Source organism: Pseudaquidulcibacter saccharophilus (genome assembly GCF_019455445.1).
Lineage (GTDB): Bacteria > Pseudomonadota > Alphaproteobacteria > Caulobacterales > Aquidulcibacteraceae > Pseudaquidulcibacter > Pseudaquidulcibacter saccharophilus.
In genome coordinates, this window is the sequence record NZ_JAHWUS010000001.1 from 1,036,907 (window position 1) to 1,094,577 (window position 57,671).

Annotated in this window: 49 protein-coding genes and 1 tRNA gene (1 of these 50 cut by a window edge); 28 read left to right on the plus strand and 22 right to left on the minus strand. The window is 42.3% G+C overall.

The genetic code is table 11. From position 1 onward, the window contains the following. Positions 1-57 precede the first annotated feature (57 nt). Positions 58-987: a ribose-phosphate pyrophosphokinase gene (locus KXV15_RS04930; RefSeq protein WP_240007040.1), complete on the minus strand. Its 930-nt coding sequence runs from the start codon at positions 985-987 to the stop codon at positions 58-60. Positions 988-1,185: 198 nt separating this feature from the next. Here KXV15_RS04930 and KXV15_RS04935 point away from each other — a divergent pair, with 198 nt between their 5' ends. Beyond that, on the plus strand, positions 1,186-1,863 hold the full coding sequence (locus KXV15_RS04935) for a hypothetical protein (RefSeq protein WP_240007041.1): 678 nt from the start codon (positions 1,186-1,188) through the stop codon (positions 1,861-1,863). On the opposite strand, the gene KXV15_RS04940 is transcribed toward KXV15_RS04935, so the two are convergent. Continuing rightward, complete coding sequence (locus tag KXV15_RS04940) at positions 1,864-2,838, minus strand: cysteine synthase A (protein WP_240007042.1); 975 nt, start codon at positions 2,836-2,838, stop codon at positions 1,864-1,866. Between the two features lie 154 nt (positions 2,839-2,992). On the opposite strand from KXV15_RS04940, the gene dcm reads away from it, so the two are divergent. Then, complete coding sequence (gene dcm, locus KXV15_RS04945; RefSeq protein ID WP_240007043.1) at positions 2,993-4,258, plus strand: DNA (cytosine-5-)-methyltransferase; 1,266 nt, start codon at positions 2,993-2,995, stop codon at positions 4,256-4,258. After that, entirely contained in the window at positions 4,248-5,564 is a 1,317-nt protein-coding gene (locus KXV15_RS04950; protein WP_275671546.1) for a Sau3AI family type II restriction endonuclease, read from the plus strand. The genes dcm and KXV15_RS04950 overlap by 11 nt, the downstream gene beginning before the upstream one ends. Here the strand turns inward: KXV15_RS04950 and KXV15_RS04955 are convergent. Beyond that, the gene (locus KXV15_RS04955) at positions 5,559-5,825 is read right to left on the minus strand and encodes a hypothetical protein (RefSeq protein ID WP_240007045.1); all 267 of its coding nucleotides are present in this window, start codon (positions 5,823-5,825) and stop codon (positions 5,559-5,561) included. The genes KXV15_RS04950 and KXV15_RS04955 overlap by 6 nt on opposite strands. On the opposite strand from KXV15_RS04955, the gene KXV15_RS04960 reads away from it, so the two are divergent. Further along, positions 5,820-6,581 (plus strand): site-2 protease family protein, encoded by a 762-nt coding sequence (locus tag KXV15_RS04960; RefSeq protein WP_240007046.1) that lies wholly within the window; start codon positions 5,820-5,822, stop codon positions 6,579-6,581. The genes KXV15_RS04955 and KXV15_RS04960 overlap by 6 nt on opposite strands. A 58-nt stretch (positions 6,582-6,639) precedes the next feature. Here KXV15_RS04960 and KXV15_RS04965 read toward each other — a convergent pair whose 3' ends face one another. After that, positions 6,640-9,147 (minus strand): TonB-dependent receptor, encoded by a 2,508-nt coding sequence (locus KXV15_RS04965; protein WP_240007047.1) that lies wholly within the window; start codon positions 9,145-9,147, stop codon positions 6,640-6,642. 198 nt (positions 9,148-9,345) lie between these two features. Further along, complete coding sequence (locus KXV15_RS04970; protein ID WP_240007048.1) at positions 9,346-10,602, minus strand: 6-phosphofructokinase; 1,257 nt, start codon at positions 10,600-10,602, stop codon at positions 9,346-9,348. Positions 10,603-10,816: 214 nt separating this feature from the next. Between KXV15_RS04970 and KXV15_RS04975 the strand changes: the two genes are divergently transcribed. Genes KXV15_RS04975 through KXV15_RS04985 form a run of 3 tightly spaced genes read left to right on the plus strand, consistent with a single transcriptional unit; the run spans position 10,817 to position 13,225 of the window. Then, a complete protein-coding gene (locus tag KXV15_RS04975) occupies positions 10,817-12,193 on the plus strand; it encodes a class II 3-deoxy-7-phosphoheptulonate synthase (protein ID WP_240007049.1) in 1,377 nt (458 codons plus the stop codon). A gap of 59 nt (positions 12,194-12,252) precedes the next feature. Further along, positions 12,253-12,699, plus strand: a complete 447-nt coding sequence (locus KXV15_RS04980) for a hypothetical protein (protein WP_240007050.1) — start codon at positions 12,253-12,255, stop codon at positions 12,697-12,699. A gap of 58 nt (positions 12,700-12,757) precedes the next feature. After that, positions 12,758-13,225 carry an excalibur calcium-binding domain-containing protein gene (locus tag KXV15_RS04985; protein ID WP_240007051.1) on the plus strand — a complete coding sequence of 156 codons (468 nt, stop codon included), beginning with the start codon at positions 12,758-12,760 and terminating at the stop codon, positions 13,223-13,225. A gap of 175 nt (positions 13,226-13,400) precedes the next feature. Here the strand turns inward: KXV15_RS04985 and flgH are convergent, their stop codons facing one another. From flgH to flgF, 4 genes are read right to left on the minus strand one after another with little or no spacing between them, the layout of a single operon-like run. Beyond that, positions 13,401-14,153 (minus strand): flagellar basal body L-ring protein FlgH, encoded by a 753-nt coding sequence (flgH, locus tag KXV15_RS04990; protein WP_240007052.1) that lies wholly within the window; start codon positions 14,151-14,153, stop codon positions 13,401-13,403. Positions 14,154-14,166: 13 nt separating this feature from the next. Then, on the minus strand, positions 14,167-15,003 hold the full coding sequence (gene flgA / locus KXV15_RS04995; RefSeq protein ID WP_240007053.1) for a flagellar basal body P-ring formation chaperone FlgA: 837 nt from the start codon (positions 15,001-15,003) through the stop codon (positions 14,167-14,169). A gap of 19 nt (positions 15,004-15,022) precedes the next feature. Next, the gene (flgG, locus tag KXV15_RS05000) at positions 15,023-15,811 is read right to left on the minus strand and encodes a flagellar basal-body rod protein FlgG (RefSeq protein ID WP_240007054.1); all 789 of its coding nucleotides are present in this window, start codon (positions 15,809-15,811) and stop codon (positions 15,023-15,025) included. A 7-nt stretch (positions 15,812-15,818) separates the two neighbouring features. Beyond that, the gene (gene flgF, locus KXV15_RS05005; RefSeq protein WP_240007055.1) at positions 15,819-16,550 is read right to left on the minus strand and encodes a flagellar basal-body rod protein FlgF; all 732 of its coding nucleotides are present in this window, start codon (positions 16,548-16,550) and stop codon (positions 15,819-15,821) included. A gap of 268 nt (positions 16,551-16,818) precedes the next feature. On the opposite strand from flgF, the gene KXV15_RS05010 reads away from it, so the two are divergent. From KXV15_RS05010 to ftsA, 8 genes are all read left to right on the plus strand, one after another. Continuing rightward, positions 16,819-17,478 carry a flagellar basal body-associated FliL family protein gene (locus KXV15_RS05010; protein WP_240007056.1) on the plus strand — a complete coding sequence of 220 codons (660 nt, stop codon included), beginning with the start codon at positions 16,819-16,821 and terminating at the stop codon, positions 17,476-17,478. Positions 17,479-17,570: 92 nt separating this feature from the next. Next, entirely contained in the window at positions 17,571-18,599 is a 1,029-nt protein-coding gene (gene fliM / locus KXV15_RS05015) for a flagellar motor switch protein FliM (RefSeq protein WP_420830570.1), read from the plus strand. Next, entirely contained in the window at positions 18,596-19,168 is a 573-nt protein-coding gene (locus KXV15_RS05020; RefSeq protein ID WP_240007058.1) for a DUF6468 domain-containing protein, read from the plus strand. Before fliM ends, KXV15_RS05020 begins: the two co-directional genes overlap by 4 nt. A 2-nt stretch (positions 19,169-19,170) precedes the next feature. Then, on the plus strand, positions 19,171-19,938 hold the full coding sequence (locus KXV15_RS05025) for a MotE family protein (RefSeq protein WP_240007059.1): 768 nt from the start codon (positions 19,171-19,173) through the stop codon (positions 19,936-19,938). A 75-nt stretch (positions 19,939-20,013) separates the two neighbouring features. After that, complete coding sequence (locus tag KXV15_RS05030) at positions 20,014-23,751, plus strand: tetratricopeptide repeat protein (protein WP_240007060.1); 3,738 nt, start codon at positions 20,014-20,016, stop codon at positions 23,749-23,751. Positions 23,752-23,878: 127 nt separating this feature from the next. Beyond that, a complete protein-coding gene (locus KXV15_RS05035) occupies positions 23,879-24,802 on the plus strand; it encodes a D-alanine--D-alanine ligase (protein ID WP_240007061.1) in 924 nt (307 codons plus the stop codon). Beyond that, the gene (locus tag KXV15_RS05040; RefSeq protein WP_240007062.1) at positions 24,790-25,740 is read left to right on the plus strand and encodes a cell division protein FtsQ/DivIB; all 951 of its coding nucleotides are present in this window, start codon (positions 24,790-24,792) and stop codon (positions 25,738-25,740) included. Before KXV15_RS05035 ends, KXV15_RS05040 begins: the two co-directional genes overlap by 13 nt. A 13-nt stretch (positions 25,741-25,753) precedes the next feature. Next, entirely contained in the window at positions 25,754-27,043 is a 1,290-nt protein-coding gene (gene ftsA, locus KXV15_RS05045) for a cell division protein FtsA (RefSeq protein ID WP_240007063.1), read from the plus strand. 154 nt (positions 27,044-27,197) lie between these two features. Here the strand turns inward: ftsA and KXV15_RS05050 are convergent, their stop codons facing one another. Beyond that, positions 27,198-27,503, minus strand: coding sequence for a hypothetical protein (locus tag KXV15_RS05050; protein WP_240007064.1), 306 nt, complete (start codon positions 27,501-27,503; stop codon positions 27,198-27,200). Between the two features lie 279 nt (positions 27,504-27,782). On the opposite strand from KXV15_RS05050, the gene KXV15_RS05055 reads away from it, so the two are divergent. Next, the gene (locus tag KXV15_RS05055; protein WP_240007065.1) at positions 27,783-28,040 is read left to right on the plus strand and encodes a sel1 repeat family protein; all 258 of its coding nucleotides are present in this window, start codon (positions 27,783-27,785) and stop codon (positions 28,038-28,040) included. Positions 28,041-28,143: 103 nt separating this feature from the next. Further along, complete coding sequence (locus tag KXV15_RS05060; protein ID WP_240007066.1) at positions 28,144-29,931, plus strand: vWA domain-containing protein; 1,788 nt, start codon at positions 28,144-28,146, stop codon at positions 29,929-29,931. On the opposite strand, the gene KXV15_RS05065 is transcribed toward KXV15_RS05060, so the two are convergent. After that, the gene (locus KXV15_RS05065; RefSeq protein ID WP_240007067.1) at positions 29,932-30,711 is read right to left on the minus strand and encodes a polysaccharide biosynthesis/export family protein; all 780 of its coding nucleotides are present in this window, start codon (positions 30,709-30,711) and stop codon (positions 29,932-29,934) included. A 167-nt stretch (positions 30,712-30,878) separates the two neighbouring features. Between KXV15_RS05065 and KXV15_RS05070 the strand changes: the two genes are divergently transcribed. The 3 genes from KXV15_RS05070 (at position 30,879) to KXV15_RS05080 (ending at position 34,380) form a co-directional block, all read left to right on the plus strand. Then, complete coding sequence (locus tag KXV15_RS05070; RefSeq protein ID WP_240007068.1) at positions 30,879-32,354, plus strand: GumC family protein; 1,476 nt, start codon at positions 30,879-30,881, stop codon at positions 32,352-32,354. A gap of 171 nt (positions 32,355-32,525) precedes the next feature. Then, the gene (locus KXV15_RS05075) at positions 32,526-33,125 is read left to right on the plus strand and encodes a P-loop NTPase family protein (RefSeq protein WP_240007069.1); all 600 of its coding nucleotides are present in this window, start codon (positions 32,526-32,528) and stop codon (positions 33,123-33,125) included. A gap of 94 nt (positions 33,126-33,219) precedes the next feature. Next, positions 33,220-34,380 carry a hypothetical protein gene (locus KXV15_RS05080; protein WP_240007070.1) on the plus strand — a complete coding sequence of 387 codons (1,161 nt, stop codon included), beginning with the start codon at positions 33,220-33,222 and terminating at the stop codon, positions 34,378-34,380. Here KXV15_RS05080 and KXV15_RS05085 read toward each other — a convergent pair. From KXV15_RS05085 to KXV15_RS05095, 3 genes are read right to left on the minus strand one after another with little or no spacing between them, the layout of a single operon-like run. Beyond that, positions 34,373-35,317: a glycosyltransferase family 2 protein gene (locus KXV15_RS05085; protein WP_240007071.1), complete on the minus strand. Its 945-nt coding sequence runs from the start codon at positions 35,315-35,317 to the stop codon at positions 34,373-34,375. The two genes, KXV15_RS05080 and KXV15_RS05085, sit on opposite strands and share 8 nt — an antisense overlap. Beyond that, entirely contained in the window at positions 35,307-36,758 is a 1,452-nt protein-coding gene (locus KXV15_RS05090) for an oligosaccharide flippase family protein (protein ID WP_275671547.1), read from the minus strand. The genes KXV15_RS05085 and KXV15_RS05090 overlap by 11 nt, the downstream gene beginning before the upstream one ends. Beyond that, positions 36,758-38,248 carry an exopolysaccharide biosynthesis polyprenyl glycosylphosphotransferase gene (locus KXV15_RS05095; RefSeq protein WP_240007073.1) on the minus strand — a complete coding sequence of 497 codons (1,491 nt, stop codon included), beginning with the start codon at positions 38,246-38,248 and terminating at the stop codon, positions 36,758-36,760. Before KXV15_RS05095 ends, KXV15_RS05090 begins: the two co-directional genes overlap by 1 nt. Before the next feature lie 230 nt (positions 38,249-38,478). On the opposite strand from KXV15_RS05095, the gene KXV15_RS05100 reads away from it, so the two are divergent. The 5 genes from KXV15_RS05100 to KXV15_RS05120 all read left to right on the plus strand — a co-directional run bounded on the left by KXV15_RS05100 (position 38,479) and on the right by KXV15_RS05120 (position 46,348). Beyond that, positions 38,479-38,569 (plus strand) — tRNA-Ser (locus KXV15_RS05100). Between the two features lie 511 nt (positions 38,570-39,080). Next, the gene (locus tag KXV15_RS05105; protein ID WP_240007074.1) at positions 39,081-41,807 is read left to right on the plus strand and encodes a TonB-dependent receptor; all 2,727 of its coding nucleotides are present in this window, start codon (positions 39,081-39,083) and stop codon (positions 41,805-41,807) included. A gap of 93 nt (positions 41,808-41,900) precedes the next feature. Continuing rightward, positions 41,901-42,863 (plus strand): alpha/beta hydrolase, encoded by a 963-nt coding sequence (locus tag KXV15_RS05110; RefSeq protein WP_240007075.1) that lies wholly within the window; start codon positions 41,901-41,903, stop codon positions 42,861-42,863. A gap of 11 nt (positions 42,864-42,874) precedes the next feature. Continuing rightward, on the plus strand, positions 42,875-44,002 hold the full coding sequence (locus tag KXV15_RS05115; protein ID WP_240007076.1) for a pectinesterase family protein: 1,128 nt from the start codon (positions 42,875-42,877) through the stop codon (positions 44,000-44,002). Between the two features lie 285 nt (positions 44,003-44,287). Beyond that, complete coding sequence (locus KXV15_RS05120) at positions 44,288-46,348, plus strand: methyl-accepting chemotaxis protein (RefSeq protein ID WP_240007077.1); 2,061 nt, start codon at positions 44,288-44,290, stop codon at positions 46,346-46,348. Between the two features lie 48 nt (positions 46,349-46,396). On the opposite strand, the gene KXV15_RS05125 is transcribed toward KXV15_RS05120, so the two are convergent. From KXV15_RS05125 to rsfS, 4 genes are all read right to left on the minus strand, one after another. Next, a complete protein-coding gene (locus KXV15_RS05125; protein ID WP_240007078.1) occupies positions 46,397-47,875 on the minus strand; it encodes a S41 family peptidase in 1,479 nt (492 codons plus the stop codon). Positions 47,876-47,954: 79 nt separating this feature from the next. Further along, entirely contained in the window at positions 47,955-49,142 is a 1,188-nt protein-coding gene (locus KXV15_RS05130; RefSeq protein ID WP_240007079.1) for a murein hydrolase activator EnvC family protein, read from the minus strand. 6 nt (positions 49,143-49,148) lie between these two features. Beyond that, positions 49,149-49,625: a 23S rRNA (pseudouridine(1915)-N(3))-methyltransferase RlmH gene (gene rlmH, locus KXV15_RS05135; protein ID WP_240007080.1), complete on the minus strand. Its 477-nt coding sequence runs from the start codon at positions 49,623-49,625 to the stop codon at positions 49,149-49,151. Next, complete coding sequence (rsfS, locus tag KXV15_RS05140) at positions 49,622-50,017, minus strand: ribosome silencing factor (RefSeq protein ID WP_240007081.1); 396 nt, start codon at positions 50,015-50,017, stop codon at positions 49,622-49,624. The genes rlmH and rsfS overlap by 4 nt, the downstream gene beginning before the upstream one ends. Before the next feature lie 147 nt (positions 50,018-50,164). Between rsfS and hrcA the strand changes: the two genes are divergently transcribed. Together hrcA and grpE are read left to right on the plus strand one after the other, a co-directional pair. Further along, positions 50,165-51,271: a heat-inducible transcriptional repressor HrcA gene (gene hrcA / locus KXV15_RS05145; protein WP_240007082.1), complete on the plus strand. Its 1,107-nt coding sequence runs from the start codon at positions 50,165-50,167 to the stop codon at positions 51,269-51,271. Positions 51,272-51,318: 47 nt separating this feature from the next. Next, complete coding sequence (gene grpE, locus KXV15_RS05150; protein WP_240007083.1) at positions 51,319-51,912, plus strand: nucleotide exchange factor GrpE; 594 nt, start codon at positions 51,319-51,321, stop codon at positions 51,910-51,912. A gap of 40 nt (positions 51,913-51,952) precedes the next feature. Here the strand turns inward: grpE and KXV15_RS05155 are convergent, their stop codons facing one another. The 3 genes from KXV15_RS05155 to KXV15_RS05165 all read right to left on the minus strand — a co-directional run bounded on the left by KXV15_RS05155 (position 51,953) and on the right by KXV15_RS05165 (position 56,536). Then, the gene (locus tag KXV15_RS05155; RefSeq protein WP_240007084.1) at positions 51,953-53,173 is read right to left on the minus strand and encodes an aminotransferase class V-fold PLP-dependent enzyme; all 1,221 of its coding nucleotides are present in this window, start codon (positions 53,171-53,173) and stop codon (positions 51,953-51,955) included. A gap of 3 nt (positions 53,174-53,176) precedes the next feature. Further along, positions 53,177-55,585, minus strand: a complete 2,409-nt coding sequence (locus KXV15_RS05160) for a TonB-dependent receptor plug domain-containing protein (protein ID WP_240007085.1) — start codon at positions 55,583-55,585, stop codon at positions 53,177-53,179. A 204-nt stretch (positions 55,586-55,789) separates the two neighbouring features. After that, entirely contained in the window at positions 55,790-56,536 is a 747-nt protein-coding gene (locus tag KXV15_RS05165) for a DUF4167 domain-containing protein (protein ID WP_240007086.1), read from the minus strand. A 91-nt stretch (positions 56,537-56,627) separates the two neighbouring features. Here KXV15_RS05165 and KXV15_RS05170 point away from each other — a divergent pair, with 91 nt between their 5' ends. After that, positions 56,628-56,765, plus strand: a complete 138-nt coding sequence (locus KXV15_RS05170) for a hypothetical protein (protein ID WP_240007087.1) — start codon at positions 56,628-56,630, stop codon at positions 56,763-56,765. Between the two features lie 88 nt (positions 56,766-56,853). On the opposite strand, the gene prmC is transcribed toward KXV15_RS05170, so the two are convergent. Next, positions 56,854-57,671: the 3' portion of a peptide chain release factor N(5)-glutamine methyltransferase gene (prmC, locus tag KXV15_RS05175; protein ID WP_240007088.1), read on the minus strand. It continues 28 nt past the right edge of the window; the window shows 818 of its 846 coding nt (coding positions 29-846); its start codon lies off the right edge, out of view; it ends in the stop codon at positions 56,854-56,856.

Here is a 57,671-nt window from a genome sequence, read left to right on the forward strand (position 1 = left end):
ATTGTAGGAATAATTTTACTGCGGCTATTAAAAAAGCCCCCTTGCGGGGGCTTGGTTTTAATCGAAAAGTTTTGAAACACTTTCTTCATTGGCAATTCTTCGAATAGCCTCACCAATTAGTGGTGCGATATTAACATAGCGCACTTTTTGTGCACTTTCGACCGAATGGTGGGAAATAGATTCGGTTACGACCACTTCTTTGAATGCCGATGCCGCAATCCTGTCAAATGCCGCACCCGATAAAACCCCGTGTGCAACATATGCAGCAACCGATTTTGCACCCTTTGCCATAATCGCGGCGGCGGCGTTGCAAAGCGTACCGGCACTGTCCACGATGTCGTCAAATAGAACGCAGTCTTTACCAGTTACGTCACCGATAATATTCATAACTTCGGATTCACCGGGTTTTTCACGGCGTTTATCAACGATTGCCAAAAGCGCACCAAGGCGGTTTGCCAATGAACGGGCGCGAACCACACCGCCAACGTCAGGCGAAACAATCATTAGATTATCAAGTGAATATTTTTCACGAATATCTTGTTCCATAACCGGTGTAACGAAAAGGTTATCGGTTGGAATATCAAAGAAACCTTGGATTTGTCCGGCATGAAGTTCCATGGTTAAAACACGACTTGCGCCAGCGGCAGTAATCATATTGGCAACTAGTTTTGCAGAAATTGGTGTGCGGCCACCTGTCTTACGATCTTGTCGGGCATAGCCAAAATACGGCAATACCGCAGTAATGCGGCGCGCCGATGCACGACGAAGCGCGTCAATGCAAATAAGCAATTCCATCAAATGGTCGTTGGCAGGATATGATGTTGACTGAATCACAAAAACGTCCTCACCGCGGACGTTTTCATCAATAGTTACAAAAATTTCATTATCTGCAAAGCGCTTAATTGTTGTCTTACACAACGACATATCCAAATAAGACGCGATTTTTTGCGCCAATTCTGGATTGGAATTCCCCGATATAATTTTCACCCGACTACCCTCATTAGATTCTGATGAACCGATGGGCGCTCAATAAAACTTTGGGCGTGGCATTACAACCCGAAAAATAACAAAAATGTATCAAATTTGAAATTTTATGTATGAAATTTAATGATAAAATCACGTTTTTTGCATGATTTCGGGCGGCGTTTTTATTTTTTGAAAAGATTTTTTTTATAAAAAACCAAAATGAACCGTAATCAGACATTAAACCTGTATGAAGCTTTTGACCGCCTTCAAGCGGGTGGAAAGCTGCGCCATTATGAGGTGCATGAACTTAAGTCACGCCTTAAAAAACCTGCCTTGAGCGATGATATCGGTATGTTGGCGCAAGTGTTCACAATGGGCGTAAAGGCATATAGTGGAAATGTAAATTTGGTGCAGCGTTACCTTGATAAATCCATGGATCCATATGATTTGGCGGGCGTAATTCGTGGTATTTGCAATAATTGGCACCATGCGGCACGGCATAAAACATTTTTACTTTCGGTTTGTCACCATCGCAATTATTTCAGACTTTTTGAGGCGGCAAATGCGGCATTCGAAGTTTTTGAAAAAAACATAGAAAGAACCATTTTTGTTGATGCCTTCGAAAGCCTGTTTTGGCGCTGGCAAGAAGTTTTAAACGCCGATGAAGACCATCATTATGAACCCGGTTATACGCGCGGCCTTAACCGTGTGATGGAGGTTGCACTTTTGGGCGATAAAATACATGAACCATTTCACACGCGCGCTGGGCAATTTTTAAACGCCGAATGGGAAGAGCCACTTCAAGAAAAGATTATGGAATTAAAGGCACGCGCTGCGGATGCACGCCGCAAAATGGGCTTTTTTGCACGGTTCTTTCGGGAAAAGGAAATGGCGTGACTATAAAAAATCTGGTTCTGGTAAGCCTTTACTGTGCAAAAATTCGCGGTTAAAGATTTTTCCGGCGTAACGATTACCATAGTCACAAAGCATTGTGACAATGGTTTTGCCTTTGCCAAGTTCGCGTGCCAATTTCATTGCGCCAACAATATTTACACCGGTTGAACCACCCATAAGCAGCCCTTCATGCTTTACAAGGTCAAAAATTACCGGCAGCCATTCACTATCCGCAACCTGAAACGCATGGTCAATATCCACGTCTTCAAGGTTTTTGGTAATGCGCCCTTGGCCAATGCCTTCGGTGATGGATGAACCTTCGGATTTTAATTCGCCGTGTTTATAATAATTAAAAAGTGCCGCGCCCATGGGGTCGGCAAGACCAATTTGGATGTCTTTGTTTCTTGATTTTAAATATTGCGAAATTCCGCCCAATGTGCCGCCGGAACCGACCGCGCAAATAAAGCCGTCAATCTTGCCGTCTGTTTGTTGCCAAATCTCGGGTGCGGTGGTGTTAAAATGCGCCAGACGATTGGCGACATTATCAAATTGGTTCGCCCAAAATGCACCGGTTTCTTGTGCCACTTGCCCTGAATAACGGACATAATTGCCGGGGTTGGAATAGGGAAGGGCGTCAACCTCTATTAATTCGGCACCCATAAGGCGCAGGGCCTGTTTCTTTTCTTCTGATTGCGTGCGGGGGATAATGATTTTGGTTTTATAACCAAGCGCATTGGCAACCAGTGCAAGCCCAATTCCGGTATTGCCCGCCGTGCCTTCGACGATTGTACCTCCTTTTTCAAGCAAGCCCTTTTGTTCGGCATCGCGGATGATTGATAATGCCGCGCGATCTTTTACCGATTGCCCAGGGTTTAAAAATTCACACTTTGCCCAAATTTCACAACCCGTCGCCTCACTTGCGGCATTAAGACGGATAAGGGGAGTGTTGCCAATAAGATTTAATACATTTTCTGCCATATCGGCATTATACACCAATATTTTTGGGGATTAATATTTATATTTAGAAATAAATTCTATTGGATGGGGCGCGGGGAGAATGGGGTTTTTTGAGTTGATATATTATTTTGTGCTATAAATTTGATTTTATTGAAAACCAATATATACAAAATTTATGAAAGATTCTTTGAGCCATATTAAAGTAGTTGAACTATTCGCTGGTGTTGGCGGGTTTAGAATTGGCTTACAAAATGCGTCTGAAACATACAAGGTTGTTTGGAGCAATCAGTTCGAGCCTTCTACTAAATCTCAAATTGCGTCTGAAATTTATGAAGCAAGATTTGGGAAAGAAAACCATAGTAATGTGGATATTGGAAAAGTTCCCACATCTGAAATACCAAATCACGATATGCTGGTCGGTGGTTTTCCGTGCCAAGATTATTCTGTTGCCAGAACATTAAATCAGGCGGCTGGGCTAGTCGGGAAGAAAGGTGTTTTATGGTGGGAAATTGAAAGAATTATTCGAGAAAAACACAATAAGCCTAAATTTGTATTTCTTGAAAATGTTGATCGATTGATTAAATCTCCTGCCAAGCAAAGGGGGCGTGATTTTGCTATTATGCTTTCTTCGTTGGCCTCACACGGATACATAATTGAATGGCGCGTAATTAATGCCGCTGATTATGGATTTCCACAAAGACGTAGAAGGGTTTTTATATTAGCTTATAAAGAAAATACCAATATTGCTAATAAAATTCATGCGTCAGTACAAAGTGATTGGTTGGTGAAGGATGGAACTATTGCAAAAGCTTTTCCTGTAATGCCAATTAAGCCTCTGAGAGAGGTTTATATTAGTAGTAACTTAGAAGAATTAACTGAATCTTTTAATATAATTGGCGGAGATTCACCTTTCGAAAATACTGGTATTTTGATTGGTAATAAAGCTTATACTTTAAAAACTTCTTCAAGATATAATGGTAGAATAACAACCCTTAGTGATATCTTATTGGATGGAAACGTTCCTGAGAAATATTATATAAATGAACAAGATTTGCATATTTGGAAATATCTAAAGGGTGCAAAAAAAGAAAAACGCATAAACAAAGCTAGTGGATTTGAGTATAATTATGCAGAGGGCGGTATGGTTTTTCCTGACGCCCTAGATAAGCCATCAAGAACTATAATTACTGGCGAAGGTGGCAGTGCGCCCTCAAGATTTAAGCACATTATAGAAGATAAAACCGGAAGATTAAGAAGGCTTACACCTATTGAGTTGGAAAGATTAAATATGTTTCCAGATAATCATACTGCTGAAGCTAGTGATGTTCGAAGAGCGTTCTTGATGGGAAATGCATTAGTTACTGGGGTTATAGAAAAAATAGCTGCATCCATTTTAGAAGTTGAAAACGCGAAAGATAGAATGGTCGAAAATGCTATATGACGCTGCCGACAAAAGTTCGATTGAGAAATACGCAAAGCGATTATTGAATAAATCGTTATGTGACATGTTTCCTGAAGTTGCATCAATTAGTAAAAAAGGAAAAGGCGGCTTAGGGCAAAAAGTTGAAGAATTTTATTTTGGTTATAAACCAAATTCATATTCACAACCAGATTTTCCCCAAGCTGGGGTTGAGTTAAAAACTTGCCCTCTGAAAAAGACTTCAAAGGGTTTGAGAGCAAAAGAGAGAGTCGTTTTAAATATTATTGATTTTATGCAAGAACATAAGAGCACATTTGAAACCAGTAGCTTTTGGAAGAAAAATAAGCTTCTGCTTATGATGTTTTTCTTGTATTTAAACGATGTCCCTGATGTAGAGTTTATATTTAAGTATATATTTTTATGGCAATACCCAAATAAAGATCTTGAAATAATTAAGAATGATTGGGCGACAATAGTTTCTAAGATAAGAGATGGACGAGCACATGAACTTTCTGAGGGCGACACTCTATATTTAGGTGCTTGCACAAAGGGTAGTAAAGGTGGATTGAGTTCTAATTTTAGAGAACAGCCTTTTAATACTATAAAAGCGCCACAAAGAGCATATTCCTTAAAACCCAGTTATGTGAATTCTATAATTGAACAATATACCAATAGTGCAGATTATGAATCATTAGTTTCATCGGATGATTTAAAAATAAAATCATTCGAAGAATTAATTATTGATAAATTTAAGGTGTTTTATGGAAAATCTATCAATGAGATAGCCGAAAATTTAGGGGTTAGTATTGGAGTTAGTAAAGACAAAGTAGCAACATTGTGTAGAGCTGTATTAGGAGTTTCAAACAAAAGAAAAATTGAAGAATTTGAAAAAGCTGACATTCAAATGAAGACAATTCCTATAAACAGTTTAGGAACACCCATCGAAGAAATGTCTTTTAAACAGATATCATACAAAGAAATTTTGAATGAAGAATGGGAGAGTTCGTACTGGCATGACGCTCTAACTAAAAGATTCTTTTTTGTTGTTTTCGAAGAAATTAATGGAGTATCAATTTTAAGAAAAGCTATGTTTTGGACAATGCCTTATGAGGATTTGCAACTAGCGAAAAAATTTTGGGAAGATACTAGATTTAAAATTGCTAACGATGATTTTGATAATTTCATAAAGTCGTCTGATGGCTTGCCTTGCTTTGTAAGAACTAAAGGACGGAATTCAAATGATGTTATGGAAACTCCTTCTGGTCGTATGGAGAGAAAGCGCGGATATTGGATTTCAAGAAGCTATATAAAGAAAATAATTTCATAAATAATAACCTATGTTTTCTAATACCCACCCTCCCGCAAGGGGAGGGCAAAGTTTACACGATCTTATCCCCACCTCAACAAATGCCCCTATAATCATTCCCAAAAGGCCAATATTGAAAGTTTCGAAAATGATAGCATTTGATAGTTTTTGACGGCGGATTTTTTCTGGTAAAAATGCTATCATTTTATTATGCTTAGTTTTTGAAAATGATTTGTGCCTATTTACAATAAATCTATATGAACCTATCAAATCATCATGCATAATTTGAAAAATTCAAAACTCGTATTTCCTGCACTTGTTACTTTGGCTTTGGTTTTATTGGTGGTTCTTGATAAAATTGAAAGCGGCCTATTCGAAAGAATAATTTTTACGATTTTTGTGCTTGATGTATGGATTATTGGGCTTTGTTTGCACGAATTTGCGCACGCCTATTCGGCATATAAATTTGGTGACAATGATGTTGCGCAAAAGGGTTATTTGACACTAAACCCGCTTTTGTATGGCAATGCGGCGACATCGTTTATTTATCCAATTATCATTCTTTTAATCGGTGGTTTGCCTTTGCCGGGTGGTGCAGTTTATCTTGATCATTCCAAAATTAAAACCAAGTTTGAAATTGCCCTGACCTATATTTGCGGTCCATTGGCGAATTTGTTTTTTGGGATTGGGTTGGGGTTAATTTATCTTGTTATGGGGCGGGTTGAGCATGACGCAATAATTGATGATGCCCTTACGCTGTCGGCATTTTTGCAATTTTATACGTTTATTTTCAACCTTTTGCCACTGCCGGGGTTTGACGGCTTTGGGGCATTATCAATTTATTTTAACCCCGAATTTCGTGCAAAAATGTTAAAACTATCGGCGATTATGATGGTTGGTCTTTTGTTTGCGGTATTCTATTTCCCCGGTGTGTTCTTTATTTTGCAACGCCCTGCGGTTGATGGCATTCAAATGATGGGCATGAATATTGACGCCCTTATGAACGGGTTTGATAATTTTATAAGCGGCGCAAATTAAACGCCCTTTCCGAAAATCCGAAAAGGGCGTTAAAAATTTTGTTTGTTAGCTTAAGATATTAGTATTTAAGCGCAAAGTTCACACCAACCAAACGCGGTGCGCCGCGAATGAATGTAGGGATAGTCAAGCTATCACCAATATTACCGGCATCAAGAAGATATTCCTTGTCGGTTAGGTTGTTGGCAAATACTTCCACACTCCAGAGGGCGCTTTCGCTTTGATATTTTGCCGATAGATTAACCAGACCATAAGCGTCTTGATATTCATCAACTGCGCGGTCACGCAATAGTGGTGCAGTTGCCAATAAAGGTGGTTGCAAGTCACGGCGGTCATTATCATCCGAGAAGAAGGTTTTCGACTGCCAAGTATAGGTTGGGGTTATCATAATTCGCCCCATGCCATTCAATGGAATTGTCCACGTGCCACCAACAGAAACCGCATTATCTGGTGATAGGCGGAATTGGTTGCCATCATATGCACCACCGTCAAAACGCGCGTGGTTATAGGCATAGGTTGCAAACATTTCCAAATTGTCCATTGGGCGTAGTTCGGCCGCAATTTCTGCACCCGGTGCATTTGCCTTGCCTGCGTTAATGGTCACAAGTTGCCCATTTGAATAAGACTGGGTTTGGAAGTTTTCGTATTTATAATAATAAACCGAACCATTAAGTTTTAATTTGCCACCCATTGTGCGCAAATTGCCGCCAATCTCAAATGAATCAACGGTTTCTGCCGGAAGCTCTGATATATTTACGCTTGTACCAGGAAGGTTTCCAGCATTGATTGAAATAACCTCTGGGCGGCGACCACGGGCATAAGATGCCCAAACACTGGCATTTTTGTCAAACTCATAACGGGTTACAATACGCCCTGCAAAGCCGTCAAAATTATCCTTTTTCTGAACCAATGCAGTTGGTTGGGTTAATGCGCCATAATTTGCCAATTGCCCACCGGTTAAAAGCGCGGTCACAAGTGCCTGCCCTTGGTTTATATACGCCATACCGGTTGCGGTTTGTCCGGCATTAACCAATGCCGTTCCGTTGGAAATAAGGGTTGAAGCCACCAAAAGGTTGCCAAGGCGGCTTGGGCCATTCAGCAAGTCAGCTTGAAGACCAGACTTTTTATTATCCATTGTATAACGCAGACCACCGGTTACATCCCATTTATCGGTTACGTGCCAAGTTGCATCGGCAAAAAAATCATAAGATGATGATTGCGAATAATTGACGTATTGTTCGCGGTGCTCGGTTTTCATGCTATTATATAATGCGGTGGCATAAGGGGTTGAAAAACCTGCGGCTTGCAAGAAACCAATACCAATTGCCTGTGCTTCTGCGGCACTTGGTGTAGAGCGGGTTGGGGTGGTGATTAAATAACCAGACAATAATGCGGTTAGATAATGTTCATCCATTTGTGAGGCAAAGCGGGTGCTGTTATCTTCATTGATATAAGATACGCCGGCAAAACCTTCGATTGGGCCTTTGTCTTTAAAGGTTATACGCAATTCTTGTGAATATTGCTTGCCGTGTGCGTCTTCTGCACCTTGCATAAGGTTGATTGCACTGCCATCGGGGTCGAATGCTTCAAATGCTTCAAAATCACGATAGCCAGTGATTGAAGTAAGGGTGAAGTTTTCGTTCAATTTCTTTTCGGCAATGAAGGTAAAGGTGTTTACGGTGCGATCAAGACCGATTTCTTTGCCATTTTCAAAGTTTGCATAAGATCTGTTTAATGCCGCCGGTGAATAAGGGCTTATGGTACCGCCATCAGGGATAAAAGTTCCTGATTTAAATGCGGTTCCGCTGTTTTTATCGTGGTGATAATTGTAAATGAAATCCATTTTTAAAGTATCATCAGGGCGCACACTTAGGACACCGCGCATTGCGTTTACCTTCGCCCCCTGAAGCTTGTCGCCACCAAGGGTGTTGTCGGTCCAGCCATCGCGTTGGCGCATGGTTCCGGCAATACGAATTGCAACCTTATCCTCAATAATTGGCATATTTACCATGCCAAGGGCGCGGAAATAATTGTCTTCGCCGCCACCTAATTCAAGGCCGGCGTGAATTCCGGTAACATCGGCCTTATGTTGAATTACGTTGATGCCGCCAATCATTGCCGCACGACCGAATAGGGTGGCTTGTGGACCTTTTACAATTTCCACACGTTCAAGGTCATAAAGTTCGGTATATGCCCCGCGGTTACGTGATGCCGAAACGCCATCTTGGAAAATTGCAACGCGCGGTTCGTCAAATGCTGCACCGCTGTCGGTGGTAATGCCGCGAACCACAAAGCCCGAATTGTTTGCGCTTTGCTCTTGAACGCGAATACCTGGGGTGAATGCCGCAAGCTGGTCAAACTTGGTGATGCCAAGGCGGTTTAACTTCTCACTACCGAGGGCAAAAATAGATGTCGGAACTTTCTCAATTGCCTGCGAGCGTTTTTGCGCCGTAACAATAACGACCTCTTCTTTGGCTTGTGTAGTATCTTGTGCGAATGAGATTTGTGGAATAATTGCAAGGCCAATAATGGCAGTTGACGCAATCAAATGCGCCTTTAAATTAGACATATTTCTTCCCTCCAAGGATGCGGTTTTTTATTACGCCCCATTTTTAACAATTGTGTAACATAAGCCCTTTGAATTGCAACGTTTCTGTAAGATATTTAAGCAATAGCTAATGCAACCTATTGTCGCGCATAGGTAAAAAGCCCGAACATGACATTCGGGCTTTGGAGATTTGATATTTATATTGTGTCTGTGATTTAATTATAAATCAAATTTTTCTAATTTCTTATCCACCGCCACATTTTTCAATGTAACATATGCTGGCATACCGTTTTTATATGGTGGGTAATCTTCACCTTGGATAAGCCCGCTTAGATAATCGCGGCACGCCTGTGTTATGCCAAAGCCATCTTCCGTGATGAAATCTTTCGGCATGAATTTCTCAACATTGGCAACATCGGCAAGTTTTGCTTCACCAATTTCCCAAACATATGGCACAGATGATTTGCGCACGATGGTTGGCATGATTGAATTATGCCCCTCTACCGCAAATTCAACCGCTGCTTTACCTAATGCATATGCTTGTTCAACGTCGGTTTTGCTTGCCAAATGGCGTGCCGCACGTTGCAAATAATCGGCAACTGCCCAGTGGAATTTATAGCCGAATGCTTCTTTTACCATATTGGCGACCACAGGGGCGGCACCACCCAATTGCGCGTGACCAAAGGCATCTTTTGTGCCTTGCTCTGCCAAGAAGCGACCATCTGGGTAATGGCAACCTTCGGAAACCACAACCGAACAATAACCATATTGTTCAACCTTGGCTTTAACAATTGCCAAGAATTTTTCTTGGTTAAACTCAACTTCTGGGAAAAGGATAACCACAGGAATGTCATTATCCTCATCAGCAGCAAGACCACCGGCAGCGGCAATCCAACCTGCATGGCGACCCATAACCTCAAGCACAAATACTTTGGTTGAAGTAAGCGCCATCGAACGCACGTCATATGATGCTTCACGGGTTGAAACCGCAATATATTTTGCCACAGAGCCAAAGCCAGGGCAGCAGTCGGTAATTGGCAAATCATTATCAACGGTTTTAGGAACGTGAATTGCCTGAATTGGATAACCCATTGCCTCCGAAAGCTGGGAAACCTTATAGCATGTGTCGGCGCTGTCGCCGCCGCCATTATAAAAGAAATAGCCAATATTGTGTGCCTTGAATACTTCGATAAGGCGTTCATATTCGCGTTTATTTTTTTCCAAAGATTTTAATTTGAAACGGCAAGAGCCAAATGCACCAGATGGCGTATAACGAAGACCGGCAATTGCTTCATCGCTTTCTTGATACACATCAATCAAATCTTCGGTTAATGCGCCAATAATGCCGTTGCGCCCTGCATAAACTTTACCAATTTTATCTGGATGTTGTTTTGCGGTTTCGATAACCCCACAACCCGAAGCATTAATAACCGAAGTAACACCACCTGATTGCGCGTAAAAAGCATTTTTGACCATTGCCGAACCCTTCTATTAAATATGCCACCAATTAAATATTTAAGCCTTGTTAGCAAACTATTTTGACGCGTCAATAAATGTTTTGTCACACTTGGGCTTTCGTTGTGGCTTTTACTGTGATTGATTCCAATGTCTTATGGGAAAATTTTGCCTTTATCATTGCAATTTTGTTTCCAAGTCGCTAAATCGCACCTCGATAATAGGATTTTATGAAATGACTTGGTCTCCAAACTCATGGCGTGCAAAAAACGCCAAGCACATTCCGAACGATTACCCAAGCCTTGAGGCATTGCAACAGGTTGAGGCAACTTTGTCCAAAAAACCGCCGTTGGTGGTCGCTAGTGAAATTGAAAAGCTTAAAAAAGAACTTGCCAAAGTTGCACGTGGCGAAAGCTTTTTGTTGCAAGGTGGCGATTGCGCTGAATCATTCAGTGAATTTGAGGCAGATCGCGTAATCCGTTATTTCCGCGTGTTTTTGCAAATGGCGGTGGTTTTGACTTTTGCCGGTGGTAAACATGTGGTCAAGGTTGGTCGCGTCGCAGGGCAATTTGCCAAGCCGCGTTCTTCGCCAACTGAAACCATTGATGGCGTAACATTGCCATCTTATCGCGGTGACAATATCAACGGCCTTGAATTTAATGAAGAAAGCCGCCTTCCAGATCCGCAAAGATTATTACAGGCCTATAACCAATCTGCATCAACCATGAACCTTCTTCGTGCGTTGGCGACCGGTGGTTATGCCGATTTGGCGCATATCAATGACTGGAACCTTAACTTTATCAAAAGACAAGATAAGGTGCAGGAAGATTATTTGAAACTTTGTCACCATATTTCTGAAAGCCTTGATTTCATTAATTCAATGGGCAAAGCGAATATCGCGACCGACACGGTTTCATTCTTTACATCGCATGAGGCGTTATTGCTTGGCTATGAAGAAGCATTGACCCGTAAAGACAGCTTGTTTGGCTCTGGCGGCTATTACGCAACTTCGGCACACATGCTTTGGATTGGTGATAGAACCCGTGGTCTTGATGATGCGCATATTGAATACTGTCGTGGTGTTAAAAACCCAATTGGTATTAAATGCGGCCCGTCACTAACTGGTGATGAATTGCTTGCGCTTATTGACCGCGTGAACCCAACTAATGAAGAAGGCAAACTAGTATTAATTGCGCGTTTTGGCTCTGATAAAATTGCTAATCACCTTCCTGAAATGGTGCGCAAAGTTACTGCTGCTGGTAAAAATGTTATTTGGTCATCTGACCCGATGCATGGAAACACCATCACTTCATCCAATGGCTTTAAAACCCGTCCGTTTGACCGCGTCATGAGTGAAGTAGTTCAATTCATGAATATCGTTCATGCCGAAGGGGCATATCCTGGTGGTATTCACCTTGAAATGACTGGTGACGATGTTACCGAATGTATCGGTGGTGCAATCGAAGTAACCGAAGATTTATTGCCATCACGCTATAATACGCATTGCGATCCGCGTCTAAATGCAAGCCAATCTTTGGAACTTGCTTTTGAGATTGCCGGAAATTTACGCACCGAGCGTAAAGAACAAAGAATGGCTGCTGCTGGTCTGTAAATGAATTTAAAAGCCCTGTAAGACAGGGCTTTTATTTTATTTAAAATATAGAGGGTGTAATGGTTTTTTCAGAAGTTCAATCTGGCTCAAGACCAATGATATATGCAATCTTGGCCTTTATGGTTTTGCTTGCCATCATTGAATATATTGTGGTTCCAGTCGGCGCGAAAATGGCCGTTAGCCTGATTATGAGTATTATTCTTGGTTTGGTTGCGACCATGCTTTTTGGGTTTAATCTTGAAACCAAGATTGATGCAAAAAACATAAGCCTAAAGATTCCTGTTTTATTAAAAACTAAAATTGCGGTTGCCGACATCATAAGTGCCGAACAATTTTCATATAGCCCACTACGTGATTTTGGTGGCTGGGGCATCCGCTATGGCAAGGGTGGAATTATGTATAATGCCAATGGCAATCAATCGGTAAAGCTGGTTATGAAAGATGGTAAAATCATCTATATCGGAACCCAAAAACCCGAAGCCCTAATTAACGCATTGGGTAAATAGATAAAATAATATCTATTTTTATTGTGAAAATTTAGGATTGTATTTCTATGTTTGATACATGGAAAAAGAATTTCGTAATAAATTTGCACCACGATATAAAAGAGCGCGCAGATTAGGGCTTCTTGAGATTTTTGGCATAGCTGCTTTTGCATTTTTGGCTTTGTCACAATTACCAAATTTGTTGGGTTATAAAATATCTCTAACAAAAACTAATGAAATCCAACCACAGACTTTTGTTGCATCATCAAATATTGATGAAAGCGATGTTGACGCGCGTGATGCTGAAGCACGGGCAATAAACAAGAAAATTGCGGAATTAAAATCAAATCCAATTAGAAATGATGAACCAGTTGATGAACCGACAATGGGACATTTAGTTTCTCAAAATAGAAATAAAGCAGGATATTATCGCAATTGCGCCGCTGCTTATGCAGACCATGCTGCACCAATATATTCAAATGAGGCCGCATATCGCCTTGAAATGGATGGCGATGGCGATGGCATTGCCTGTGAAGCAATTTACTAAAAAAGCCCCAAAGGGGGCTTTTATTATATATGTAAATAAAAATCCGAAACCGCGTTTTTCGCTGCATTTTCTGAACGCTCACCTAATGATGCAGTATTTGACCGCGATGAGTTAGGAAAAGTGTGAAGCGGTTTTCCGTAAAACGAAGAGCAAATTTGCCCTTGGCAAATTTTTATTAGAAAGGCGATATAGTTTCCAAAATTTGCTGACCAACTGGTTGTTTATTATATTTAGACAATTGACCGCGGCCGCCATAAGAAATTCTTGCTTCTGCCATTTGGGTGTGAAGCACGGTGTTGGCAGATGAAATATCTTGCGGTCTTACGATGCCTGAAACCAATAATTCGCGAATTTCATTATTAACCCGCACTTCTTGGCGACCCGCAACCACAAGATTGCCATTTGGTAAAACCTGTGTGACCAATGCCGCAACGGTTAGTGACATTTTCTCCTGACGATTTACCACGCCAGAACCAGAAAACGCGCCAGCAGAAGATGTGCCAATCATATTTGCTGGGTCATAACCAGAAGGCAATATTTTCCCAGGTAGTTTTTCAAGACCAAAGAAGTTTGAAACCCCGCCAGATTTGGTTGAGCTTTCTTTACCGGTTGTGGTGTTATTCATTTGGGCATTGTCATTAATTGTGACATTGACGGTTAGAATATCACCTATTTTAGATGCACGTGGGTCGGCAAAGAATTGTTTTGCGCCCGCGCGCCATAATGAATTGGATGAAGTCCGGTTATCTGTTGCATCTGGCATTGGCATAACCACTTGACGACGACCAGCCGCCGCCATTTGCGGATCTTGAATCGGGGTTAATGCAGGGGGTTTTCCGGCGTTCTTAATTTCATCAACAGTTGATGCACAGCCAGTAGCAAGCAAAGAAAGTGAAGCAATCACAATTAATTTAAAAGCATTGTTCATATCGATTTCACCATTAATAATTCGCGCTTAGGCGTGGGTTTGCGGTTTGTGGGCCAGAATTTTGGATACCTGAATTTTGGATGACGCGGGCATAACCATTGCCCTCGACAATTGCGTCAACCACACCATTCGATGATGAGTTGGCAACCTTGATATTTGCACCTCTTGCACCATCTGAAAGTGCTTTTCCGGTGGCGGTAATGCGCATTGCGCCATATTCATAAACCAATACAATGCCTTGCCCTTTTTTAATCAACATGGTTTGGGTAAGGTCACTGTTGCGTAATGGCATATTGGGCGAAAGATTATGGCTTGCGGTTTTGCCAATTATATCTGTGGCATCAACCAAGGTTCCAGTTGCCATTGAATCATTTACGCGCGTCCAAACAATCATATCAGATGTGATAACTTCATTGCGCGGAACTTCACGGTTTAAAACCGCGATTTCTTTTGCATTATTTGGGCCGTTTTGATTGGCGGCATTACGGCTTAGGTTAACTTGTGCGTATTTTTTATCGCCATCAGGGCCAAGTGATGCATCACGCCCCCAAACGGTTACTTCACGCACCTTTTCGCTATTTGCCCATTCAATGCCAAGGCTTCTAAGTTTGAATTGCAATGAATCTGCTGAATACACTAATTTATGACGGTCAAGCGGGGCGCGTGCAATTATAATTCCTGCCTTGTCCCCTGCGTTATCAAATAAATCGCCAATGGTAACATCTTTACCTTCGGCAATTGCATTTGATTTTAGTGCCAGACCATCTGCAAACGCAAAGCCACCTAGCATGTTAATCAACATTGCTGCGGCGATTATATCAATGATTGATGGTAATCTAAACTTTGTCATTTGCTTACTCACTTAGCTATTAACGAAGAATGCTCGAGGTGTTTTGCATCATTTCATCGCTGGCAGTAATCACTTTTGAATTCATTTCATAAGCGCGTTGTGCAACAATAAGTGATGAAATTTCATAAACCGGATCAACGTTTGACGCTTCGACATAGTTTTGGTTTAAATTGCCAAAACCTTCAGAATTTGGATTGCCAACTGTTGCCGGACCAGATGCGGCAGTTTCTTTCATCAGGTTGTCACCAACTGATTCAAGACCGGCTGGATTGATAAAGGTGGCAATGGTAATTTGCCCCAATGTTTGTGCCGCCGTTTGCCCAGAAATAGTTGCGGTTACGGTGCCATCTTTGGAAATTGAAAAATCGGTCGCGTTTTCAGGGATTTGAATTTGCGGAATAACTGTATAGCCGTCACCGGTTACGATTGTTCCATCTGGCGAAGATGAAAAGTTTCCTGCGCGTGTGTATGCGGTGGTGCCATCTGGCATTTGTACCTGAAAATAACCACGACCATTAATCGCAAGGTCATACGGATTGTTGGTTTGGGTTAATGAACCCTGTTTAGCAACGCGGTAAACCGAACCTGCCTTTACACCATAACCAACCTGAACCCCGGTTGGGTCAACGTTGCCGGCATCAGATGTCGATGCACCTGGGCGTTCAAGATTTTCATAAATCAAATCCTGAAATTCTGCCCTTTGACGTTTAAAGCCAGTAGTTGACATGTTGGCGATGTTGTTTGAGATAACATCAACATTAAGTGCCTGCGCTGCCATACCGGTTGCTGCAATGTTCATTGAACGCATGTTTCACCTATACTTTCGATAATTTATCAATTGCTTTGGAGCGTAAATCCTCGGCCTGTTTTTGTAGTTTTGTTGCGCTTTCAAAGGCGCGGGAAATTTCCATAATATCGGTCAATTGCTGAACGGCGTTAACATTTGAACCTTCGACCATACCTTGAACCACTTCAAAGGTTTCCGCAGGAGCCGCGGTTTCACTGGTTGGTTTGAATAAATTGTCGCCGATTTTTTCTAATGTTCCGGGGCGGTTGAATTTAAAAACACCAATTTGCCCAACCGATGCGCCGTTTTGACGAATGTTTCCATCTTTACCAATTAATGGCTCACCTTGTTCAACATTAAGGGTGATTTCATTATTTGAATTATCAAGAACAGGTTTGCCATCATGGGTAACAAGGCGACCAGTTGTATCAAGTGTAAATTGTCCATCACGTGTGTATGCAGTGCCATCGGCGGTTCTGATGGCAAAAAAACCATCGCCAGTTAAGGCAACATCAAGCGCGTTTCCAGATTGTGTAAGGGTTCCAGGGCGAAAATCGCGGGCGATTGAATAATCGCGAACAAATGAAACTGTTGTTGGGTTTTCGGCGATTCTTGCAGGGCGTTTTGTAATCGGTTCAAACAAAGCTTCTTCGGCCTTGAAGCCAGCAGTGGACACGTTTGCCATGTTGTTTGCGGCAATTTCCATTTTGCGCATCAAGGCATTTTGTGCCGAAAGTGTGATTAAAATCGCATTATCCATATTACGCCATATTCTTGTCGTTACACATTTTGTGTTGGAAATAGTTCTGCAATTGGTGTGCCAATAAAAAACACAATAAAAACAATATTCTGAATGGTTAACTAAATCTTAAAGGGTAAAAATTTACCTATTAATGCAGTTAAAAAGAAAAATTTATGAAAATGTCGGCAATTTTTGCCGACTTAAATACTTTTCATTAACTCACAGGCGTTAACCTTAAAACTTAACGATTCGTTTTTTGATAAAAATTTGATTCTCGGGAACACAAATGGCAGACAAAAAAGAAGAAGCCCCAGAAGTGGAAGGTGAAGAAGGCGCAAAACCCGCAAAGAAAAAACTTTCGGGCAAAGCATTAATTTTATTCATTGTCCTGCCGGCAATTTTGCTATTGGGCGGCGGCGGTGCTGCTGCTTACTTCCTTGTTTTTAATAAGAAACCTGCTGCTGAAGCGTCAAAAGATGCGCATGGAAAAGAAGCCAAAGACGGCAAAGAGGGGCACGGCAAAGAAGACAAGAAAAAGGGTGAAAAGAAAGAAGAGAAAAAAGGCGGCCATGGCGGTGGCGGTGAAGGTGGCGGCGGTGCTGAAGCTGCTGATGGCATCAAAACCTCCGAAGGGCCAAATGGCGAAACTTTCTTAACACTTCCGGATATGGTCGTTAATATTTCGACAAATGACAATCGTGCTGTTTTCTTAAAATTGCGCCTGACCTTACAGGTTAAGGATGCCGAGGTTGCGGACGCAATCAAACCTGCGGTTCCACGCATCAAAGATCAATATACAGGGTTTCTGCGTGAATTGCGGGTAGAGGATATTCAAGGTTCTGCTGGATACACGCGCTTACAATTGGAATTATTAAAGCGAACTAATTTGGCGGTTGCACCGGCACATGTCGATGCGGTTTTAATTGAAGAGATTTTGGTGAACTAATGGCTGATCAAGACGATATGGCAGCCGCATGGGAAGCGGAAATGGCAGCTGCCGAAGGCAGCAATGATGCCTTTGTCGCCGAATGGGAGGCCATGGTCGGTGACGAAAGTGGCAAGTCCATTTCATCGACTTCTATCGGCATTGAAAGAGTATTAAACCAAGATGAAATCGATAGCCTTTTGGGCTTTGATTTAGGCGATGATAGTAGCGCTGGTAACAGTGGCATCCATGGCATTATTAACTCGGCACTCGTTTCATATGAACGTTTGCCAATGTTGGAAATTGTATTCGACCGTCTCGTAAGGTTGATGACAACCTCATTGCGTAATTTCACATCAGATAACGTTGAAGTATCGCTAGACCATATTTCATCAATTCGTTTTGGTGACTATTTGAATTCAATTCCATTGCCGGCGATTTTGGCGGTATTTCGTGCCAAAGAGCTTGATAACTATGGCTTGATGACGGTTGATTCCAACCTTATTTATTCGATTGTGGACGTGCTTTTAGGTGGGCGTCGCGGTACAACTGCGATGCGTATCGAGGGGCGCCCATATACCACCATTGAACGCATGCTTGTGACCAAGATGATTGACGTCATCTTGGAGGATATGCGTGCTGCATTCCGCCCAATCCGCGATGTTGATTTTGCCCTTGACCGTATTGAAACCAACCCGCGCTTTGCGGCAATTGCCCGCCCTGCGAACGCGGCAATTATGGTGAAAATGCGTATCGACATGGAAGATCGCGGCGGACGTGTAGAATTATTGTTGCCTTATGCAACACTTGAACCAATTCGTAACATGCTTATCCAGCAATTCATGGGTGAAAAATTCGGCCGTGACAACATTTGGGAAGGCCACTTGGCGAACGAATTATGGTCAACCAATATGGATGTTGAGGCGGTAATTGACGAATTACCAGTCCCATTAGGCAGAATGCTTAACTTAAAAGTTGGCGAGACAATCTTTCTTAACAAAACCCAAGACAGCCCGGTCGAGCTTCGGTGCGGTGAAATCCCACTTACTAAAGGGCGTATGGGACGGATGAATTCATCCATCGCAATTCGCGTTGACCGTGCTTTAACCAAATCCACCAAAGCGGAGATTTTTAAACGATGACATATGCACTAATCGCACAATTTGCAGGGCCAGCGGCACAATTGTTATTGGTGCTGGCATTGATGTGGGTCGGCATTTTATTCATGCGCGTAGATAGCAAGCTAAGCAAAATGAAAAACGGCACTGATGGCGTTCGAAGCACTATTATCGAACTAAATAAGGCTGTTGAAAATGCCCGAGAAGCCTTGGTAGAATTAAAAACCGACACTTCTACGCAAATCGAAGATATTAATGAAAAAATTGCAGAAGCCCAAAAAATGGTTGAAGGCTTTAAATTTCTGCAAAGTGTTCAGAAGAATCTGCGTCCTACAGAGGTTAATAATGGGGCAAATACGTTCAATCCACGTGGTGCAGAGCCAAAAGGACTGCCACCGATAGAATTTGCAGAAGAAATTCAACCTTCTGTTAATCGTCGGGAATTAAAATCACGATTTGAAGATGATGAATATCTTTATGAACGTGACCGTCCGCAATATGCCCGCCGCAGAAGTGCCGAAAGCCCACGTTCCGAATATGATTCTTATTCATCAGAAAATTCGCGCCGCACTAATTGGGGCGGATTGAGGTAGAAATGAAATTAAAACCCCTAAGCGTATTGGCAATAGTTTTAATGAGCGTTGGTGCAGTAGAAGGCGGTCGCTTTTTGCTAAAGGCGAATAATGCCTTCGCATCAGCCGAAAAAAAAGAAGAAAAAGGTGGTGAAGCAAAGGGGGGTGATCCATCAAAGGCTTATGTCGATGCCAACCCAAATGCCAATCAAATGGCATCTTGTGTTCCTGCTGATTTGGCAAAAGAAAGCGGTATTTCGGCGTCTGAGTTTAAATTATTGCAAGCCCTTCAAGACCGTCGTCAACAACTTGATAAGCGTGAAGCGGATATTATTACCCGTGAAGGCGTGGTTAAAACCGCCGATGCAATCGTTATGCAGCGCATCGAAACCCTTAAAGGTGTCGAAGCTAATATTCAAAAACTGCTTGGTCAAGTCGATGAAATGGAGCAAAAACGTATTGCCAACCTTGTTGCCGTTTATGAAAAAATGAAGCCAAAAGATGCCGCAAAGGTTTGGGAAGGTATGCCAGATGATGTTCTGTTACCAATTGCGTCACGCATGAAAAACCAATCATTGTCATTAATTCTTGCCAAAGTTTCACCAGAACGTGCGCGGGGAATTACCGCAAAACTTGCACAGATTGATAACGGCAATCTTGATCAAAAAATGGCTGACGCAAAACCAATGCAAATGGCGCAAAATACGCCGCCTGCTGCGGCACCAAAAGCAGCCGCACCACAAGCCGCAAATAAAGGTCCGGCGCAATTGGCAGGTGGCCCAACAAAATAGGATTTAAGGAATAAAGTGTTTTTTAGACGGGTAACGGTTTCACTTCTAAGTTTATCTATCGCCATAAATCCGGTGATGGCACAAACTGTTGCGCCTGTTGTAAACAATGCCAACCTTGAAATGGATGCCAACCAAACCGAAAACTATGCCCGCTTGATTTTTAAATGGCAGGTGCCACGGTCCGACAGGATTAAAGCAAAGCAAATGTCATCATTGCTGGAGCTTGAACTTCCAGCAACTACGAATGCGGACCCTGCTGTATTAAAAACCCGTGCCGGTGAATTTGTGGTTGGTAGTGCACTATCAGCGGATAAAAAGACACTACGACTTGCTTTGGCACATGACGTGCGGGTCGAAATTTCAAAACATGGTAATTATGATGTGGTTGACCTTGTTTTAAAGGGCAGGCCGTCACCGGGGAAATTTAACCCAAATAAAAAAGAAACCCAAAAAGTTTCTGAAATTGAAGAATTACTTAAACCAAAAGAACAGCAAACCGATACTTTAAGCCAAAAACTTATAAACCGCCCTGCGCCTAAGGGCGCGCGCGTCTTATCGGTTGATGCGGCACAATCAAAATTATTTACGCGTATCACAATTAATGGGGTTAATGCCAATCCATTATTTGCCCGCAAGGGGGATAGGGTTGCACTAACGATACCTGGTATTTACGCGCTAGATATTGGCGAATTGCGCGCAAGTCTGCCAAAACGTGTAACCGATTTGGTGCGCTATAATGATAATAAATATACATCAGTGGTTATGGATGTAGCCCCGGGTTCTGTGGTTCGCAAAGGAAGCGATAGGGGAAAGGTTTATGTTGATATTTTCCCACCTGGAACCAATCTTGATGCACCAGATGCGTCAACAATTGAACGTGAAAATGGGAAAAATGACGGAAACGTTGATGCCAAAGCGGAAAAAAATGATATTCCTGATGCAATGGATCATGGTGAGAATGCATCCATTGAAAAGAAATTACCGCTTAATGATGCCGCCGATAAAAATGGCGCAACCGAATTTACCCAAGCCGAAGAATATAAGCCGCCTGAATACCATGACCCTGCACCAAGCGGTGTAGTTAAGGTTATTAATCGTCAGATTGGTTCAGACTATGTTTTGGATTTTGGGTTTGATGATAATGCGCCGGCGGCAATTTTCCGCCGCGGGGCAAATATTTTCATTCTTTTTGGCACGAATGCAAAATTCAATATTGATGCCGTAAAGAAAAGTAATCTTTATAACGCGATTACACCGGTTTCTGGTGACGGCGTTGCCGGCGTGAAAATCACTGCCGCTGATAATATTGCTGCAACACCGGCTGCCCTTGGGAAACATTGGATTGTTACCATTGCCCCAAAAGCGCCCAAAGATATGCGCACGATATTAATCAAGGGCGAAAAAACACCTGATGGGGCAAGTCGTTTAAAAGCAACTGTTCCAGATGCTGTTACCACCGGAAGCATTAATGACACCGATGTTGGTGATACAATTCTGGTTGGTATGTCATACGGTCCGCCAAGTGCGTTGATGCAACAACGCTCATACCTAGAAGCAAGTTTCCTTCCAACATATCATGGTTTGGCGGTTATTCCGCGTACCGAAGATATGGGAATAAAACTCGCGATGGATGGGTTCGTAATTGACCGCCCACATGGCATGGAACTTTCCAATACTTTTGCCGCTGGAGAAGATGACACACAAAATCATTCAGTGGTTTCAGCCCCAGGTTTTGTTGATTTTGTAAAATGGCGCCTTGGTCCCATGGCAGATTTCACAAACAATTTGCAAAAATTACGACAAATCGCGTCTAATGAGATTGATGACAATACCAAAGGTATTCAGGCGCAAATAAATCTTGCCCGTTTTTATCTCGCTTGGGAAATGGGTGAGGAGGCCTTGGGGGTCGTAAAAGTATTGCGTTCAATGCACCCAGAGCAGCAGAACGACCCCGAATTACTTGCGATGATGGGTATTGCCCAAACCATGATGGGGCGCGGGCGCGAGGCATTGCAAACTTTGAATTCACTTGAATTAAAAGATGATGCAGCGTCACATCTATGGGCAACAATTGCGGCAATGGATGCCGGTAATCCCGAAGAGGCCACCAAACAGTTTGAACAAGGCGCACCTGCACTTGAAACTTTTTCAAAAGATTATCAGGCAAAATTTGTTCTTGCTGATGCAATGGCATCGCTACAAACCAAGGATTATGCCGGCGCAGTTTTAAGTGCGAAAAAGGCAAATGAACTTGCAGGTGACCCACATACCAAAGAAATGGCCCGCCTAATTGAGGCACAGTCAGAAGGTGAGTTGGGGCAATTTGATGGCGCATTACAAACCTTGCAAGAGCTTGCAAAATCAATTTTCCCAGATATTTCTGCGCGTGCCCAATATGCAAGTGCGATGATGGGTGTGGAAAAAGATCCATCGACCCGCAATGAAGCAATTAAAACCCTTGATTCACTTCGTTATATGTGGCGCGGTGATGATTTGGAAATTGATATACTTCGCAATTTAGGTGAGCTTTATATTGAGGCGGGTGACATTCGCTCTGGCTTATCTATTCTTGCTAGCGCATCGACTTTGCGACCGGATTTACAAGCATCACGTGATTTGCGCGATGTTTTATCACGGCAATTTAAATATCTGTTCCTTGATGGTGGTGCGGATGGTATGGATAGTGTGCAGGCGCTTGCGCTATTCTATGACTTCCGTAATCTAACCCCAGTTGGTCCAGAAGGCGATATGATGGTGCGCGGTCTTGCGGACAAATTGGTCGCGCTTGATTTATTGCCACAGGCCGAAGAATTATTATCACACCAAGTTGAAAAAAGGTTGCAAGGCTTTACCAAGGCGCAGGTTGCGACCGACCTTGCGGCAATCTATTTAATCGATAAAAACCCTGAAAAAGCGCTTTATACAATTGGTGCAAGTCGGGTTGCCGATTTACCGGAAAATTTAAACCACTATCGCAGAATGATAGAGGCAATCGCACTAACCGATTTGGGGCGCAATGATCACGCCCTAGAATTAATCGAGTTTGATAAAACCAGTGACGCAGATAAAATTCGTGCCGAGGTTTATTGGCGCCAAGGCGATATGCAGCAAGCATCGCTATATGCGAATAAAAATCTGCCACGTCCTGCACTTAAATTTTCGCCTAATGCAGCGTCTGATGTATTGCGTGCGGCATTGGCGAAATCATTATCTGGCGATCGTGCGGGTGCAATGGCAATGGCACGTTCATATGGACCGGGTATGAATAATACTGAATTTGCCCCTGCGTTTAATGTGGTGACATCGGAAAATATTCCGACGCCAGATGCAATTAAAACTGCGGTTGATTCGGTGCGTGGTTCGTCACCATTCTATAATGTGATTGAAAGCGTTCGCGATGGTGTACAGAGATTGCGTGAACCAGAGGGCAATCAATATGCCGCCGCTGTCCCTAATATCCCAACTGATGGCAATCCAATGGGTTTAAATGTGCGCCCTAATCCGATGCAAAATGTGCAGGATATTGCCAAAGAAATGATGAATGCAACCCAAGAAGTTGCCGCAAAGACCTTTGGCAAAGCGGGTAATAATGCCGAGCAATCCAAGCCAAAACCAATCGCGCAAACCCAAAACTCGCCCCAAAGTCTGAACCGTGCACCTGAAAAACGACCTGCACCCGTAGCCAAAAAACCAGTGACAACTGCGCAAAAAGCTAATCCACCAAAAAATAATTTGGCGGCAAACAAACAAGAACGTAAACCATTTGGATTGCAAGCGCCCAAAGATCCGCCAATTACTGCGGTTGGGCGTTAGGAACGTTAATATTTAACGTCTGCTATAAATTGCATAAAATTTGCAATTATTTCATTTGAATTAACTTGATGTTCACCTTAATCTTTCATTGCTTATAAATTATAATATTTGGTGCGGATAGCGATTAATGACTATTAAGGGTAAACGTGTTGCGGTTTTAAAAGGTGGCTGGTCGAGTGAACGTCCAGTTTCACTGGTGTCTGGCAAGGAATGTGCCGACGCTTGCCGTCGTTTGGGTGCCGAAGTTATTGAAATCGATGTATCACGCGATATTGTAAACCAATTAAAAGCCGCCAAGCCTGATATTGCTTTTAATGCACTTCATGGACAATGGGGTGAGGATGGTAAGATTCAATCCGTCCTTGAAATCCTTGAAATTCCTTATACACATTCTGGTGTGCTTGCCTCTGCATTGGCGATGGATAAAGAAAAAGCCAAAATTATCATGCAAACCGTTGGCATTGATGTGCCAAATGGCAAGGTTATGAGCCGCTTTGAAGCCGCCAAAGAACACCCAATGCCTACACCATATGTGGTTAAACCAAATGCTGATGGTTCATCTTTTGGTGTGTTTATTGTGCGTGAAGGCGAAAACCGCCCGCCCCAAAAACTTCTTGATAAAGATTGGCATTGTGGTGACGATGTCTTGGTTGAAGAATTTATCAAGGGTCGTGAATTTACCTGTGTTGTTATGGCTAATGAATGTATTGGCGTAACCGAAATCAAAACCAATCATGAATTTTATGATTATGACGCCAAATATTCCGATGGTGGTTCTTGGCACGTTGTAAATCCAGACGATATTCCACCTGAAGCCGTGGCTATTATGAAAGAAAATGCGCTAAAGGCGCATAAGGTTCTTGGCTGCCGTGGTGTTACGCGCACTGATTTCCGCTATGACCCGACAAATGGTCGTGTGGTTGCATTAGAAGTTAATACCCAACCAGGTATGACACCAACCTCTTTAGCGCCAGAACAAGCGGCTGCAAAAGGGGTGTCATTTGATGAATTGGTTAAATGGATATTGGAGGATGCATCATGTCTCAGATAAGACGCGTCCCCCGTTATGGTGCGGGTGTTCGCGGTAAATCACAAAGCCGACCACCAAAACGCCGCCAAAATCGCAATGTTCGTCATCAGCCGCAAGGCTGGTCAATGAAACTTGGCGCATGGGCGCACGCAAGGCTTCGTGAGGCACAATATGAAAGTGTTTCGCGTAAAGTAATTCAGGGTGCAATCATTGGTCTGGTTGCGCTTATGGTTGTTGGTCTATCGGTTGCCTTTGGTGTATTTGAAAAAACTGGTGCATTCATTAGCGAAAAATCGGCGAATGCGACCCGTTATGCCGGACTATCTGTGCACCGTGTTGAAATTACTGGCTTTACTGGTCATACAATAACTGATGGCCAAAAGGCAGAGGTTGCAGCAATTGCCGGCATTCCAAATGATGAAATCATGTTTAACCTTTCACCCAATGAAATTAGAGATCGTATTATGGTCTTGCCATGGGTTGAAAATGTTATGGTTCGCCGCCTTTGGCCTGATAATGTTCAAATATTAATCAAGCCACGTGAAGCCAACGCCGTTTGGCAAGAAAATGGTACATTACAATATATGGATGCACAGGGTCGCAAACTCGGACCTGCGGATCCGCAAAAAGTAAAAGGCTTGCCTTTGGTAATCGGACAAAATGCCGGCCCACATGCCAGCGAGCTTTTTGCATCTTTAGAAAGACATTCAGAAGTTTCTAAACACGTTTATGCAATGATACGCGTTGCAGATCGTCGTTGGAACCTTCGCCTAAAAGGCGGGGGAGAGGTCTTGTTACCGGAAGATAACACCGAACAAGCCCTCGATGAACTTGAAAAATTACATCAACAATATCAAATCCTCGATAGGGATTTTGCGCGTCTCGATGTCAGAAAGACCGGGGCTATAATTATCCGACCCAAAGCAGAAGCAAACGGATCGAATATTCAAAATACATAATTTTGGGTAGAATATGTCGTCTGTGGAAAGCCGTTCTCGCACTCAAACACGCGAGCAAATACAATTATCACCTTTAATCGCCGCCTTGGATATTGGCGCGTCTAAAATCACATGCTTTGTTGCACGCAGCACGCAGGATTTAGGGCCAACAAGGGTATTAGGCGTTGGCTCTTTGCCTTCGCGCGGGGTTAAAAATGGCAATATAACCGACCTTGAAGCGGTGGAGAAAACCATACGTCAGGTTTTTGAAAGTGCCGAAGCAATGGCGGGAATTGGTGTTTCTGACGTTGTGGTTTCGGTCTCTGGCTTTGGTCTTAAAACCGAACATGGTTTTGGTGAAATTATTATGCCTGCGGGAACTATTGGCGAAAAAGAACGCCGCCGCGTGGTCGCCAATGCCATTCAAAATAAAAAGTTTGAAGGCCGTCATATTATCCATGTTACCCCAGTTTATTTTAAATTAGATGGCAATATTGTTAAAGAGCCATTGGGAATGGTTGGGCGCAAACTTGAAGTAGTCGCCACAATCGTAACTATTCCAGTTTCTGTTTGGAATAATATTGTGCTTTGTGTGGCGCGTACTAACCGCCATGTGATGGAAGTTATCGCCGCACCTTATGCTTCTTCATTATCCGTATTGGCGGAAGATGAATTGGAAAGTGGTGCATTGGTGGTTGAAATGGGTGCAAAATCGACAACTGCGGCACTATTCCAAAATGGTTCATTGGCGCATGTTGATGCGGTTCCAATTGGTTCAGACCACATCACACAGGATATTGCACAATATTTTGAAACTTCGGCTGCGGTTGCGGAAAAGCTTAAAATCGTTCTTGGTTCAGCTATCGCAAGTTTGAATGAAGAAGAGCAGATGATTGATGTGCAACGTTTTGACGATAATGGAAACCTTGTCTGTTCACGTGCGCCACGTTCATTTGTAACCGGCATTGTCCGCCCACGGGTTGAAGAAACTTTGGAATTATTGCGCGATCGCCTTGCGTCACGTGGTATTGATAAGTCAATCTATGGCAGACGTATCGTGCTTACTGGCGGCGGCGCGCAGTTAAACGGTGTACGTGAGCTGGCGGCAAGGGTCTTTGAAGGCCATGTTCGTGTTGGTCGTCCGCAGCGCTTTGTCGGGCTTGGGGATGCGGTTTCCGGACCTGCATTCGCGGTATGCTCTGGCCTATTGCGCTGGGGTATTGATAAGCCGACTGACGTAACCAAGATTGCCCATGAAATGCAACAGGCACACCAACACCCAATCTTAAAAGCAATGAATTGGGTGAAGGAAGTGTTTTGGTAAATTACCAATCCCGCCTTCGTGCCTTTGGCACTCACTTGGTCGGGTAGTTCAAACTGTAAAGATTTTTTGAAAAACGCGGTTTCCAAAAAATCTTTGCATATACATTTAAAAAGGCTTGGCATTGCCAAGCCTTTTGCTTTTAATTCCTAATTTTTTATTTTATTCTGGCAATCCAGCCGCCGTTTGAAGAAGGCATGGCGCGGATGATTTCACCAGTTTTAAGTTTCTCACGCAATAATTTACCAACAGGCTGGAATAGGGTTTGCTTACCATCGGCCTGCGCCAAGCCAAAACTAAACCATATTTTTGCCAATTTATTCGCTTTGGCAGAATTAATGGCATCGACAACAGCAGCCGATGCTTGGTCAATATCCATGTTTTCAAGATTAATTATTAAATCAACTTGATGGTTTTCGCTTAATAGCCCCATCCCGTCACTATCTGAAACATCGTTAACCATAGGTTTGAAACTCCCGCCAATAAATTAAGTCTTTATAAAGTGTTTGGTAATTTTTCAATAACAAAGGTTTATTTCGCGTTACCAACTATTGCTTTGTAAACCACTTGTTCACTGAAATACCCTGCATTTTAAGTGTTTTTAAATATTTTGGAAACCTCTGATTCACCATTAGGGGGCAAATTACTATTTATCGAAGGTCGCAAAGATTTTTGAAAATTAACCAAAAAGAATAAAAAACCAACGCCAGAAAGTGTTGGTATGTGTGGAAAAGGATAGAATATGTTAAACTCTGCAATGGCTATTGAAGCAAAAGAAGACATCTTGGGCGATTTATTTGCAAAAGGTCTAAGCGCATCTACCGGCGTTGGCGCTGAGCTAGATTTAGTAGAAGCACACAAATGGTTTAATATCGCGGCATTAAAAGGAAATATCGAAGCACGTATGCGTCGTGTTGAGCTTGCCGAAATCATGACTGAAAATCAAATTTCTGCTGCGCAAAAAGCTGCGCGCGATTGGTTGTCACGCGCCAAAAACTAGTTTCAAAAAAATTGCGTAAAAACAATTATTTCTGAAATATTTTTACTTGCTTTTAATATACTTAAGATAAGTATGTCATAAATTATTTAAAAGCGGGTGCGTAATGCTGAAGCATCTTTTACGAAACCAAAGGGGAAACACTGCTGTTTTATTTATATTGTTCGCGCCGGTCGGCATGATGATGATCGGTAGTGCAATTGATATAAGCATTACATTCTCCTCCAAAGTTAAATTACAAGCGGCAGTTGATGCAGCGATACTCGATACTGCATCACGTTACAAAAAACCGACTGAAAGCGCTAAAGATGCGGCTGATAAGAGCTTGCAATTATCGCTTAAAGACACTGAAATTAGTGATCTTCAAACCTCATTGAATGGCGAAAAAACCGCTATTGGTGACCAATTAAACTATACCGCGACCGCAAAACAGCAAACCTATTTCATGAAATTTATAGGTGTTGGCTATCTAAATGTTAAGGGTGCGGCATCGGCAATTGCCCGTTCACAAGGGGCAGAAGTTGTTTTCGTTCTTGATACGACTGCCTCTATGGCCGAAAATAGCAAAATCACATCATTAAAATCTGCAGTTGGTGAGGCGTTAAACCTCATCCTTGATGAAGACGGTAAAAATAGCGATGGTATTAAAGTTGGCGTTGTTCCATTTAATACGCAGGTAAAAGTCGCACCATCTTCTTCTTATGCCTGGGTAAATTACGGACAGGCACAAATTTATCAATATTGCGATTATTTGAAATCAGGGGTTTGGCCACAATGCCCGATATATTGGTATAATGTTGACGCATTATGTTATGATTATGCCGCAGGAAGTGCAGATAGAAATACCTGCGAGGCAAACTCCAAAGTTTACGATAAATCTTATTCTTCTGGCGCAAATTATTATTACGACCAATATGTAAAGTCATACGTGCCCAAAGGTGGCGGTGGTTATGATGTTAGGATTCATAGAATTCTCTACACTTGGACTAATTCAACATGGACATTAACCGGAACTGATGAAACTGGCCCAAAATATGCTTGGGTTGGGGGAACATCATCCTTTGCAAGCGAACAGAATTTAGACGTTCTTAATACAACAAATTTATCTGATTATAATTCTGTGCCATCTGGTGGCTATAAAGCAAATCCAAAAACTGGTTGGATTTATGATGCCCGTTATAGCACAAGTAACAAGCAACCCTATGTTAAATATGGCGACAATTGGTTTACCTCTGGCTATGGGGCTAAAGCAATGCAAACCTATACATATACGGCGTATAATAGTGTGAAACGTCGCAAAGTTTTACCCGCTGCACCCGATTATAGAAGCCAATGGGCAGGTTGCTTGATTGACAGAAATCAGAATTATGACGTTCTTTCAACGCCATATACTTCGGCAAATTTGAACACACAATATATTGCCCGCCCATGCGATGATGAACCGCTCGACACTGTTTTGGGGCTTACCGATGATATTGATACAGTGCGCACAAAAGTAAATGCCTTACAAACCGCAGGTTATACCAACATCACAATCGGTATGCAGATGGGGCTTGAGGTATTATCAAACCCCGAACCATACACCGGCGGCGTTGATTTTGGTGACAAGGAATACGGCAAATATATGATTTTGGTAACAGACGGTTACAATAATAAAAACCGTTTTACTTCAACAGTTGCCGATATTGATGCAAGAACCGCCAAAGTTTGCCAAGAGGCAAAAGATAAAAAGGTAACAGTGTTTGTTATTCGTCTTGAAGAAGGCAATAGCGAATTGTTAAAAAGCTGTGCAACAACACCGCCATATTATTATGATCTTTCAAGTTCGACCCAATTGAAAGATACTCTGCAAAGCGTATTTTCAAAAATCAATGAACTTCGCTTGACCAAATAATTAATAGGTTCTGCCGCCATTAATTGAATAATTGAATCCAACTGTGATTGGTAATGCTTCACGTATAAATTGTTGTGTAAAAAGGCCAACTTCAGAAATTTTGGAACGTGGGACCCAAACAATATCAAACCGTCTTAGGCGTGGTAAATCACTAAAGCCGCCGTCTTTGGCAAAAATGGTTTTAAGGTCATAGGTGCGCATGAATGGTTGTCCACCGGCACCACGCCGCATAACGACAACATCCTCACGCTTTGCGCTGTTTAAGAAGCCGCCGGCAAGAATTATTGCCTGTACTGGATCAATTTCACCATTAATATCGTAAATACCGGGTTTTGCCACCTCGCCACCAACGAATAATTTTTGTGAAACAAAGGTTTTTGGTGTTATGAAAACCTGTGGATTACGAAGTTGGCTGGCATAAAGGTTCATAATTGCCTGTTTAACTTCTTCTGGTGTGCGGTCTGCAACCATTATGGATGGCAATAATGTTGGCGTAATGCGACCATCAGGGGCAACGATTACAGATTTTGTAAGCTCAGGCGCGGATGGAACGCTAATTTCAATTTCGTCACCAGGATAAAAGCGATATGAATCATCAACCTCGGTCCAGGTTGGGAATGGTGGGGTTTGTGGGAAATATTCAGTTGGAACAGGATCAGGCGTTGGAAAATGGCGTGCTTCCTTGGCAACACCCTTGTACATATTGCCGGACATGCAGCCCGATAAAGTAAAAGCAGATGTTGATAAAAGCCCCAATAATAAACTTCTGCGCTTTAACATTTCCGACTCACAAATGAATATATCAAATTACTATCTTTATTTACCTTTTATCCCTAATAAACGGTTAATTTCTTTAAATATTAATTAGTCATTAACGATTAAAGTGCAAATCTTAACTTTAGAGAATCACAATGTGGGGAAGGACGCAAAAGGCGTCTGTTGAATTTATGAGCGTAAACCGGTCAGGCACAGGAAATGATTATAAATCCTATGGCGCGCGCCCGCAGCCGAGCCTTGGCGACTGGATGAAAATGCTTCTAAAAGAAGTATGGCTCATGCTTGCTATATTCTCTATAATTGCGATACTTGGTATCGCTTTTGCAATGACAATGCAGAAAAAATACACTGCCGAAGCCCGCCTATCTGTATTGGTTGGTGATGAATATATATACATGTCAAATGCCGGCGCAAACGCAACAGGCGAGGGGGCAACCCCGAAACAAGAACAAATCGTTCAATCGGAAATCGAAGTTTTGACATCCGCACCGGTTGCAACCCGCACGGTACAGGCAATTGGTCTTGATAAATTATTTCCGCCCAAAGCCGATGATAAATCTGAAAAAGCGCTTAATCCAGAAGCGAAGTTTAATACTGGCGTTGAAAAATTACGCCGTGAATTTGGTGCATCATCAACTCCAAACACAACGGTTATCCACCTTTATATGAGCAATAAAGACCCGCAAATGGCGGCTTTATCGCTCAATAAAATGATTGACGAATACCTTGTATATCGACGCCAAGTATTGTTTGAAAACCGCACCCCGGGTTTTCAGGAACAAAAAGACGAATTCTCTAGACAGCTTGAAGTGGTTAACGGTCAAATCAGTGCGTTTTTAAAAGCAAACGGTGTTTCCGATTATGAGGCAGAACGTACTGCGCTTCAAACATTGCTTGCAAATACACGCCAAGAATTATTAAGCACAACCACAAAATTATATGAATCTGAAGGTCGTTATAGCTCGACCTCAAGCACTTATTCGCAAATTCCGTCTGAAGTAAGATTGTCGTTTGAAACTGATAATTCTAAAAAACGCCTTGAATTACAGCAACAATTATCAGATCTTTTAACCCGTTATACCGATAATGCGCAGCCAGTCGTTGAAATGAAAAAACGTATTGCTGCATTGGATGGGGTTATAAATTCAGATGATGGCAGACGTGCTGGTGTTATTCGTACCGGTCCAAACCCTGTTAAAGATTCACTTGCCACCGACAAAGCCCGCAATCAGGCAGAGGTGCAGGCAATGCGCGAACGTCGTGATATTCTTGCCCAACAAGTTGCACAATTAGAGGCGCGCGCAATGGCGTTGGCGGCGGTAAAACCTCAATATGAAGACTTGCTACGCCGTAAAGCGGTACTTGAAGATCAAGTAAAACAATTCTCAAACCGTGAGGCCACAGCCCGCGCACAAATCGAACTTGCGCAAACTTCAAGCGACAATATTCGTATTATTGAACGTGCCGTTGTTCCGACCAAAGGCAGAAGCATGAAGAAAGTTGCGCTAATTGGTTCGGTGCTATTTGCGGCATTTACTGCACTGCTTGCTGGGATATTGCGTGCTCTTTTGCGGAATAATGCACCGGCACCACGCGCAGTGGTTAGAAACCTTGGTTTGCCTGTGCTTGCAACTGTTGCCAGATAATACGTGATTAACATTCACAACACTTGAAAATAAAGTAAATCAGTTCATTAAATATCTATAATTACTTGGTGCACACAGGTAAATAGGTAGCATATGGCGGATATTGGCGATCAGTTACATAATGTTTGGGCAGCGATAAGCGCCAATATTAGGGGTAGGGGTGCGAATGTTATGTTCATCTCTGCCAACGCATCTGATGGATGCGATGATATTGCGTGTGCATTCGCCAAACTTGCTGCCAAACGTGCCGCAAAGCCAGTGCTTTTGTTGGATTTGGATTTTGTCAATAATAACCAATATCACAAGCTGGGTGGCGGAAAATTTAAATGGCAAGGGCCTTTCGACCTTAGCATGTCGGTAAAACCGTTTTGGCGCCTTATACCGCATCGCCGCGAAAATGCTGATACCGAAAAGAAATTATTGGTTGGATACCGTGTTGGTAATTCAAAACTATTTGTTTCACGTCTGCGCCAAGAAAAAGTTGAGGAAGCGCAATCAATCCAAATTGGACCCAATATAAATTATTGGAATAGCTTAAAAGGGGCGTTTGAACTAAATATTGTTGATGCCCCACCGCTTGAATATTCTGCGGCAGGGCTTGCGATTGTGTCTGATATGGATGCGGTTATTTTGGTAATTGATGCCGATGCCGACCCCGAAAGTGCAATTGAATTGCGTGATAATATTCACAAACGCGGCGGAAATATTATTGGGGTAATTATGGTCGAAAATAATCAATCCCAAAATAAAAGAGTGGCGGGCGCGGCATAGATTATCTGATTAAATACCAATATATCTAAAATAATAGAATCGTGCGAATTCACAACAATTCAAGAAATTCCAGCAAAATCACCAATTACATCAAATGGCGAATACAAGGCAAAAAAGAAACCTAAATCATAATATTCCGCCCAATAAAAATGGCGGCAATACTTTGTCGTCGCAAAATAAAAAGCAACAAGAATTAGATTTCACCACAGATACATTCTTCATTCTTGCCGTGTTTTTGGTTTTATCATCGGGTTTTTGGCAGGCGATTACACTAAAACTTGGATTTATGGCGCAAAGCGATGTTAATGTTATAAAACTGCTTGTGCAATCGGCGATATGTGCACTTTGTTTTGTGCCAATTGCAATATATTGGGAAAAAGTCCGCCAATTATTCGTGCCATTATTTCCGGTTGGTGTGGCGATGTTAATGATTGCAACTTCGGCAATCTGGTCTTTAGAACATGCAAATTCAACCCGCGACACGGTTGTTTTATTTTTGATGTTTTGCGCGGCGCTTGGGATAGTTTTGCATTTAACTCGTTATAAATTAATTGCCTTGATGACAATTGCCCTTGTTACAAGCCTTTTATTACAATTTATGGCACAAGCGGTTTCAGGTAATTTGGGCAATTTACATTTCAAAGATTCTGAAATGGCGTTGTGTTTGGCAATGGCGATTATGGCATTCACTTATAATCGCCCGTCAAAAATATTATGGCTTATGATTGCGGCTTTGGTGTTTTTGGTTGGCATAATTATAAATGAAAAACAGGTTTATATTGTTGCGATAGTTTCGCTTATTGTCGCGATTATGCACCGCCTAAGCCTTGGGATAAAAGATAGGAATTTTTATATCGCAAGCCAATTTGTAAATATTATCGGCCTCTTTACAGTATTAGTCTTGTTTTATGGCGTTGATCGCTTGGGACAAGTTTTTTATTTATTAGCACAGATGGACGGCAATTCATTAATAGGTAATGGCTTTTCAGGTGAGGGGCAGACCATATTGCTTAGCTTTGTTAATGGTCTTGGGCTTTTGGGCTTTATGCTTGGGCTATTATTTCTTGCCTATATTATTGGTGGTGTTTTGGTAAAAACTAATTGCGGCCTTGGCATGAAAATGTTTGAATTTTCACTGATTGCCATAATTCTAGGAAATAGCGGCGGCATATCAACCTTTGGCTTGGTGATGTTGGCTTTATTTATTGCGGTATGTTTGAATATTTTACCGTCTGCACCTAATCGGGCTATTTAAGCGCATATGCAGCCCAAATACCACGCCATAGACGCGCTGAAAAACTGCGTATTTTATCGGGCGCATTTTGACATGTTGCGATTTGCTTAGTTAATGCAGCCAAAAGACCCAAAAATGGAAGTTTTGAAAGCATAATAGCAAGTTTCGCACTCTTAACATTTGCCATTTGCGGGTGGTTTTCAAGAATATATTTGAAATTTGGCCCCGCCTTCTTTAATTTTTCCAAAAGTACGTCGGCATCATCAAGTCCAAGATGGGTTGCGGTAATGTCAACATGGGTAACTTTGAAACCAGCCTCATCGGCGCGTAATGCCCAATCGGTATCTTCCCAGCCCCAGCCTTTAAAGCCGGTGTCAAAAGGCACTTTTTCCATAATGTCACGCCGCACTAAAAGGTTGGATGTTGCAACCGCCTGTGCGCCACGTTCAGCGCGTATATTGGCGGGTTCGCAATCGCTTTTGGCAGCCAATGCGCGGGCAAGACGGTTTTCTTTGGTGATTGGCGCTTGTTTAATAGTATAGCCGCCATAGGTAATTTCGGGCGCCTTATTTAAATATTCAAGCCATTTGCCAATAAAGTCATCATCGTCCGGCAACATGTCGGAATCAAGGAATAATATATATTCACCCACCGAATGTTTTATTAACTGATTACGGGCAAAGGAACGACCATTGTTTTCGGCAAAATCATAATATTTAGCAGGAATTGGAAATTGCTTTATGAAACCAGCAATTTTTTCTGATAAAGCAATGTCTCCAGAGCCGTCATTAACTACAACAAGCTCGATGCTATCCGAGAAGTTTCCATTTGTAACTTCGGATAATAGGCGCGCCAAAAGTGGGGAGGGGTCGTTTTTATATACCGGCGTAACAATGGATATTGCCGGATTTTGCTTATTTGCAATTTCATTGGTTAAAAGGGTGAATTTATCCGGCATTTAGTTTCCCTTTTAATTTGGTGAAAATTTCAAGCGCATGCCCACGGAAATTGGCAAAGTTTAAAATTACTGCTGCTGTGCCATAGGTAATTGCGCCGACAGTTGCTTTTACAAATAATTCTAAAAAACCGCCCAAACGCCCAACCATCATAACCGCAAGCGCCATAAGAACACATGAAACCCCAACTTTGGCAATATCAAGCCAAGGGATTGGCATTTTAATATATTTGCGCCCGCGCAGTGCCAAAATCACCATTCCGATGAAATATGCGATAATGGTTGACCATGCAGCCCCCATAATTCCCATTTTTGGCAAAAGGATAATGTTTAAAACCATGTTCAAAATTGCGGGAATTGTCATGATTATTGCGCGTTCAAAAACTTTACGCGAAATCACAAAGGCATCTGAGAAATAATCGCTTAAGCCCCAAAATAACGCCCCGGCGGCAATATATGGCGTAATTTGTGCAGCTGGCGCGCGTAAACTCTCACCAATTAAAATATCAGCAAGCGGCTTTGAAACCAATGCAATGCCAACCGCCGCCGGCACCCCAATTGCCACCCGCAGGTTACAGCTATTGATGGCGGCAATTTTGAAATCTTCTTTTGTCCCTTTTTCAAAGGCAGAAACCAAAAGCGGAAAGCCAACCCCTGTAATGTATACAAATAATATATCCAAAATTCGGGCGGCAATTTGATAGCCCGCCGAATAAACCCCAACCGCCGCATCATCAAGGAAGTATGCAATAAAATACCTATCGCCAACCGATAACGCGGTCGCAAGTAATAGGCCGCCCGAAATGCCCCAGCCAAAATGGAAATATTCTTTGGCTAGTTTTATCTCAAACTTACCGCCATTTGACAGTTTTTTCAAAAACGGCCCTTCGATAACAAGTGCCATTGCGGCGGCAACCATTGTGGCGATGAATGGACCTTCTTCTTTTAGGTTTAACCAAACGACAAAGACCGCAGTTAAGGCAAAACCCGCCAATGTATTAAAGGTTTCAACCATTGAATAGTGCATGGATTCAAGGTTCATACGGCGGGTTTCAAGTGCGATTTTCAAAAGTGATCGTACAATTGAACCACCAAAAGCGGCTGCCAGCGCCAGTTTAACGTTCATATCCCCAGGATAAAAAATGCTAACCAATGCCCCCAAAACCACAAATAATGCGGCATTAAAGGTAAAGGCAACAATTAGGGTTTTGAAATGATTGTTTATTTCCCCATTTGCTTCGGCACGGGCATAAAAACGTGCGGCGGCGGCTTCGGCCCAATTCATTACAATATAATGGGCAATGGTCATGGTGGTAAAGATTAGCGAAAACCGCCCATATTCGGCATCTGTTAAAAGACGCGTCAATATTGCCACCGTCCCAAAGCTTGCGATGGCTTGGGCAATGTTTGGCATTAAATAGGCGAGTAAGTGCTTCTTCAGCATTAGCGGATTTTCACCTTATCCCCCAAAAGCGAAGGGATTGTCATCATAATAATATATAAATCCATCCAAAGGCCGGAGTTTTCAATATATTCAACGTCATAATTAACACGTTCTTCAACCTCTTCTGGGGTATGAACGGGGCCACGTGAACCATGAATTGCCGCCCAGCCAGTAATACCAGGTTTAATTCGGTGACGGTGTGCGTAATCAGAAACCAATTTCTCACTTAGGTCGTCGCCGGTTTTCATACCAATTGCGTGCGGGCGTGGGCCGACAAGCGACATATCACCCAAAATAACGTTAAATAATTGTGGTAACTCATCAATTGAGGTTTTTCGGATAAATTTCCCAATTTTGGTCACGCGGGGGTCGTCTTGCACAACTTGCTGCGCAGCCTGATAATCACATTGTTCAATAAACATTGAACGGAATTTGAAGCAATAAAATTCCTGATTATTAAAACCATGGCGCTTTTGTCGGAAGAAAACAGGCCCTTTACTTTCTAATTTAATTGCAATCGCGGTTGCCAGCATAATTGGGCTTAATAAAATTAATGCCATAATGCTTAGGGTTAAATCCTGCACACGCTTCCAGAATGCACGCTTCGCATCTTCAGGGCTTCCAGATACATAAGCAACCGGAAATGCGCCAAGATTGCCAATGGTTATACCATCAACCTCAAAACCCTGCATATCGATTGCCAATACCAATTTATTTGGCATCGAGCGTAGCTTTTCAGTTAGTTGGAGGACGCGTTCTTGGGCGGCACTTGAAACCGTAATTACAACACGGTCAATTGTTGGTAATTGCGACCATTCCATAAGGGCATCAAGATCACCCAATACCGGAACACCATTAATCTCTTTTGGCGCACGGCTTAGGCGGTCATCAAAAATACCTAGAAAGTTAAAATCACCACCAGCTTTTAGTTTGTTAATCAGAACCTTTGCCTGCTTGGTTGCGCCAACCACAACAATATTCATTGAGAAAAAGCCGGATTCACTTAGGCGTTTTACTACGGCTGCTGATATTGTGTGGGTTATTAATAGAATTACCCCTGCTGATGCGACCATAAAAGTGGCCTCGCCAACGGTTTCTTGCCATGGGCGTGCCGAAATGCCGGAAACCAAAAAGCCGATAACAATTGCAAGCGGCATGGCAATAACGATTGCGCCCAATGTATTTAGGAAATGTTTCAATGGGCTGGGACGTGATGTGAAATGATATAAATCATTTTCACGCGCAACCCACCATAAACCCGCCGCAGAAAATGCAAATGGCATAGTAATCGCCAAATCAGCCGATAATAAACGGTCGGCAATATAAAGGCGCAAAGTTACCGCCATTAAAAACGCAACGGCAAAAAAATCAAAAATCTCTAATGCTTTTGCAAAACCAGAACGAAATATACGCGCGCCCCGCGCAGCACGTTTTCCATGTAATGAATTTGTATTTTCCAACAAGCGTTTCGCGGTATTTGCCGACAACATATTCTTCCCCAATGGGCGCGAATATACATCTTTGTTCTAAGTAATCGGTTAATATCCTGATATTATTTACAGTTAATTTGTCGATATTTATGATAATATTTGAAAATGACTTGTGAAATAAGATGTATTGTCGATAAAGTTTATATGTATCTTGCTGAAATTTTAGTGCAATTAATCTGCCAGAATATCTTGGCATCTTAGGAATGTTCGTATAACACCATTCCGCGAGTGGAGACGTGGCCGAGAGGCTGAAGGCACTCGTTTGCTAAATGAGCGTACTCCAAAAGGGTACCGAGGGTTCGAATCCCTCCGTCTCCGCCACTTACCTGCTTTTCTGTATCATTGATTTATATCGCCTTGTTATTTTATGACTGGGTTGGTGAATCATTTTTGTTCGTGTTTTTGCATGAATTAAGCGGAGTTTATGTGAAAGCGGGCGGAAATATATTTTATTATTAGGTTGATTTTTAAAATTTTAATCTAGGTCAGCTGGGTGGTGTTTGATAGCTTGAAGGATTTGTGTCAAAAAACACAAATAATAACAATATGTTATAAAAATTGTTTTGAAAGATGCAATTATTGGGTTTGACATTTCATAATCTAGTGATAAAAGTGTCATGTTAATTTATTTTAATCAGCATTTACGTGCTGTTTTTTTTAAATACAAAATGACACCGGTATCATCGGCAATAATTTAAAATAGATAAAAAGCTTCAACGAGGGAATATTTTTTTTAAATATTATGACACCGGTGTCAGTGTGGATTTTGTCTAAATTTGCATTCAATATAAGCAAAAGACAAAATGCAAGATTAAAAAATTGGGAGGAACAAATGAAATTTCGGAGAAGTATTAAACAAAATACAAGTATTTTGGCAGTGTCGTTTGCGCTCGCGCTAACATTTGTTGGCGATGCATATGCCCAAAGTAGTGAAAAGGCGCAATCATCAGATGGCAGCGAAGTAATCGTTGTAAAAGGTATTCGTGGTTCTTTAAATAAATCGCGGGAAATCAAGCGCAAATCAGCTAACCTTGTTGAAAGTATTGTTGCCGAAGATATCGGTAAAATGCCGGATCTAAACCTTGCGGAATCCATTCAAAGGGTTCCTGGTGTGGCAATGTCGCGTGAAGGTGGTGAGGGTCGTAACATCACTTTGCGTGGTTTTAGCCCTGATTTCACACGTACCACATTAAACGGTATGGAAGTTCCGGCAAGTAGTGACGGTCTTGATAGTGGTGGGGTTACAATTAACGCGGGACGCGCGTTTGACTTCCACGTTTTCGCATCGGAATTGTTTAACCGTATTGATATTCAAAAGACCCAAAAAGCCTCTACTGAAGAGGGTGGTATTGCCGGTACTGTTGACCTTTATTCGGCACGCCCTTTTGATTTCCGTGAAGATTTTACCGCATCGGCATCGGTTCAAGGTGGCTATAATTCGCTTTCAGAAAAAGTTGACCCACGCGTTGCTGTGATGGTCAGCAAGAAGTTCCTTGATGGCAAGTTTGGGGTTTTGCTTTCTGCGGCATTATCACAAAGAACCGTGCACCAAGAAGGCTTTGCAAGCGTTCGTTGGACATCGCCTTATGTTAACGGTGATGCGTGGGATACATCACATTTAACATCTATAACCGGAACGCCGTCTAGTGCGTGTGGTGCTGCAAATGCGCTAAATTGTTTATGGGCGCCGCGTCTGCCTCGTGCCGACTTCTTTGGTAATGATCAACAACGTGAGGGTTATACGGCATCATTCCAATTTAAACCAAATGATAAGCTGCTTTTGACTTTGGATGCCCTACATTCATCATTACAGAATGACCGTTATAGCTATAATTCAATGGAATGGTTGTTGACCCATGGCCCTGCTGGCAATTTCACTGGTCAAACACCGTTATCTTTTGTGATTGGACCAGATGGTAAAACCTTGACTGCGGCAAGTTTTGATAACGTAACCTCATGGTACGAAAGCCGTCATCAAAAATCGGATTCAAAATTTAATCAAATTGTGCTTTCTGGCAAATATAATGTGAATGACAAGCTTACCATTGATGCAATGGCCGGCAGTGCAAGTGACGATGCAGATAGAACAGAACTTCGTTTCTATTATCGTTCTATTCCGCATTTCTATTCATATGATTATTCCCAAGATCCATATGTGCCAGTTGTAAGCTGGGGCACTTATGACCCAAATAAAGCAAGCAATTATATTGATGCGCTTACTGCGGCAAACCGCATAAACAATGTTAAGAAAGAAAACTTTACTAGCAAGATTGATACAACTTATACAGCCGATACATTTAATGTTAAGGCCGGCCTAAATTATAATAATCGCAAGGTTACTTATTCTGAAGGCTATGGAAACAACCCTACTGCAAGTGTTGCGCAATATACAATGCCATTCCCAATTTCTAATTTTGGTAAAGGTCTTGATGGCCCTGGTCTTGTGCCGTTCCGCGTTGCCGATTTTGATGCCATTGCTGCATCTGGATTGATTGCACCGGGATATACAACCAATATTCCTGCGGGTTGGGATGTTGGTGAAGAAACCATGGGCGCGTATGTTGAAATGAATTCGGAATATTATTTCGGCGATATGCGTTTACGTTCGAATGTTGGCTTGCGTTATGTGAAAACCAACGTGACCTCAAGTGCAATCATTAGTGGTAAGAAGGTTGAAGATAAATCGTCTTATGACAATTATTTGCCATCAATCAACCTTGCACTTGATGTAACCAAAGACGTTGTGGTTCGTGCCTCTTATGGTCGTAGCATGACACGTGCGGGCCTAAGCTCTTTGAACATTGCTGGTCCGGTATTCGGTTATACAACCCGAACCGTTGGCAATATTGGTAACCCAGAGCTTAAACCATATGAATCAAACGATATTGACCTTGGGGTTGATTGGTTCTTTGGTAAAGAAGGGCTTGTTTCGGTTGGTTTCTTCCATAAAGACATTGTACGGTCTTTAAAGACACAAATCGTAACAAAAATGATTGATCCATCTTTCTGGCCTGCGATTTATGCCGATCCACAATATGATCCATCTTATAATGCGGATCCTGCAACCGTTCCATACACATTCACCATTCCAGTGAATGACGATTCTGGTGACGCGGTTAAAGGTTTTGAATTAACCTATAACCAGCCATTCTCATTCCTTCCTGGGCCATGGTCAAAATTTGGTATTGCATCAAACTACACCCATGTATCAGCGAGCGATTCAACCGGGCTTTCACCTAATTCATACAATTTCACATTATATTATGACACCGGAAAATATGGTGCCCGTTTATCTGTGAATAAACGTGATGATTATCTATTAAGCCAACCAGGCGGCAACGGCCATCTTCAAGAAAGAAAGTTTGGTCCAACCCATGTCGATTTCTCTGCATTCTATAATATTAATGACAAACTTACCCTTAGCCTTGAGGGCATTAATATTACGGACGAGGTTGAACGTATTTATGGAACCGGTGACACTGGAACTATGGATTTAACCCGTGAATATTCGCACACTGGTGCGCAATGGTTCATCGGCGCGCGTTATCGCTTTAGATAAAATTAAATTTTCCCTATAAACTTGCTGCCGGTTTGGAGATATATTTCAAACCGGCAGACTTATAGATAAATAATTCATTCGGGAATGAACGCCATGTTAAAGCCATCTTTAATCTTACTTTCCTTGGTAACGCTTTGTTCGTGTGCCACCAAACCGGATAATGTGCGCCCGCTTGATGATAGTTACACCATCTCGCAGCGTTATGATGGCTATAAGGATAAATATGCGGGTATCGAATGGCCGGTAACTGAATTTATGGCTGGGCAAAAAGTCTATTTTGACCAGAGGTATGAAAAGATTGGCACTCGCGAACTTCGGATTGATACATTTCTTCCCCCGCCAAATATTAATAAGCACAAGGCAATTCTTTTGGTGCATGGTGGCGCGTGGCGCTCTGGTAGCAAGTCGCATTTTTATAACCTTGCAAACCGTATGGCGCAAAAGGGTTATGTGGTCTTTATACCCGAATATCGATTGTCGCCAGAAATTGGTTATCCTGCTGGTCTCTTTGATATTAATAATGCGATAGTTTGGGCAAAATCGCACGCCGCCGAATTTGATTTTGATAAAAACGAACTCGCAATTGGTGGCGCATCATCGGGCGGGCAGATGGCGGCGCTTATTGCCTATACTTATGATACAGACTTGTTCAAAGAGGCGGGGCAAGACACCAAAGTAAGTGCCTTAATCGACCTTGATGGGGTTTTGGATTTTACCACCCCGCTTGCACTTAAATATGAAAATGCCGCCAAAAGTAAATCTGTTGCCGCCAAATGGCTAGGTGGCTCAATGGAGCAAGTGCCAAATAAATGGCACGAGGCGAGCGCCACAACCCATCTTGGCAAAAATTCACCGCCAACCCTTATAATTAGTAGTGGGATTGAACGTTTTACTGCTGGCAAAGAAGAGGTTTTTCAAACCCTTAATAGCTTAAAAATTCGCAATGATTATTACGAATTCAAAGATACACCACACGATATATGGCTTTTTGAGCCGTATTTGGGCAAAATTGCAGACAAGATTGATGGCTTCCTTTCTGCGGAAACAGCAAAATGATTGGATTTATGATGAAACGAAATCAAAATATAATTGTCAAAACTCCACAATTAATTTTCGCGTCACTTTTGTTGGTTGCTGGCTGTGCCAGTATGCCGAGCCATAATGGTGCCAATTTTTACGTGAAGAAAGACTGCGGCACGCTTGCAAATTGCTTTAATAATATTCAATCAGCACTTGATGCGGCAACCAAAGAAGCGCCCGATAAATGGGTAAATATTGATGTCGGAGAAGGGGATTATTACGAAAAGATCGTAATCAGCCGCGATAAATTAAAACTGCATGGCCAAGGTAGTGCAAAAACACGTTTGTATTATGACGCCTTTGCCCAGACCGCAGGTGTTTATCACCGTAATAAATGGGGGACACCGGGTTCTGCAACACTTATGATAAATGCAAAAGATGTTGATGTTTCGGGCATTAAAATTGAAAACACATATGATTTTCTTGCAAATGATGCACTTGCCGATGGGGATGCAAAAAAAGTCTCCAACTCACAGGCGGTTGCCCTTCTTTTAGATGTTGATAGCGATAGAGTAAAAATCGAAAATTCTTCAATAGAAGGCTATCAAGATACTTTGTTTGCTAATGGTAAGCGTGTTTATATTAAAAATAGCAAAATCTCTGGCAATGTTGATTTCATTTTTGGCAATGGTAGTGTTTTAATAGAAGATTCCATAATCGAAAGCCGTAAACGCGCCGCAAGTTTTAAAGAGGGTGAATACCAATCCTTTATCACTGCGCCATCAACGCAAATTTCCCAAGAATTAGGAATAATTATTTACCGTTCAAAAATTGTTCGCGAAGACGGTGTGCCAGATAATTCCGTTGCCTTGGGGCGGCCGTGGCATCCAACCACAAAATTTGACGATGGTCGTTATGCCGATCCAAATGCTGTGGGGCAGGCGTCTTTTATTGATTGCTATATGGATGCGCACATTAATCCAGAACATTGGACTTTTATGAATGGCACGGCAAGAGATGGCAGCAAGACCGCAATTTTCACCGCGCAATCATCTCGTTTTTCAGAAATAAATTCATATGGTCCGGGCGCGCGACATATAGATATTGGGATAAAGTGGAGGGGCAACACGAATATCGGTGAAATTCGCACAATGTTTTTCAAGGATTGGAAATAGTTGCACAAATAATATACTTGCTGGGTGTTGCTGGTTACCAAAAGGTAAAGGGTTTGGCGCTGTAATTTTATTGTGAAATTAGCATTATTTTTTAAGGTTCTTTGTGTTTTTGTTTTATAAAATGCAATAAAAACAATGATGTATGTCGCAATATTTTTTATGCAAACTTTTGCATAAAAATGCGCAAAATCCACGTTTTAGCGCCAAATTTTTACATAAATAATTAACCTTAAGAAAGGTAATTAATTTGCCACTAAAAAAATGATTAAATAATAGGCAAATAAAATGCGTTCTTTGTCCGACCTAAAACTTACAACAAAAATAACATTTGGTATAAGTGCCTCCATCATAGCGTCTATTCTATGCTTTTTACTTATTATTGGTTGGCGGCTTTATGATACATCTTTACAACAAGCAAAAACCAATACTGTTGTTAATGGTGAAAAAACCTCAGAGTTTATAAAATCATTCTTTGCGCAATCAATTGCACGCTCTGAAGCGGTTGCATTAGCAGTAAAAGAGCAAAATGGAAAATCAAACGACCGTGCATTTCTAAATGAACTGGACAAGGCATCATTACAAAATGCCCCTAAAAGCGTTTTTGGGGCATGGGTTGTTATGCGTCCCAGTGAGTTGGGTGGGGCGGCAAATGCAACACCCGCAGTTGATGGTAGTGAGAAGAATGGGATTTTCTCACCTTATTGGGTGCGTGGTGAAAACGATACAATTGTCGAAAGTAATGACTTGGCTACTTATGATGCCAATGGTGATTATGAAAATGACTATTATAAAATACCAGAAAGCCTTGGCAAAAGCACGGTAATTGACCCTTATGTCGATACATCTGTCAATAAATTAATGGCGTCAACGGCTGCACCGATTATTCGTGATGGCAAGGTTATCGGGGTTGCGGGGAATGATTTGTTATTAACCGATTTGTCGCGCGAAATTGTTGAAAAACGCCCATATAAACAATCAAATATTACTTTGATTGGCGGCGGGATTGTAATTGCCGACAATAACCCCGCAAATGTTGGAAAGCCAATTGCCGATCTAAAGCTTAAAATGGAAAAGGGTGGTGTAAAGTTTAAAAGCACTTCGAAAAGCCTTATTACTGATTTACCTGTTAAGGTGGATGGAAATAATGAATGGCGCCTTATCATCAACACACCTAAATCAGTGCTGCTTGGTTCGGCGAATTTAACGATTATGCTTTTGGCATTGGGTGGTATTATCGTTATGGTGGCTGGTTTGATTGGCGGCAAATTACTTGGCAATCAAGTTAGCGGTCCAGTCGTTGAAATGGCAGCGGCAATGAATATGCTTGCCGCCGGACGGCTTGATATAAATATTCCAAACCATAGCCCAAAAACCGAAGTAGGGCAGATGGCGTTAGCATTGCATAAATTCCGTGAAAATGCACTTGAACGTGAGAGATTGGGGCAAATTGCCAATCGCGCGGAAAGTGAAAAACAAGCGCATAATCAGCATATTATAAAAATGCTTGAAGAATTTCACGACAATTCAAGAAATACATTGAACATAACTTCGCAAAAAATGGCACAGCTTGAAGAGGCGTCACATGGTCTGCGAAATATGGCAAATGTTGCGATTACACAGGCCGATGCCGCAAATGTATCTTCAAATTCTAGCGCCGAAAATGTGCAAACTGTTGCCGCCGCATCCGAGGAGATGTCGAGCTCAATTAATGAAATCAAGCACCAAATTACCGAGGCGGCAAATATTATTTCCCAAGCGCAAAAACTGGCTGAAACTTCTGCCGGCGAGATTTTGGTTCTTTCAAGCCTTGCCGATAATATTGGTGATATAATCTCATTAATTCAAGATATTGCCGAACAAACCAACCTTCTTGCCCTAAATGCGACAATCGAGGCAGCACGTGCAGGCGATGCGGGGCGTGGCTTTTCTGTGGTGGCACAAGAGGTTAAACAACTTTCCGAGCAAACATTCGCAGCCACCGAGAAAATTCGCAGCCAGATTGGCGATATTCAACATAAAACTGGCAATACGTCGGCAATTGTCAAACAGGTTGCCGATATTATGCAACAAATTGATAGTGCCACGGTTGCAATTGCGGCATCGGTGGAACAGCAAAGCCTTGCCACCAATGAAATTTCACAATCTGCGGCTCATGCCGCAAGCTATACTCGTGAATTATCATCATCGGTTGGCGAAGTTAGTTTGATTATCGGCGAAACAGGTAATACGGCAATTGTGGTTGAACAAAACTCTGCCGAAGTAGCAGAGCAGGCAAAATTATTATCGTTTGAGATTAATAAGTTTGTCGATATGTTGCGCAATGGCCCTCTAAAAGATGTCGCATAAATAAAAAAAGCCCCCGATTTCGGGGGCTTTTTAATTTAGGTTAAACCATTATTTCATTGGAACTTTAACTGGTGTTGGAACTTGTTTACCAGTTTCCGGTTTCTTTGCCGCCGGTTTTTGTGCGTCGGCGGTTTGCACCAATCCACCTTTTGGCATGCCAGCGTGGATAAAGGCAATTGCGCGATCAAGCACATAATCCTTATCTTTGTTCCAATTTTCTGGAGGCATATCTTTTGGCATATGTGGCTGTTCGCGTTTTGCGCCGGAATCATTGTTCAGCGCATTTGGTAAATCTTCCTCAAAACGGAATTCAGCTTTACGGCGTTCAATATCCTTGTCGGTTAGGCGAATGCCAGAAACTTCAATATCAGGTTTGATGCCCGCCCCTTGAATAGAGCGACCAGAAGGCGTGTAATATTTCGCAGTAGTAAGGCGTAATGCGCCATCTTTACCGCCAGAAAGTGGGATAACGGTTTGCACTGAACCTTTACCGAATGAAGTTGTGCCGAAAATAACCGCACGTTTTCTGTCTTGTAATGCGCCCGCAACGATTTCAGACGCCGATGCAGTGCCTTCATTGGTAAGAATTACCAACGGAACACCGGCCATTTTCTCACCGGCATTGCCGTAATAACGTTCAATCTGTTCAGGACGACGGCCACGGGTTGAAACAATTTCACCGCGATCCATGAATATATCCGAAACCTCAACCGCCTGATCAAGAAGACCACCACCGTTGTTACGAAGGTCAAGAATAATGCCTTTTACATTGCCACCCAATTTGCGTTGAATGTCATCAAGCGCTTTATCAACTTCTTTAGAAGTATTTTCATTCACAAAGGTTGAAATACGAATATAACCAATATCACCCTCAACACGTGAAGTAACGGCGTGCAATACGATGATTTCACGTTTTAACTTCAATACGATTGGCCCCTCTGTGCCTTCGCGTGAAATGGTTAAATCAATTGAGGTGCCAGGTTTCCCGCGCATTTGCTCAACCGCATCATCAAGTGGCATGCCAACGATGTTTTTGCCGTCAATCGCAATAATTCTATCACCCGCTTTGATGCCAGCTTTTTGACCAGGTGAGCCATCCATAGGTGAAATCACTTTCACGCTTCCGGCATCCGAAGTAACTTCAAGACCAAGACCACCGTATTCACCACGGGTCGAGGTTTGCATATTGTTAAATTCTTTGGCGTTCATAAAGCTTGAATGCGGGTCAAGCGATGACAGCATGCCATTAATCGCCGAATCGATAAGCTCATCCTGCTTTGGTTGAACAACATAATCGGTATTTACACGCGCCAAAACATCAGCAAAAATGTTTAGTTGGTGTAAAGTAGCCTCACGATTTTCTGATGATTGCGTGAAATTTGTTTCAGAATCCGACCACGCAACCGCGCCACCGCCTAATATTGCGCCCACACCAACAGAGCCGGCAATAACCGGTATAATCCACCAACGAAATTTGGATTTATTATTAGTTGTAGTTTTTTCCTGTTGGGTCTGCCCTGTTTGCATTAAACGCTCCGATAATTGTTGCAACATAATATATTCATTTGCACAATACAATAAAGTTAAATCTATTTATGATTATGTTTTAGCCGTTAGTATCCTTACGAAACCATGGTGACGGATTAAAAGTAGTGTTGCCTTTGCGAAATTCAACATAAAGATCAGGAATTACCCGCCCGTCTGCTGCCATTTCGCCGATTGGTTCGCCCGCAAGAATTTCTTGCCCGGCTTCGACATAGATTTCCCCCATTCCGGCAAGAACAACACGGTAATCACCGCCAACATTTATAATGACAACCTTGCCATATGAACGGAATGGTGCGGAAAACTCCACCTTGCCATCATAGGGCGACATTACTTGTGCTGCTTGTCTGGTTCTTATGGTCATTCCGCTTGCGGTTCCACCTTCGGAAAGGCGTGCACCATAATTTTGCATAGTTATGCCAAGTACTGGGCGCGTAAGATTGCCTTTTTGGCTTTCGAAATTGCGTGCAAATGCCGAACCATTAAGGTTGCCACCCATATTGTTTACGGCTTCACCAACGCGGCTAATGAGGTCACGTAGTGATTGTGCCTTGGCGGCAATTTGCGCAATTACTTGTTTTTCACCGGCCGCATCTTTGCGCAATTTAACTTCTAAAAGACGGCGCTGCGCAATCAAAACCGCAATGGTTTGTTTTGAATTTTGTAAATAGGTATTGGCCTTGCGATATTCGTCATTGGACATCAGAATATTTTCACGCAATTGGCGCAAATTACCGATTTCACTTGAAATTTGTTGCGCACGTGCATTTAATTGTGGTGCAATAAGGCGCATTAAAATTGCCACCCGTGCCGCCTCTGTGGCGTTTTGTGGTTTCACCGCAAGGGCAGGTGGCCTATCTTGTTCTATGGCGATAAGGGCAACAACCACATTTTCCAAGGCTTCGCGCCGTGCCAAAAGCTGATTATTGGCGAGTTGTTCTTGTTGGCGAAGGGTTGTAAGTTTCGTAACCGATTTTTCGACATTGCGTTCAGCAGTATCGCGGTCAACCGCAGCCTGAACCAGTCTTTGTTGTAATTCATTGACCTCTTTGACGGCATTATCTGCATTTTGCTCAAGTGCTTTTACACGCTGTTCGCGGGTTTGCTTCTCTTGCTCAAGGCGGTCAATTTCGCTTTTTGTTGAATTATTTTGGGCGTTTTGGGCAAAAATCAAAGACGAAGGCATCGTATTGCCCAATATGAGCAATGCAAATGCAAGCGCCTTAGTGATTCTATGCTTTTCGACCATAATTAATTATGCCTTATGATAAGGTGTCTTGGCAATTATGGATACTGAACGATAAATCTGCTCGCCTGCCATTGCGCGCACTAATTTATGCGGCCATGTCATTTTTCCAAAAGATAATTGTAAATCAGCGCGCGATTTAAATTCTTGCGAATGCCCTTCGGCACCACCAATTGCAAAGATTATCTCTCTTACACCATTATCTTTAAGTTTTTCTATATTTTCGGCAAATTCTTCTGAACCCAAATTTTTGCCGCGTTCGTCAAGGCAAATTAAATATGCGCCGTCTGGCAATGCCGAAAGCAATAATTCACTCTCTCGCTTGGGGTTGGCATCTTTTAATTTGGTGTCAAATTCGCGGATTTCACAAGCCGTAATACCAAAAGCGCGCCCCATAACTTCGGCGCGCTTTAAATAATCCAGACATAAATCCATTTCCGGCAAATCTTTTTTATATTTGCCGATTGCGTAAATGCTTATTTTCACGCTTTGCCCAATAATGTTTGTCCATCGGCCCAGATACGTTCAATATCATAAAAGGCACGAACTTCTGGTTTGAAAATATGGGTGATAATATCACCGGCATCGATAAGAACCCAATCAGCGTTTGGAAGCCCTTGCACCTTTACTTTGCCAAAGCCCAATTCTTTTACTTTTTTTGAAATATGGTCGGCCAGTGCCGCAACATGTCGTCCTGAACGACCTGATGCAATAATCATTTTATCGGCAATAGAGCTTTTACCCTCTAAATCGATGCATAAAACATCTTCTGCTTTGTCTTCATCAAGTGATGAAATAATAACATCCTGCAACTGCTTTAATCGCGTGGCTTTATCAGAAACTGAACCCGAGTTTTCGGGATTTAAGGAACTTTGCAAAACAAACCTTTCTTATAAAATTGTTTTTATGCCACATAGAATAATATATAAGTCACAATTTTACAAAGTATTTTTATTTTATGGTTTGTGAACTTGCATTTTACCTTGTTTTTTCACTAAAATAAGCGTGCTTCTTTTTAAAGAGATATGGTTGGCGAATTGAATAAATTGCTAAATAATGGGGTTCAAGATCTTGATGAGCGCGCAAGGCAAATCTTTCGCGAAATTGTCGAGACTTATATTGAAACTGGTGAGCCAGTGGGTTCACGCACCCTTAGCCAAAAGGGAATTGGGCTTTCGCCTGCAACCATCCGCAATACAATGGCGGATTTGGCGGGGCTTGGATTACTTGACGCCCAACATATTAGCGCGGGCAGAAGCCCAACCCACCAAGGGCTTCGGTTTTTTGTTGATGGCCTTTTAGAAGCCAGCCAAATTAAAGAACAAGATAAAATCGCCATTGACCAAAGATTTAGCGAGGCGGGTGACGACATATCCAACGCACTTTCCGAGGTTTCAAGCATGTTATCGGGAATTGCCGGTGGGGCAGGGCTTGTAACCACGCCAAAACGAGAAAGTGCAATTACCCACGTTGAATTTGTAAAAATATCCCCCAATCAAACCCTTGTGGTTTTGGTTTTTGATGATGGGCAGGTTGAAAATCGTCTAATTGACGTGCCATATGGCTTTACCGCATCACAGCTTCAGGAAACTACTAATTTTTTAAATCACCATCTTGTCGGGCGCACATTCTCCGAGGCAATTGTTCTGATTAATAGTGAATTGCAAAAAAACCAGCGCGAATTAGATGAAATTACCCAAAGGCTGATTAATGATGGTTTTGCCCTGTGGTCGGGCAATGTTTATAATGATGATCGCACATTAATTGTTCGCGGGCGTTCAAATCTTTTGAAAAATGCAGATTTGAATATGGATTTGGAACGTGTGCAGGTGCTTTTTGATGAATTAGAGAAAAAGCGCGATTTAATCCAATTGCTTGATGCCGCAAAAGACGGTGCGGCGGTTAAATTATTCATTGGCTCGGAAAACCCATTGTTTGCGCTTTCGGGTTCGGCATTAATCGCCGCGCCCTATGTTGACGGGCAGAACCGCGTGGTGGGCGCACTTGGTGTAATTGGGCCAACCCGCATAAATTACGCCCGCATCATTCCAATTGTTGATTATACTGCAAGATTACTGTCAAAGATGATGGAAAAACGCAGATTAATTGCCGCCCCAGGGGTGAAATTCTAAAAAACCACACTATTTAAGCAAGTATTATTGTTAATTGGGAAGCAGATATGTCTGAACAGGAAAAAAGTGAAATTGAAAATGAAGAAGCATTAAATGTTGAAGACAACGAAGTTTGTTTGTCTGCGGATGATGCTGATACGGAAACTGCACAGGCGACCGGAAAATCACTTGAAGAAGAGTTAGAAGCTGCTCGTGCGGAAATTGCGGGTCTTAAAGATGCCGCCCTTCGTGCTTTGGCGGAGTCTGAAAATGTGCGCCGCCGTGCCGAAAAAGAAAAATCTGACGCCCGCGCATATGGTATCGAAAAATTCGCGCGCGATTTATTGCCAATCGCTGACACTTTGGGTCGTGCATTGGGCGCAATTACCGATGACCAACGTGCAGATGGTTCTTTCACCAGCTTTGTTGAGGGTATTGAACTTACTGAAAAAGAATTATTCGCGGTTCTAGAGCGTAATAATGTTCAAAAAGTCGGAATTCAGGGCGAAAAATTTGACCCGAACCTTCATCAAGCAGTTGCGCAAATTCCAAGCGCAATCCAAAAAGACCATATCGCCGAGGTTTTCCAACCTGGCTTCACACTAAATGGTCGTGTATTGCGTGCGGCAATGGTTGCCGTAAGTGCCGGCGAAGCAAATTAGAAATTAATTTGAAGCAAATTAGAAGATTATTTGAAGCAAATTAGGAAATAGCTTTTACAAGCGTTTTTATATCTTGTTCTGTTGAATTAACGCCGGGGGTAATGCGAATGCATGCCCCCGCATTTAATCCAACCCTAAGCACGCTAAAAATACCATATTCATTTAGTAATTTTTGTACCAATGCGGCATGTGCGGCGGGTGAATTATCATCTTTTAAACGAAACGAAGAAATACCTGCGTTTAATCTGTCATCATCTGGTGTGATAACAATGGTCTTTTTGGAACTTTCTAAAGGTTCGACCCACAGGTTTCGCAGATATTTAAGACGCTTATTAATTCTATCAATTCCAATTTCATTATGTAAATCAATGGCATCAATTGCCGCCAATTGCGCGGCATAATTTGCGGTTCCGGTATGGATACGCGAACTTATTGGATCTTTTTCGTTCGGAATTTCACCTAAAAAACGGTCAATTAAATCGATTTTGTCTTTCTTGATATAAAGTGCGCCGACACCCAAAGGCGCGCCAACCCATTTATGTAGGTTAAGGCCCGCAAAATCTATTCCTTGTGCCTTTACATCAATTGGCGTCAGTCCCATTGCCTTTGCGCTGTCAACAAGGGCATGAATACCATAATGGCGTGCCATTTCGATGATTTCTTTTATGGGCAGCACAAGACCATCACGGTGCGACAAGTGGGTTAATAATACCATTTTTGTTTTCGGATTGGCCTTGAATGCTGTTTCATAGGCATCAATCAGATTTTGAAAAGTTGCAGGGTATGGAAGCGCGATTTTTATAACATCAACGCCGCGCCGTGTTTTCAACCATTCCATAACGGTTTGCATGTTTTCATAATCGTGGTCGCTATAAATAACTGCATCCCCTGGATTTAGCTGATTAAAGCCAGAAATTAGGGCCTGCATGGATTCAGTTGCATTACGAGTTATCGCAATTTCAGAAGCGTCGGCATTTATCATTCGCGCAATTTTTTCACGCAAAATCTGATAATATGAATAAAATTCGCGGCGAACAAAATACGTGCCTTGGCGATTGATTTTTTCGCTATATTGGGCGAACTTTTCTTGCACCAAAATTGGCATTTGCCCAAAGCCGCCATATTCAAGATTTATAATCTTTTCCATTCGCTTTGGATAAAGTGCGGCGATTTTTTCCCAATCGTCTTTATTTTGTGGTGCGGCAAATGCGGGGCTTGCCATAAACCCCGCACTTAATCCCAAAAGTTCGCGTCTTTTCATTAATTAATACTTTATGTTAAAGCGAACATAATACTGCCCGCCATAACTATCGTATGGTGCATTTCGAGAATAAACAATACCGCGTGAAGCCTGATAAAGCGCTTTATCTGGATATGTATCAAGAATATTCTCACCAGCGATTTTAATCGAGAATTTTGAATTAATATTATAAGTTACCGATGCATCAAGAAAGGTTATTGCACCAAATTCTTGGAAAATATCACCGGTCGAGTTGCCGCTTGAATCTGTCCATTTGCCGTAATAGCGTCCTCTTAACTGATACTCGAATGCACCAAGAGAATAATTAGCGGTTATTGTTGCATTGTTTTTAGGAAGGTTTTCTTCAAACAATCTTTTTTGGGTTGGGCTGGCATTTAATGAGCCACCACGAATTGATGTTTTGTTATAATTATAGGCGCCAATGAGGTTGAATTTTCCGCCAAAAAGTTCGTTGGTATAGGTGGTTACTACATCAACGCCTTCGGTGCGTGTATCATAATCATTGGTGAACCAGTAAATAGAAGTATAAGTGCTGGCACCACTTAAACCCTGTGCAACCAAGGCGGCCTTTTGTGCATCGCTAAGCTTAATTGTTGACGAAGACGAAATACGATTATCAACATCAACGCGGTATGCATCAATAGATCCGGAAAGCCCTATATCAGTATTCCAAACTACGCCCGCGCTTAGGTTTTTGGATTTTTCAGGTTCAAGGGGTTTTGCGCCCAAAGCAATTGCGATTGGGTTGGTTGGTGCAATCCGGCCCGTGGTAAATAATTGCAAAGTTGTGGTATCAAGACCTTGTGAGGTGCTAAGAGAATTTACCTGACCAACTGTTGGCGCACGGAAGCCAGTTGAATAAGATGCACGAACGGCAAGGTTTGGCATTATTTCATAACGGCTAGAAATTTTGCCATTTGTTGTGCTGCCGAATGTGTCAAAGTCTTCATAACGAGCGGCCGCGCCAATTGACCATGCTTTTGTGAGGTTGCTTTCAAGGTCAATATATGCGGCATTACTAATTTGTTTCCAATTGCCTGCTTGAAGGTCACTAAAACCTGGGAAGCCGTTTGAACCAACAGCAAGCCCGTATTGCGCACCTGGGCCGACTTCATATGATGCCTTGTCGCCCTGTTGAACGGTATATTCTTCTTGGCGGCGTTCAAGACCGAATGCGATATTTACTGGTTCTGGCAATGATGAAACGTTTAATTTATAAACACCATCGGCATTCAAATTGGTTTCATGTTGTATCTGTGTGCCTAAAAAGAAATTATATGGAGACGATGGACCCAAAGAAGCATTGATTGAATTATATAGATAAAAATCGGTTTTGTTTTGCCCATCGGAAACGCTGATATCCCAATTGAAATTATCGCCGATGGATGATTTCATCCCTAATACAGATTGATAATCACTATATTTTGCTTGTTCACGTGGGGTGAAGCCCAATGGGTAAACTGAAAGCAGGTTCCAACCGGGGAAAGCCGCAACAGTTTTATAAACACTGGCGTTTGAAGTTGCGCTTGGGATACGCCAATTTATATCGTTAATGCCTTTGCCATTGGCAAAAGTCGAGAAGCCGTAAAATTCACCATTATTTGCAATGGGATATGCAAAATTTATTGCGTAATTATAGTTTTCAGTATCGGGTGAACCCCAATGTTGTACTGGATTTGGTAGTTTTATTCCCGGATTAGCCGCTTCAAAAGCAATTGCATCCGCGCGTTGATTTGTGCGCGAAGTCATTGCCGCTTTGCCATATTCCATTACGCCGTTCAAATAGCCGCCTTGGCCAATTTCAACACCGCCTTTTACGCCAACGCGTGTGGTATCGCCATCACCTTCAAAATATTGTGAACCTTGGATGTATGATGAAAAACCAGTTTTATTATCAAGTTGGACGTTTATTACGCCGGCAATGGCATCCGAGCCATATTGTGCAGATGCGCCATCACGCAGAACTTCAATACGGCCAACGCCAAAAGATGCAATCTTGCTAAGGTCTGGGCCTTGTGCGCCCCTTTGTCCTAAAAATGAAGAACGGTGAAAACGCTTGCCATTAATCAAAACTAATGTTTGGTCGGATGAAAGCCCGCGTAAATGCGCTGGACGAATAAATTGTAAGCCATCAGATGACGGAAGTTTATGCACGTTAAATGACGGAATTACTTGCGCCAAATTATCTGCAAGCTCACTTGATGCGCCATCTTGAATGGCCTTGCCTGAAACAACGTCAATTGGGGTCAAGCTGTCGAATTTTGTTCTGCTTTTTTCGCGCGTGCCAGTTACGATAACTGTTTGGTCATCGTTGTTTGGCTTGGATTCATCGGCATATGCAATGTTTGTAAATGCCACGATTGGTAAAATCGCAACCGATGAAAATAGTTTAAACCTCGTTCTATGATTCATTTTATACCCCAATTTTATGCATTGATTAATTTGAGAAAATTATCTGAAAAATGCAGTTTGAAATTGAGGCGGTATTATTAACCAAATTTAACAATTGAATGATGGTTAGATAAACTTTGCATGAAGACCGTCTGATTTATTTAAAACAAAAAAAAGGGGTGCAAACCATATGATTTGCACCCCTTGAATATTCATTTGATAAAATTATTCAGTGACGCTTGTCGCCAAAAATGCCGGCATATCTTCGCCGAAACCAGAAGGCTCTTTATCTTCGCGCGGTTCACCGTCACGTTTTTGACGCGGACGACGACCAAGAGGGCTTCTTAGGCGTGAATTACCACGTGGTGCACGGGTTTTGACTTCTTCACCATTTTCAGGGTTTGCATCGTCAATTTGTGGTGCATCGTTTTGCGGTTCATTGCTTGCTTCGACAGCATCAGGGGTATTTTCAACACCTTCTGCAGTTTCATTGCGGTTGTTGCGGTAATGATCGCGGCCACGACGACGGTTGTTATTAAAGCGGTCGTTACGGTCATTGCGATTGTTGCGGTCATTACGATTGTAACGCTCATTACGGTTTGAAGATGCTTCGGTATCGTCTTCTTCACCTTCGGCAATGTTTTCGCCTTCGTTTTCAGCCAATTCGTTGTTTTCGGCGTCTTCGTCACCATCAGAAGGTATGCCAGAAATCGCAAGCTCCGAACGTGGGACAAAATGCGGCTGAATCGATTTTAAAAGCCTCAAATAATGCTCGGCGTGTTGCATATAGTTTTCAGCCAAAATACGATCACCCGAAGCCATGGCATCACGACCAACTTGTTGATATTTTTCAAGAATAGTCTGTGCAGAGCCACGTACTTTTATATCAGGACCAGTAGATTCATAAGCACGATTAGGGTTGTTATTCGTGGGTTTGTTGCGCCCGCGACCACGTTGACGTTTGATGTTCACTTTGTTTACTTGCCTTTGTTTATGTCCGTCTCAAACATTATAAATTGCGAGATTTAAACCACATATTGCTCGAAAAAATGGGTGTTGCATTATGCCTTATTCACCCAAATTCGGGGTTGTGGCCCATATTCTGATTTCTTGTTACGAAATCAGCCCACGTAAAACGGCGTTCTCAATTAAAACTAATATTGAAGAATACAGCCGCCCCGAGCAAAGCGAAACCGATTAGCATCAAGCCCCCAATAAGAATCATATCCATCAGTTTCATTAGAGTTTTCTACAATGAAGAAGTTAAACAATAAAGAGGCTAACTGCTTTTATTGTTTTTTCCCAATTATTACACGTTCAATATCAGATAAATCTTTAATAATCGCTAATTCAGTGAAATAACCGCTATTTTGTGCGATTTCAAGTATTTCTTTTGCCTGCCCAATACCAAATTCAAATGCAAAGACACCGCCTTGTTTCAATAAATTTGGTAATGCGGCAAAAATGATACGGTATGGCTCAAGCCCGTCATGCCCGCCATCTAAAGCCAAATGCGGGTCATAATCTTTAACATCCGTATCAAGTGTCGGTATTACATGGCTTGGGATATAGGGCGGGTTAGAAACCACAATATCGAATTCGCCTTTAACACCATCCACCCAATTTGTATTCAAAAACTCAACACGGTTTTCAAGGCTGTGCATATTGGCATTAATTTGCGCCAATTCGAGTGCGTCTTTTGAAATGTCGGTGGCAACACCTTTCCATTGGTGGCGTTCAGCAAGAAGTGAAAGGATTATTGCGCCAGTTCCGGTTCCGATATCAAGAACGCGCTTTTCTTCTTCGCCATTGGTTTTAACGACATAATCGATGATAACTTCGGTCTCCGGGCGCGGTACAAGGGCGCGGGCATCGGATGCAAATTCAAGCTTCCAGAATGCCTTTTTCCCAATGATATGGGCAACGGGTTCACGGGTTTTGCGGCGCGCAAGAAAGGCGTTTAATTTATCTTCATCTGCTTTTGCAACTTCGCGATATGGATCATTTAACAAATCAGTACGCGATATTTTCAAAGCATCAAGCAAGAGAATACGGGCATCGATGGTTGGGCTATCGACACCTGCTGCTTCAAGTTCTGATTTGGCAT

Excerpts from the sequence above, each read along its gene's own strand:
- KXV15_RS04935 (WP_240007041.1), top strand. The coding sequence starts at position 1,186 with ATGAACCGTAATCAGACATTAAACCTGTATGAAGCTTTTGACCGCCTT.
- KXV15_RS04940 (WP_240007042.1), bottom strand. The coding sequence starts at position 2,838 with ATGGCAGAAAATGTATTAAATCTTATTGGCAACACTCCCCTTATCCGT.
- dcm (WP_240007043.1), top strand. The coding sequence starts at position 2,993 with ATGAAAGATTCTTTGAGCCATATTAAAGTAGTTGAACTATTCGCTGGT.
- KXV15_RS04950 (WP_275671546.1), top strand. The coding sequence starts at position 4,248 with ATGCTATATGACGCTGCCGACAAAAGTTCGATTGAGAAATACGCAAAG.
- KXV15_RS04960 (WP_240007046.1), top strand. The coding sequence starts at position 5,820 with ATGCATAATTTGAAAAATTCAAAACTCGTATTTCCTGCACTTGTTACT.
- KXV15_RS04955 (WP_240007045.1), bottom strand. The coding sequence starts at position 5,825 with ATGCATGATGATTTGATAGGTTCATATAGATTTATTGTAAATAGGCAC.
- KXV15_RS04965 (WP_240007047.1), bottom strand. The coding sequence starts at position 9,147 with ATGTCTAATTTAAAGGCGCATTTGATTGCGTCAACTGCCATTATTGGC.
- KXV15_RS04970 (WP_240007048.1), bottom strand. The coding sequence starts at position 10,602 with ATGGTCAAAAATGCTTTTTACGCGCAATCAGGTGGTGTTACTTCGGTT.
- KXV15_RS04975 (WP_240007049.1), top strand. The coding sequence starts at position 10,817 with ATGACTTGGTCTCCAAACTCATGGCGTGCAAAAAACGCCAAGCACATT.
- KXV15_RS04980 (WP_240007050.1), top strand. The coding sequence starts at position 12,253 with ATGGTTTTTTCAGAAGTTCAATCTGGCTCAAGACCAATGATATATGCA.
- KXV15_RS04985 (WP_240007051.1), top strand. The coding sequence starts at position 12,758 with ATGGAAAAAGAATTTCGTAATAAATTTGCACCACGATATAAAAGAGCG.
- flgH (WP_240007052.1), bottom strand. The coding sequence starts at position 14,153 with ATGAACAATGCTTTTAAATTAATTGTGATTGCTTCACTTTCTTTGCTT.
- flgA (WP_240007053.1), bottom strand. The coding sequence starts at position 15,003 with ATGACAAAGTTTAGATTACCATCAATCATTGATATAATCGCCGCAGCA.
- flgG (WP_240007054.1), bottom strand. The coding sequence starts at position 15,811 with ATGCGTTCAATGAACATTGCAGCAACCGGTATGGCAGCGCAGGCACTT.
- flgF (WP_240007055.1), bottom strand. The coding sequence starts at position 16,550 with ATGGATAATGCGATTTTAATCACACTTTCGGCACAAAATGCCTTGATG.
- KXV15_RS05010 (WP_240007056.1), top strand. The coding sequence starts at position 16,819 with ATGGCAGACAAAAAAGAAGAAGCCCCAGAAGTGGAAGGTGAAGAAGGC.
- fliM (WP_420830570.1), top strand. The coding sequence starts at position 17,571 with ATGGTCGGTGACGAAAGTGGCAAGTCCATTTCATCGACTTCTATCGGC.
- KXV15_RS05020 (WP_240007058.1), top strand. The coding sequence starts at position 18,596 with ATGACATATGCACTAATCGCACAATTTGCAGGGCCAGCGGCACAATTG.
- KXV15_RS05025 (WP_240007059.1), top strand. The coding sequence starts at position 19,171 with ATGAAATTAAAACCCCTAAGCGTATTGGCAATAGTTTTAATGAGCGTT.
- KXV15_RS05030 (WP_240007060.1), top strand. The coding sequence starts at position 20,014 with ATGGCACAAACTGTTGCGCCTGTTGTAAACAATGCCAACCTTGAAATG.
- KXV15_RS05035 (WP_240007061.1), top strand. The coding sequence starts at position 23,879 with ATGACTATTAAGGGTAAACGTGTTGCGGTTTTAAAAGGTGGCTGGTCG.
- KXV15_RS05040 (WP_240007062.1), top strand. The coding sequence starts at position 24,790 with ATGTCTCAGATAAGACGCGTCCCCCGTTATGGTGCGGGTGTTCGCGGT.
- ftsA (WP_240007063.1), top strand. The coding sequence starts at position 25,754 with ATGTCGTCTGTGGAAAGCCGTTCTCGCACTCAAACACGCGAGCAAATA.
- KXV15_RS05050 (WP_240007064.1), bottom strand. The coding sequence starts at position 27,503 with ATGGTTAACGATGTTTCAGATAGTGACGGGATGGGGCTATTAAGCGAA.
- KXV15_RS05055 (WP_240007065.1), top strand. The coding sequence starts at position 27,783 with ATGTTAAACTCTGCAATGGCTATTGAAGCAAAAGAAGACATCTTGGGC.
- KXV15_RS05060 (WP_240007066.1), top strand. The coding sequence starts at position 28,144 with ATGCTGAAGCATCTTTTACGAAACCAAAGGGGAAACACTGCTGTTTTA.
- KXV15_RS05065 (WP_240007067.1), bottom strand. The coding sequence starts at position 30,711 with ATGTTAAAGCGCAGAAGTTTATTATTGGGGCTTTTATCAACATCTGCT.
- KXV15_RS05070 (WP_240007068.1), top strand. The coding sequence starts at position 30,879 with ATGAGCGTAAACCGGTCAGGCACAGGAAATGATTATAAATCCTATGGC.
- KXV15_RS05075 (WP_240007069.1), top strand. The coding sequence starts at position 32,526 with ATGTTCATCTCTGCCAACGCATCTGATGGATGCGATGATATTGCGTGT.
- KXV15_RS05080 (WP_240007070.1), top strand. The coding sequence starts at position 33,220 with ATGGCGAATACAAGGCAAAAAAGAAACCTAAATCATAATATTCCGCCC.
- KXV15_RS05085 (WP_240007071.1), bottom strand. The coding sequence starts at position 35,317 with ATGCCGGATAAATTCACCCTTTTAACCAATGAAATTGCAAATAAGCAA.
- KXV15_RS05090 (WP_275671547.1), bottom strand. The coding sequence starts at position 36,758 with ATGCTGAAGAAGCACTTACTCGCCTATTTAATGCCAAACATTGCCCAA.
- KXV15_RS05095 (WP_240007073.1), bottom strand. The coding sequence starts at position 38,248 with ATGTTGTCGGCAAATACCGCGAAACGCTTGTTGGAAAATACAAATTCA.
- KXV15_RS05105 (WP_240007074.1), top strand. The coding sequence starts at position 39,081 with ATGAAATTTCGGAGAAGTATTAAACAAAATACAAGTATTTTGGCAGTG.
- KXV15_RS05110 (WP_240007075.1), top strand. The coding sequence starts at position 41,901 with ATGTTAAAGCCATCTTTAATCTTACTTTCCTTGGTAACGCTTTGTTCG.
- KXV15_RS05115 (WP_240007076.1), top strand. The coding sequence starts at position 42,875 with ATGAAACGAAATCAAAATATAATTGTCAAAACTCCACAATTAATTTTC.
- KXV15_RS05120 (WP_240007077.1), top strand. The coding sequence starts at position 44,288 with ATGCGTTCTTTGTCCGACCTAAAACTTACAACAAAAATAACATTTGGT.
- KXV15_RS05125 (WP_240007078.1), bottom strand. The coding sequence starts at position 47,875 with ATGCAAACAGGGCAGACCCAACAGGAAAAAACTACAACTAATAATAAA.
- KXV15_RS05130 (WP_240007079.1), bottom strand. The coding sequence starts at position 49,142 with ATGGTCGAAAAGCATAGAATCACTAAGGCGCTTGCATTTGCATTGCTC.
- hrcA (WP_240007082.1), top strand. The coding sequence starts at position 50,165 with ATGGTTGGCGAATTGAATAAATTGCTAAATAATGGGGTTCAAGATCTT.
- grpE (WP_240007083.1), top strand. The coding sequence starts at position 51,319 with ATGTCTGAACAGGAAAAAAGTGAAATTGAAAATGAAGAAGCATTAAAT.
- KXV15_RS05155 (WP_240007084.1), bottom strand. The coding sequence starts at position 53,173 with ATGAAAAGACGCGAACTTTTGGGATTAAGTGCGGGGTTTATGGCAAGC.
- KXV15_RS05160 (WP_240007085.1), bottom strand. The coding sequence starts at position 55,585 with ATGAATCATAGAACGAGGTTTAAACTATTTTCATCGGTTGCGATTTTA.
- KXV15_RS05170 (WP_240007087.1), top strand. The coding sequence starts at position 56,628 with ATGCCTTATTCACCCAAATTCGGGGTTGTGGCCCATATTCTGATTTCT.